Origin of the sequence: Flavobacterium restrictum (assembly GCF_007097245.1) — a bacterium.
GTDB lineage: Bacteria > Bacteroidota > Bacteroidia > Flavobacteriales > Flavobacteriaceae > Flavobacterium > Flavobacterium restrictum.
The window spans coordinates 1-57,671 of sequence record NZ_VJZT01000010.1 but is presented as its reverse complement, the minus strand read 5'-3'; the positions used below and the strand labels follow the sequence as shown (position 1 = coordinate 57,671).

Below are 57,671 nucleotides of genomic sequence, written 5' to 3'. Positions count from 1 at the left end.
ATATTCAAATCAAAAATAATATCTTGGGGAGCAAAATCTACTTTATTCACCAAAATATCATACGAACGCTGGCAAATTTCAACCCGCCTTTCGTAGTTATCCGCTTGCCCGACCTCATCAAAAGCCATTACAATAACGGCTGCACCGTATCGTTTAATAAGCTTGGCATATTTGATAAAATTCTCCTCTCCCTCTTTCAACGAAATCGAATTGACGACACTTTTTCCTTGCACCACCTTCAAACCCGCTTCGATAATATCCCATTTCGAACTATCAATCATAATAGGCACACGTGAAATATCTGGTTCGGCAGCGATTAAATTCAGGAATTTAGTCATCGCATACTCACCATCCAGCATTCCTTCATCCATATTAATATCGATGATTTGCGCGCCACCTTCCACCTGCTCTTTGGCAATGCTTAAGGCTTCTTCGTATTTTTCTTCCTTGATTAATCGAAGAAATTTTCTAGAACCGGTTACATTCGTTCGTTCCCCAATGTTTACAAATACGCTTTGAGGCGTAATAATTAAGGGTTCTAATCCCGATAATACTAGGTTTCTTCTTGCTTGTGCTACTGCCATTTTTTTATTTTTTAATCCTGCAAGATTTTAAAAATCTTAACAAGTTTAGCTTATTTGTTTTTATATTAAAAAACGTGAGACAGTGTCTCACATATTGAAATTATTCCAAAAGTTTTTTTGCACTTATGGAGCTGACTATTTTTTTGCCTGTTTTCTCTTCTATTTCTTTGCGTGTATTTCCTGCAATCGTACCGCCTTGTTTGGCAATAGTCTTGTTTTGCTGAAAGGTTACTGGCTTTTTCTCTTTGCTTATTTCTGTTGTTGTGGCTTCGGCTAGCATATTTAGAACCAATTCTAAATTAGTCATATTATCCCGAAGATTTTCCTTTTTCAAATCCTTTAAATTCTTGTATTCTTTAACCGAAAGTCCACTCCAAGCTTTTGTTATTTCATCCGTCAATATAGCAAACTCCTGCCCTTTTTTTACTCCTCTTATTTCCCATTCATCCGTAAGATCTCTACGAACTTCTATACTTTTCAGTCGCTGGTTAACCCATTCTTTAGAATATCCTTTCTTGAGATAGGTTTCCATCAATCGGTCGATTCCTAATTCGGGATCGGCTATTTCGTCTAATCTTTCGCTTCCTACTTTGGCTAACCAAAGCTTGAAAGGTTCTGCGTTTGGCGATGGTACGGATTGGATTAATCGCAACAAATGATTGACATTCAAACAATCCGTAGCATACTTTTTACCATCAGCAGCAACAAATTTCAGTTGTACGATATTCTCGTACAACTGACTTCCTTCCTTTGTTAATTTCTTTTTTAAATCTGTCCAATATCTTTTTGGCACAGAACTTTCTGTTAAAACAGCAATTACATCTACAATAGAAAAATACCATTGTTCTTCCTCCTCATTCCATACAGAACGAACTTGCTTCTGCTCGAATAATTTTACTGCGGTTTCTTTGGTCATTGTTGTTGCTTTATTTAAAACAGTAACTGTTTTAATTTTTTTATTCACTTTGTGGGCACGGATTGCAAATCCGCGCTATCGGGACTCTATGTTGTTATTGACTAACTTCTTTCAATGACTGAAGCAATTCTTTAATATTATTTCTCGCCGAAATTTCATTTGCCAATCGCAATCTTTTAGTTCCACTTAAAGCATCCGACATTGTAGCATTTCCTGATTGACTAATACTTTTACTAAAAACCAATCTATTTTTATTATACAACTTATATTCTATTTTTGTTTTAACAGTTAAATTAAATCCTATAGGCCTACTGACAGAAATTAAATTAACTTCAAGAACCCAATCACCGTCTGTAATAGCATCTATCTCTGAAAAAGCATTTGACTCAAGAATTGATTTTCTTAATGCTTCTTTAAAATTTTCATTTGAAATATTAGAAACCCATAATGGATTTGTCTTTTTTCCACCCATAACAGATTTTATAAAAATCTTATCTCCAATCTGTTTTTCGACTTTATAATCTTTAACAGTCATACCTTCAATAGACGCACTGGAAGCGCATCGACAAAAAAATACTGAAACGAAAACCAATAAAGCTAAATATTTTGATTTCATAATTTACAATTATTTAAAATCTACATCACCGCCACCGAAACCCTCGGCTTATACTCCTTCGCAATATCCGCAATCAATTTGATGTGTTGTGGCGTTGTGCCGCAACAACCGCCTATGATGTTGATTAAATTATCGTCGAGATATTCCTTGATGAAAACTTGCATTTGCTCTGGTGTTTCGTCGTATTCTCCAAATGCGTTGGGCAATCCTGCATTAGGATGCGCGGATACGTTGAATGACGTATTTTGTGCCAACGTTTGTAAATAGGGTTTTAATAAATCGGCACCAAGAGCACAATTAAATCCTACGCTCAACAACGGAATATGCGATACGGAAACCAAGAAAGCTTCGACCGTTTGTCCGGAAAGTGTTCTTCCAGAAGCATCGGTAATGGTTCCTGAAACCATAATGGGAATATCAATATTACGCTCGTCTTTGACTTGTTCGATGGCAAAAAGTGCTGCTTTGGCATTCAAGGTATCAAAAATGGTTTCTACCAAAAGCAAATCGCAACCGCCGTCCATAAGGGCTTCGACTTGTTGTTTGTAGGCAATACGCAAATCGTCAAACGTTACGGCTCGGTAACCGGGATCGTTCACATCTGGCGACATACTGGCGGTTCGGTTTGTTGGGCCAATGGAACCGGCTACAAAACGGGGTTGATTTGGATTTTTGGCGGTGAATTCATCAGCTACTTCACGGGCAATTTTGGCGGATTGGTAGTTGAGTTCGTACACGTATTCTTCGAGATGGTAATCGGCCATTCCGATGGTGGTGCCCGAGAAAGTGTTGGTTTCTACAATATCGGCTCCAGCTTCAAAATACAAGGCGTGCACTTCTTTGATCGCTTTGGGTTGGGTCAAGGACAATAAATCGTTGTTTCCTTTGAGCGAATGCGGAAAGTCTTTGAATTGTTCTCCTCGAAAATCTTCTTCGGAGAAATTATAGCGTTGCAACATAGTTCCCATGGCTCCATCGAGTACGAGGATTCGTTTTTTGATAGCCCCCCAAACCCCCGAAGGGGGAGTTTCTAATGATTCATTGAATTTATTTGGCATAACTTATTTTGTTTTTTTACCGCTAAAGCGCAAAGGTTTTATTTGTTTTCCTGCAAGGTCTTTTTTGACCTTGTAGGTATAATTTTAATGACACACCTACAAGGTCAAAAAAGACCTTGCAGGAGGAATTGGCTCCTACTATTATTTCCAAAAAAATCACAATCTTGGCCATTTAGCCCAGATGGGAGGGAAAATCCTTTTTTGAGCCGATTTTTCTTCGGCTCAAAAAAGATTGGAAGGACAGCTGGAACCCATATCTCCTGAAAATACCCGATTTTTCGCTCCTCTTTATTTTACTTTTTAAGAACTGCAAAGAAACAAAATAGCCTTACCACTTGCAAGGGATAAGGCTATTGATTTTTGCCGAAAGTCTTAAAATTGAAAGTCTTAAAGTTTAAAATTAAAAGGGCTTTATTATGGCTTTAGACTTTAAGACCTTTGACTTTATGACGCTAATTTATAGCTTTTACGACTGCTTTTGGGGCTTCTTTACGCGTACCATCAAATCCGTCTACGCCTGAAACGGTGGTGTATTTCATCACGTATTTCTTGCCTGGATTGATGATTTGGTAGGCAGCTTGACACATTAATGTGGCTTCGTGGAATCCGCAAAGAATCAATTTTAGTTTTCCTGGATAGGTATTTACGTCGCCAATGGCAAAAATCCCTGGAATATTGGTTTGATAATCCAAAGCGTTGTTGACTTTGATGGCATTTTTTTCGATTTCTAATCCCCAGTCGGCAATTGGTCCTAATTTTGGTGTTAGACCAAAAAGTGGAATAAAATAGTCGGTAGCGATGGTTCTTTTTGCGCCATTTTCTTCAACAATTACCGATTCTAAATGTTCGGCACCGTTCAATCCAACCACTTCTCCGGGAGTTATCATTTTGATTTTTCCTGCGTTTTTGAGTTCTTGTACTTTTTCGACAGAATCCAATGCGCCACGGAATTCATTTCGGCGGTGAATTAAGGTTACTTCGGAAGCGACATTTGCCAAGAAAATACTCCAATCCAAAGCAGAATCGCCTCCTCCAGAAATTACCACACGCTTGTCACGGAATTTCTCTGGGTTTTTGATAAAGTACTTGATTCCTTTATCTTCGTAGAATTCGATGTCTTCGATAAGTGGTTTTCTTGGTTCAAAACTTCCTAATCCGCCCGCAATGGCCACTACGGCAGCGTGAAATTTTTTGCCTTTATTTGACGTTACAATAAAGCTACCGTCTTCTTGTTTTGCAATGGTTTCGGCACGTTCTCCCAATGTAAAACCAGGTTCGAATTGCTTGATTTGTTCCATTAAATTATCTACTAAATCTCCTGCTAATACTTCGGGAAATCCCGGAATATCATAGATTGGTTTTTTGGGATACAACTCCGATAATTGCCCGCCTGGTTGTGGCAAAGCATCCAAAATATGGCATTTTAGTTTTAATAATCCTGCTTCAAAAACGGTAAATAAACCAGTTGGTCCTGCGCCAATTATAAGTATGTCTGTTTTAATCATTTTTTATGGGCTTTGGGCTATCAGCTCATGGCTTTTAGCAAATTATATAATTTATTTATTTTTAAGTGCTTCGGTGATTTCGTTCATCTTTTGGACTTTTTCTTCGAAATTTCCTTTGAGCGTTTTGCGGTATTCGTTGAGATTTTCGACCATTTTATTGACGTCCTCGGGAATAACTTCTTCGAAAAATTCTCGCAATCGTTTGGCAGTTGTTGGCGATTTTCCGTTGGTGGAAATGGCAATTTTTACGTTGCCTTTGGTTACAATACCACCTAAATAATAATCGCACAAGGGCGGTGTATCGGCAATGTTGCAAATGAGATACCGCTTTCTGGACAAATCGTACACTCGCTTGTTTACCTTTAAATCATCGGTGCAAGCGATAACCATATTGCGTTTGCGAAGCATCCAGCGATTGAATTTTTTGTAAGTCAATTTTACCGAGGAATGTTTTTCGGCTAATGCTTCCAACTCGGGCAAAAACTGGGGTGCAACGACCTCCACATTGGCATTCGGGCTGGATTTGAGCATAAACGACAATTTTTCTAATCCTACATTTCCTCCGCCTACAATGAGAACATTGAGGTTGTGGAGTTTTAAAAAAATGGGGTAGAGTTCATTCCTTTCTTCGCTCTTGGCTCTTGGCTCTTGGCTCTTGGCCCTGTTTGTATTATCCATTTTTTTACGCTTTCGCTAAATCTTGGGCTCTGTAATTTTCTAATGAATCAAAAAACGAAATGGCTTCTTGAATGTATTTTTTGGCAAAGGCTTCAGACGGTTCGTTTTTGTTGATTTGGTACACCAATTCGGAAAAAGTTGCGTCCAATTGAATTTTGTTTGTTGCTGTAAAAACGGTATCAAACAAATCGATAATTCCAGAATGGGTGTTTGTTTTTTGGTTTTCTGCCAATAAAATAGCTTTGGCTCCATTTACAAATCCGGCGTAGGCTTGGTATATAGAATCCGACCATTTTCCGTCTGCGAAAGATTCTTGGGCTACGGTCAATTTGTCTTTGGCTTCTAATAATAATGTCGCCACTAAATCAATTACAACACCGGCACATTCTCCAACTCCAACTGCTTTTACGTAGTTATCGGCATTACCCCAATCGATAAAATCGGCGTCTACCAAATTCGTTACATCGGCTAATGGTTTCAAAAATTCGTAGAAATATTTCTCGCCTTTAGCATCGTAATAATTCAAGAATGACAGTCCATTTGCATTGGCTTCAAAATCGTTCAAAATATAACGCAAGGCTTCTGGGCCACGACGGCTTGGAATTTTGATTACTTTGTCAGAAAAACGTCCGTTTCCATTTCCTAATTTCCCACCTCCTAACAAAACTTGCAACGCAGGCGCTACTAATTTTCCGGAGTTGATGGACATTCCTTGGAAACCAATGGCAGACATATTATGTTGTCCACAAGCATTCATACAACCACTAATTTTGATTTCAATTTCTGTGTTGTTGCTGTATTGTGGAAATTCGGTTTTAATTACTCGTTCTAATTCATCAGCAATCCCTGTACTGCTGGCAATTCCAAGATTACAAGTATCTGTTCCTGGACAAGCTGTGATATCTCCAATAGTATCGTATCCAAGAGTAACCATTTCTAATTTGGCTAATTCTTGGTAAAAGAAAGGTAAATTTTCTTCTTTGATATTACGGATAACGATGTTTTGTCTTAATGAAAAACGCAATTCGTTTGCACCATAATTTTTAATCAAATCGGCTAACAATCTTGCTTTGTCCGTGTAGAAATCTCCTAAAAGGACTTTAACGCCAATCGCAACATATCCTGCTTGTTTTTGTTGAATCACATTCGATTTTTTCCAAGCTTCAAAAGCTTCAACATCGTCAATGGTTACGGATGGTACGGCCAATAAAGGTTCTGTTATTGGCCCTTCAAATGCAGTGGTATCTATTTCGTAAGAGTGAAAAGGCAATGCTTTTTTCTCTTCTTCAACCAAACGTAAAAATTCGTCACGACCCAAGTCTTTGATTAAGAATTTCATACGTGCTTTCAAACGTTTGGCTCTTTCGCCATAACGGTCAAAAACTCGGATGATTCCTTCCGCAGTTGGGATAATTTGGTTTACGGGTACAAATTCCGAAAGCAATTCGGCGTGACTTGGCTGTGAACCCAAACCACCTGCAAACATAATTTTGAATCCTTTTTCGCCATTTACAATTTTTGGAATAAATCCTAAATCGTGCAAATAACTCAAAGCCGTATCTTTATCTGATGATGAGAATGAAATTTTGAATTTACGCCCCATTTCTTGACAAATTGGGTTACGCAATAAATATTGGAACAATCCGTGTGCGTAAGGCGTTACATCAAAAGGTTCGTCCACATCTACACCTGCCAATTCGCTTCCTGTGATATTACGCACGGTGTTTCCACAAGCTTCCCGCAAGGTAATATCGTCTTTGGCCAATTCCGACCAAAGTTCGGGCGTTCTGTCTAAACTTACATAGTGAATTTGAATATCCTGACGGGTGGTAATGTGCAAACGCCCCGTAGAATATTTATCCGATACTTCGGTAATTCTACGCAATTGCTCGCTGGTTACTTTACCGTAAGGCAATTTGATACGAATCATTTGCACGCCTTCCTGACGTTGCCCGTAAATTCCACGTGCCAATCGAAGACTACGAAAACGCTCGTCGTCAATTTCTCCGTTGCGAAAAGAGAAGATTTTTTTCTCTAAATCGATGATCTCTTTTTGTACAATCGGATTTTCTATTTCTGTTTGAAAACTTTCCATATTTTTTTGGCTTTTGGCTTTTAGCTTTTTATTATCGTACTTTTTAGCTTATTTGAATTCTACTTTTTTGCTAATGGCCAAAAGCCAAAAGCTAATAGCTACTTAATAAACCCTACTCCTGCTGTTGTATTCGTTGTAGCATCTATCAAAATAAATGCTCCGTTTGATTTGTTGTCATTATAAGCATCAAAATAAATGGCTTTGCTCAATTTGATGGTTACTTCACCAATTTCGTTGATAGAAAGTTGCGAAGCTTCTTTTGAACCTGTATAATCGGTAGCGATTACGTTGTGTACAGCATCAATTTTTGCCAAAACTCTGTTGGAATTGTGTTGTACAAAATATTTTGCACCCGCTACTAATTTTTTGCTATCCATCCAACAAACGGTTGTGGTGATGTCTTTTTCAATTTTTGGCAATTCGTTCGATTTTACAATCATATCGCCACGAGTTACATTGATGTCATTTTCTAATTCTAATGTAATAGAAGAACCAACACTGGCCTCCTCAAATTGCTCGTCGAAAAAGTGAATCTTCGTTACCACAGATTCTGTCAAAGACGGCAAAACCGTTACGGCATCGCCAACTTTAATATTGTTTCCGTATAATTTTCCGGCATAGCCACGGAAATCGTGGTATTCTTCGGTTTTTGGTCTAATAACCGTTTGAACTGGAAAACGTGCTTTCCCATTATCATACACATCTTTTGGTTCTAAATCCTCCAAATGTTGTAGAATTGTTTTTCCAGAATACCAAGGCATTTTTCCTAATGTTTCTACCACATTATCTCCTGTCAAAGCACTCAACGGAATGTAACTTACGTTTTGTTCTTTGTAGGCACTTTTTTCGTTTAATGCTTGAAAATCGGCTTTGATTTTGTTGTAAACTTCTTCCGAATAATCAACCAAATCCATTTTGTTTACTGCAACAATCACATCTTTTACTCGCAATAAATTATTGATAAAAAAGTGACGGTACGTTTGCTCAATTACCCCTTTACGGGCATCAATCAAAATGATTGAAACTTGTGAAGTCGAAGCTCCAGTAACCATGTTTCTTGTATATTCCACGTGACCCGGAGTATCGGCAATGATGTAACTTTTCTTGGCAGTCGAAAAATAAATATGTGCTACGTCAATCGTGATTCCTTGTTCTCTCTCGGCAACCAAACCATCGGTAGCCAACGAAAAATCAAGGTAATCGTATCCTTTTTGCTTACTGCTTTTTTCTATTGCTTCTAATTTATCCGTAGTCAAGGATTGTGTATCATACAATAATCGTCCGATTAATGTGCTTTTTCCGTCATCTACACTTCCTGCTGTTGCTATTTTTAAAACTTCCATTTTTATATTTTTGTTTAAAGTTTAAAAGTTTCCAGTTTTCCCAAACCCTCTTTACAAACTTCTAAATTTGATTTTTTATATTAAATGTTGAATTTTAAATTTTAAATGTTTCGAAACAATTCATAATTTATAATTCATAATTTATAATTGTTTTCTAAAAATACCCTTGTTGTTTTCTTTTTTCCATTGCAGCTTCCGAACGTTTGTCATCAATTCTGGCGCCTCTTTCGGAAATAGTCGAAGATCTGATTTCGCCAACTACTTCGGCGATTGTTGCCGCATACGAATCAACTGCAGCTGTGCAACTCATATCACCAACGGTACGGAAACGAACAATACGTTCTTCTATTTCTTCGTCTTGTTCTTGGTAAACGAATGGCGAATGCGACCAAATCATCCCGTCACGCAAGAAAACTTTACGTTTGTGTGAGAAATAAATGGATGGAATTTCGATTTGCTCTTGTTCGATATAACTCCAAACGTCTAATTCTGTCCAGTTTGATATTGGAAAAACACGCACGTTTTGACCATTTTCAATTTTTCCGTTCAATAAATCGAATAATTCTGGACGTTGGTTTTTTTCGTCCCATTGACCAAAATCGTCTCGAACCGAGAAAATACGTTCTTTGGCTCTTGCTTTTTCTTCATCACGACGCGCTCCTCCAATACAAGCATCAAATTTGAATTCGTCGATAGCATCTAATAAAGTAGTGGTTTGTAAACTATTTCTACTAGAATATTTCCCTGATTCTTCCACCACTTTTCCAGAATCGATAGCGTCTTGAACATTACGAACGATTAATTCCAATCCTAATTCAGCAACCAATTTGTCTCTAAATTCGATTGTTTCCGGGAAATTGTGTCCCGTATCTACATGTAATAATGGAAAAGGAATTTTTGCCGGAAAAAATGCTTTTTGCGCCAAACGCACCAAAGTTATAGAATCTTTTCCACCAGAGAAAAGCAACACAGGCTTGTCAAATTGAGAAATTACTTCTCTGAATATGTAAATTGCTTCGCTTTCGAGAGCGTTTGTTTTTAATATGGAACTCATTTTATTTATTTAAAGATTAAATGATTGAAAAATTTAAAGATTCCAACAATCATTTATAATTTATAATTCATAATTATTTTTGGTGCAAGCCACATTCTTTATGACTGGATTCCCACGACCATCTTCCGGCTCTAATGTCTTCGCCTTCGGCAATGGCTCTCGTACATGGCGCACAACCAATGCTTACAAACCCTTTTTTGTGCAAGGCGTTTTGGGGTACATTATTGTCGTCAATATATTGTTGAACTTCGGGCAATGTCCATTTTAACAATGGATTGAATTTTATTAAATCGAAATTGGCATCGTATTCAAACAGAGCCATATCGTTTCGGTTTTCGGATTGTTCGGCTCGCAAGCCCGTAATCCAGATTTGATTTCCTTTTAATGCTTTGCGCAAAGGTACTACTTTGCGAATAAAACAACACTCTTTTCTGTTCTCAACCGATTCGTAAAAGCTGTTTGGGCCTTTGGTGTTCAATAAATTTTCTACGGCACTGGTTTCTGGAAAATAAGTTTGAATGGCTACTTTGTATTTTTTTATTGTTCTATGAAAAACATCGTAGGTTTCTTGAAACAATCTGCCTGTATCCAATGTAAAAATGGTAATTGGCAAATCGTTTTTGGCGATAAAAGCCGTAATTACTTGGTCTTCTTGCCCGAAAGAAGTGGAGAAAACCACTTTTTCGGGATATTCAGTAGCCAAAAATGCCAAGATTTCCTCGATGGAGAAATCTTTGGTTTTTTCTGCTAATGCGTTTGCTATTGTTGCGCTCATTTTGTTGTTGTTTTCCTTACCCCAACACTCTCCGAAGAAAGGATGAAAATTGGATTTGTTTTTTGCTTAAATCTATTACCCTATCGGTTTTGTAGATTACTCTACAAAAGTACTACTTATTTTTAGATTACAAAAAAATATTTGAAATTTTTCAGGACGGGATAATTTGAGACTGTTTGTTTGCTCGTTAACCCCTGTCATGGTTTTGAACCCTTACCGGGAATAGTTGGCTTGTCGAGAAATAATCCAAAAATATACCCAGTTCTAGCTCATTAGCCCTGACAGGAGGGAAAATCCTTTTTTACTAAAAACACACCCTGACAAGGTGTGTTTTTAGTAAAAAAGATTGGAAGGATGGCAGGAATGCTATTTCCTAAAAAAGCCAACTGTTTCGCTCCCGATTTAATTTATTGAATAAACTCTACTTTGTCTATAGGATTATAGAAAAATAGTGTTATTTTTGCCAAAAATTAAAATAATGGATTTTCAAATAGGATTGGTTGTTGCCGGCGTAGTTGTTGGTTTTATTGTTGGATTGACTGGTGTTGGCGGTGGGTCGTTGATGACGCCAATTTTGTTGTACTTTGGGATTCCGCCGACAAAGGCTGTGGGAACGGATTTGCTGTATGCGGCGTTTACAAAAATGGGCGGCGTGTATGTTCATAATAAAAAGAAAAACATCAATTGGACGATTACGGGTTGGCTTTCGTTGGGAAGTATTCCTGCGGCTTTGTTGACTTTATGGGTTTTAGATCGATTTAAAACGGATGTCACGGCGATTAATGCGGTGATCAAATACAGTTTGGGTTGGGCGTTATTGTTTACCTCGGTGGCAATATTATTTAAGACAAAACTGTTGGTTTTTTCGCAAAAGCACGCTGGCGACAAGTTTCATACTGAAAGTAAAACTCAAAATGTATTGACGGTGGCTATTGGTGTAATGCTGGGAGCTACGGTTACGCTGACTTCGATTGGGGCGGGTGCTTTGGGGACGGTTACGTTGTTTTTCTTGTACCCACTTTTGGCAACGCCACGATTGGTAGGAACCGAGATTGCGCACGCTGTACCACTGACGCTGGTGGCAGGTATTGGTCACGCTTCGATGGGGAATTTGGATTTAATGTTGCTCGGACAATTATTGATGGGGTCACTTCCGGGGATTTATGTGGGGAGTATGTTGAGTGGCAAAGTGCCTGATTTATTACTCCGAAATGCGATTGCGATAATGTTGTTTTTTGTGGGGTATAAATTGGTTTTTTAAACCTCATTCCAGTCCTTTCGCTGTGGCGAAGAGGGAGCCGAAACTGGGGTATGTATAGAACACAGAAAAAACCCAAATTCGTCAATTTCAATACAATTTGAAATTGGCGAATTTGCGGTTTTTTAAAAAGCAATGTCTGCCAAAGAATTATTTTCTAATATCATCAGCGTGTTATCTCGCACTTCCATCATTAGTTTGCGGACGGCACAAGTGGCTTCATCCGTGCAATCCGTGCATTTTTCGTAAAAATTATGGCTGGCACAGGGCAACAAAGCGATTGGTCCTTCGAGAATGCGATAGACTTTGGCCATATTGATGTCCTTGGGTTCTTTGATTAAATAATAACCGCCTCCTTTTCCTTTTTTGGCGCCCAGAAATCCTGAATTTTTGAGGAGTAACAGGATACTTTCTAGAAATTTCAAAGAAATGTTTTCTGCTTTTGCAATATCGGAAATGGCAATAGGCGTCTGGTCTTCTTGGCGTGCCAAGAAAGTGAGTGCTTTGATACCGTATTTTGTTTTTTTGGAGAGCATGTAGATTTTTGATTGAAGATTAACGATTGCTGAATTTTTGATTTATGAATTCGTTTCAAAATCTTTTAATGTCGTACCATTTTTAAGTTTCCATTCCTTCTGACCATTAGCATTTCTGCCCATTACAATTGCAGCAGCAGTTGAAGGACTGCTAAAAATATAATCTTCTAAAAATTCAAAGTATTCTTTTTTATCTTCAAGAACTCCTGTGTCAATAAGTTTTTGCCTTATTTTTAAAAGACTTGGACTAAATGAATTTGTTGCTTCAAAAGCAGCTTTTGAGCCTCTAAATACAACAAACCCATCGGATGTAGGCTGACCTTGACTTTCTGCACCCCTTGTAGCTTTTAGAGAAAAAAAATCTTGTTTTTCCTTTGCTTTATGCTCTCTTTTTTCATCAAAAACTTTATGCCCTAATGTATTTACAAGCATTTTTACATATTCAATAAACTCTTCCATTTCTGCTCTATCCGATTCTGAAATTGAAGATTGTGTTGGAATCATTGAATTTTCAATTTTATAACGCCTTGCTGATATGGCAATATCATGAAGTCTGTTTTCTAAATATTTAACATGTGCTTTATTCAAATTGTCATCTTTAGAAATAAAAACAATAGCTTCATTCCAAAATTCTTTTCCGCTTAAGTGTTGTTTTAACCTACTCAAAACTGATTCTGCTTCTCCAATATAAACTAATTCAGTACCTTCTTCATCTCTTCCAAAAAGCAAATAAATTCCAGTATTAATCAAATCGTCTCTGTCAGAACATTCCTTGATTTTTATTCTAGGAATTTTATACGCTTTACCCGTCCAATTCGATAGTTCGCAACTCATGCGTCCATTTGAATCCCCATCAATCAAAAATATTTTTATCGTTTTTCCGTGAGCCATTTGGTTAATTTAAAAATTTAAATCTGCAATCTAAAATCTTTAATCATCAATCTAAAATCTTAATCCAATGCCTGTTTCAAATCAGCGATAACATCCTTAACTGTTTCTAAACCTACTGAAACTCGTACCAAACCTTCGGTAATTCCTACTGCTAATTTTTCTTCGACAGACAATTTGCTGTGCGTGGTGGAGGCAGGATGCGTTACAATGCTTCGAGTGTCGCCAATATTTGCGGATAGCGAACAGAGTTGTATTTTATCCAAGAAAGCCCTACCGGCTTCGATACCGCCTTTGATTTCGAAAGCGATAATATTGCCGCCCAAAAGCATTTGTTTTTTGGCAACTTCGTATTTTGGATGCGATTTCAAGAACGGATATTTTACGCTGTTTACGTTGGGATGCGCTTCTAAAAACTCGGCAACTTTCAAGGCATTTTCGCAATGTTTTTCGACACGAACCGCCAAAGTTTCCAAACTTTTAGACAATACCCAAGCATTAAATGGCGATAAAGCAGGCCCTGTATTTCGCGAAAACAAATAAATTTGACGAATCAAATCTTCACTTCCTACCGTAACTCCACCTAAAACGCGTCCTTGTCCGTCAATTAATTTAGTAGCCGAATGAATCACCAAATGTGCACCCCATTTTATAGGTTGCTGAATGTAGGGTGTAGCAAAGCAGTTGTCGATAATCAAAATCAGGTTGTGTTTTTTGGCAATCTCGCCTAACAATTCCAAATCAATGACATCAACACCCGGATTTGTAGGCGACTCGGCATACAATATTTTGGTGTTTGGTTTTATAAAACTCTCGATGGTTTCGGGTTGGTTTATGTCAAAATACGACGTTTCTATATTCCATTTTGGAAAATACGTCATAAACAAGGCGTGCGTCGAACCAAAAACGCTTCCTGCCGATACAATATGATCGCCTGAACGCAACAAAGCAGCAAAGGTAGAATAGACCGCAGCCATTCCTGTTGCAAAAGCATAACCTGCTTCGGCACCTTCCATTTTGCAAATTTTATCTACAAACTCTGTCGTGTTCGGGTTACTAAAACGGCTGTAAATATTGCGCTCCTTTTCTTCGGTAAAAGAGGCACGCATGTCTTCGGCGTCTTCAAATACAAAACTCGACGATAGATACAAAGGCACGGAATGCTCTTGGTATTGTGATCTTTCTAATTGGGTACGTATGGCTTGTGTTTCAAAACCGTATTCTGAATTGTTCATTTTTTTTAAGCTTTTAGCTATTGGCTTTTAGCTCCTAGCTAATACCCGATGGCTTGTTATTATTCTTTGACTCTTTTGCTAAAAGCTAATAGCTACTTGCTAATAGCTACTCCGTTCAAAACTACTTTATAATGTATGGTTGCTGTTGGTTCTAACGTTTTTGAAACCGAACAATATTTTTCAAATGATAATTGAGCGGCTTTTGCGGCCTTGTCTTCTTTGACGTTTCCTTCCAGATAAAAAACTACGTAAATATCTTTGAATGGTTTGGCTTCGCCCACTTGTACCCGCTCGCCTTCGACTTCGGCTTTGAAGGATGTGATTTCTTGTCGCTGTTTTTTCAAAATCGAAATCATATCAATGCCGCTGCAACCTGCCACACCCATCAAGATCAATTCCATTGGACTTGGTCCCATATCATTTCCTCCAAAATCGGGTCTTGCATCTACATTTACTATGTGTCCCCGTTCGTTTTTCAGTTCGAAATGGAAATTTTCGTTTACTCTATTTAATGTTATTTTCATTGTTTTTATTTTTTTGGGACGCAGATGAAACGGATTTTCAAACGCGGATTTTTATTTTTTTACTGAACACAAATTACGATATCTGTCGGAACTGAACACTGAATACTTCTTGTTTTTTAATTTATATTCAAAAAAAAGATTACTAAATCTGACTAATAATTATTCAATACAAATGCAATTATTAGATAAACAATTATAGTTATTATTGAATACCACAAAAAATTCAATTTTATAAAGCAATTTTTATAGACGAAATACATTAATGAAAAATGTAAAATTACAGTAATACTATATAAAACCCATATGTCAAGGTTATGATTTGCATTACTTGATAAATACCCCGACAAGAAACATAATAAGAACCAAATAATTACAAATACAATAAGTGCAATTACATCTAAAACTATAAATATTATGTTTTTTTTCATTTAATTGTTAATTATTTATGGCTCAAAAATCTGAAATCAAAAATCGTTACTCTACAATCTGAAATCTTTATCCTTTCTCCGATAATCGCAAAACATCTCCAAAAACACCTCTCGCAGTTACTGCGGATCCTGCGCCTGCTCCTTGAATTACGATGGGTCTATCTCCATACGATTCGGTATAAATTTCGAAGAAGGAATCCGAGCCTTTCAAGCCACCCAAAGCGGTATCCGAAGGTACGGAAACTAATTTTACTTCCAAGTTTCCTTTGTCGTTTTGTAAATCGCCCGACAATTCCCCGATGTATCGCAAGACGTGATTGGGTTTTTGGTTGGCTTTTATTTGGTTGTAAATAGGATCAAATTCCGTTAATTTATTCAAGAAATCCGAAACATCACCTTTGCGCAACTGTTCTGGAATCAGGTTTTGAATGTTGATTTCTTCAAATTCGTTTTGCAAGTCCAATTCTCTAGCCAAAATCAGCAATTTTCTGCCCACATCGTTCCCGCATAAATCCTCTCTTGGGTCAGGTTCGGTGTAGCCGTTATCGATGGCTTCTTTCAAAATTTCGCTAAACGGTACGTCTTTGGCAGAGAAATTATTAAACAAATAACTCAATGTTCCCGAGAAAACACCTTTTATTTTGGTGATGTTTTCGCCCGAAAGATGCAATAGTTTTATCGTATCAATAAGTGGCAATCCTGCACCAACATTGGTTTCATACAAATAATTCTTTTGATTATCTGTTAATACTTTTCGCAAATCTTTGTAGAATTTATAACTCAACGTATTCGCCACTTTATTTGATGAAATCAAATCGAAACTGCTTTCGGCTAGCGGAATATAATTTTCTACAAATGCCGCACTTGCTGTGTTGTCAATGGCTATTAAATTCTCTAGATGGTGCTCATTGGCATACGCAATAACATCCTGAATCGTGTATGAAAAACCATTGGTTTGAATTTCGCTTTTCCAATTGGGGGAAACGCCCTCTTTGTTCAACAAGGCACTTTTGGAATTCGCAATCGCAAACACATTCAACTTAATTCCTTTTCGTTTTTCGATGGCTGCTGCCGATTCTAGAATCTGATTGATCAACGTTCCTCCCACCAATCCGTGACCGAAAATGGCAATATTTATTTTTTTAGAAACACCAAAAATCTCTCCGTGAATCACATTCAAAGCCTTATTCAACTCGGATTTTCGCACCACCAAACTCACATTTTTGCCTGTAACCGTATTATTGAACAAAATCGGAACAATTTTATTCTTAATAAGTGCCGTGTAAGGCTTGTGAAACGTGCTCAAATCCTGACCAATTATCGAAATAACCGATACATTATCCGTAACCGTAATTTTGTTGACATCCTTGGAATAGAAATCATTTTCGAATTCTTTTTCCAGTTCAATCATTGCCGTTGTGGCTTTATCTGCCGCTACAACTAGCCCAATACCGCGTTCTGATGATCCTTGCGAAATAATGCTTACGCTAATATCGTGGTCGCCCATTACTTTAAAAATACGAGCATCAACCCCTGTTTTTCCTAACAATCCTCGTCCCTCAAGATTAACTAACGACACGTTTTCAAGCACCGAAAGGGTCTTAATTCCTTCTTTACTCGAATTCGAAGTAATCAGCGTTCCTTTGTTTTCGTGATTAAACGTGTTTAAAATTCGGAGTGGAATATTTTTTTCTAATAACGGAATAATCGTTTTGGCGTGCAAAATAGTCGCACCAAAATTTGCCAACTCATTCGCTTCGTTAAACGACAAATGGTCTATTTTTTTGGCATCCAAAACCAAGTCGGGATTTGCCGTATAAATGCCGTCAACGTGGGTGTAATTTTGTAATTCTTCGGCATTGAGGTAATTTGCAATTAACGAAGCGGTATAATTGCTCCCATTTCGTCCCAAAGTTGTCGCTTCGTTTTTGCTATTGGAACCTATAAAACCTGTAATGATATTTACTGTTTTATTATTTTCTTTAAAAAACTGAATCACATTCTTTTTAGACACTTGTTCCAAAGGTTGGGCATCTCCAAATTTCGAATCGGTTTTTATCAATTCTCTCGCATCCGTAAAGCGGGCATTGATTCCTTTCTCGTTCAAAACAGCCGCAATTAATTTGGCCGAAAGCAATTCGCCTTGAGCCAAAACTTGGTCTTTAATCTTGTCGCTATAATCGCCAATCAAACTTACCCCTTCCAAAAGCTTGTCTAATACAGCAAACTCTTCGGATAAATTCACATTCACATAACCATCCTGCTGATAGCTTTTAAAGCTTTCCAGCAAAGGTTTGTAATTGCCATTTTTGCCCGCAATGGTCAAAATATCATCCAACTCATCGGTGGCATTTCCTCTTGCCGAAACCACAACCGCAATGCATTCTCCTTGGCTAGTTTTGTCACTAATAATATCTAAAACTTTGTTTATGCCTTCGCCGTTGGATAATGATTTTCCTCCGAATTTTAATATTTTCATCTGTTTTTTATTTTTAAAAACAACTTCTAACAAATTGTCTAATTGTTCGTATTCCATCAAAAAAGCGTCATGTCCGTGTTGCGAATCAATCTCGCTGTAAAACACATTATTTTTGAATTTTTTTATTTCGTAATAGGTTTCTCGGTTTTCATTGGCCGTAAAAAACAAATCGGAATTGATTCCAATAATATAAATATCGGCATCAATTTGGGCAATTATCGACTCAAATGACGTTCTATTCCGAGTAACATCAATCGTTTTGAGCAACTGATTCATCATTTTGTAGGCGGAGAGTTGGAATCTTTTTTGGAGTTTTTCGCCATGATGATTCAACCAACTTTCGACTTTAAAGGATTCGAGTTGGTCATTGGTATTGCGTTGAAATTTTTCTTTGAAAGATTCTGGCGTTCGGTAACACAACATGGCGTGAATGCGAGCATCCTCAATAGGTTTGCGGGAATTCGTCAGGATTTGTTCTTGCAAATAACAATTGGCAATAAGCCAATCCGTAGATTTCCAGTCGGTAGCAATTGGGATAAAATTTTGAGTGATTTTAGGTGCCAAAGCGACCATTTCCCAAGCAATTCCGCCACCAACGGAACCGCCAATGAGAGCAAAAACTCGTTCAATATTCAAAAACCGAATCCCCTCCAAGAAAATCCGAGCAATATCTCGAGCATTAAAATCTAGATACTTCTCCATCGTATGGACGTCAAACCCATTGCCGGGAACGTTGAACGAAAGAATCGTATATTTACGAATATCAATTGTTTTATCAACCCCAATCAAGTCGTTCCACCACCCGTTTTCGCCAATAACTTGGGAGTTTCCCGTCAAGGCATGATTGATTAAAATAATGGGAGCCGTATGTAGTTCCTGACCAAAAACTTGAAAACTTAAGTTAATGATAGGATAAAAAGCACCACTTTCGGTAGTGAAATCTTGAATTATAATAGGTGTTGGTTTATTTTCCAATGGTCAAATCTTTTTTATTTTGATTTGTATTTGGAAATAGTATAAAGAAAAATTAGAGAAGAATTAGGTATTCTTGGCGTTATCTTCTCCGTTGTGGCGGATAGAATGTAGCACCTTCTTCGGGTTGGCGAAGGGTTGCTAAGCTTTCAATGGGTCTATTCCCTCGAGCTTTCTTTATAACATTTCAATACGTGTGTGAACTTAAAGATGCAAATTAACTACTATTTTTTTTAAGAACCAAATTTTTCAAGTCTTGATTCCTATTTTTAAAATCAACTCTAAAAAAGCAACCGAAGCAATCCTTTTTTAGAGCTGATCTTGAAACAGAAACATTTTTTTTTAAATAAAAAGTGCTTCATTTTCATCGGAATACATTTGCGTCAACAAGGAATCGGTTGCTTTATTTGGCGTAGTCACCGCTTTCAAATTGAACCCAAACTTGGTGTAGGTCAATTCATAATTATTGATACTGATTGCTTTTGAATTGGTTCTCCACCTTTCCAATCGTGCTGTTGCTTTTGATAATACTCTTATTGCTTTCATGATTTCTGGAATTTATTGGGATTGCTATTTTATTTTTTATTTTTCTTCTTGTAAACAAAAAACCCTTTTAGACACGAATCCAAAAGGGTTTTAAGTTGTAGTGAACTTATACTTTATTTTGGATTCAACAGACGGGAATACACATCACGACACTAGCACAAATCATCGATTTGACAGTAGTGGCATTCATTAATTGCTGGTTTAAATTGTTCATTTTATTATTGTATTTAGAAATTTATTCAAAAAAAAAAGCTTCCCGTTATCTGGGAAGCTTTTACTATATATTTTAAAGTTTAAAATTAAGCAATAGGCGTCCCACAGGATTTTTCCTGAATGGCTTTTGACATATTACACACATTTAAATTCATCTTTGCTTCTTTGATGTAACAAATGTGCAAACTATAATTTAGATATCCAAATAAATTTCAATAAATTAATAGTCCAATAACAATTTGGTAAAGCGGTCATTTCTTGGAGGATTCAAAACGACATTCTTTTGACCTCAAAAAAAAAGTTAAGTTTAATTTGCAATTCAAAATCGTTTCATACATTTGCACCCGAATACAAGAGGAAAAATTTGAACTGATTGCAACCTCTTCATAATGAAACGAATTCATTATGGATGCTGAAAAATTTTCAGTAGAAAAAATGCTAAAGCAGGAACACTACTTTAGTCTTTTCTAGCAATTATTTTTTCCTCACTTAATTTTTAAAACTATAATTATTATGGCTTATTTATTTACGTCAGAATCTGTAAGTGAAGGACATCCTGACAAGATTGCAGATCAAATTTCGGATGCATTGATTGATAATTTTTTGGCGTTTGATGCTGATTCGAAAGTAGCTTGCGAAACGCTAGTAACAACTGGTCAAGTAATTTTGGCTGGCGAAGTAAAATCCAATACCTACCTTGACGTACAACAAATTGCTCGTGATGTGATTCGTAAAATTGGGTATACCAAAAGCGAATACATGTTTGAAGCCAATTCTTGTGGCATCCTTTCGGCAATTCATGAACAATCTGCTGATATTAACCAAGGTGTAGATAGAAAAAACCCCGAAGAACAAGGTGCTGGTGACCAAGGAATGATGTTTGGTTACGCTACCAATGAAACCGAAAATTACATGCCATTGGCACTTGATTTGTCGCATAAATTATTGCAAGAATTAGCCGTTTTGAGACGTGAAAATAACGAAATCACGTATTTGCGTCCTGATGCAAAATCGCAAGTAACGCTAGAATACAGCGATGACAACAAACCAACGCGTATTGATGCCATTGTAATCTCGACACAACATGATGATTTTGACGAAGAAGCAACGATGCTTGCCAAAATCAAAAACGATATTGTTACCATTTTGATTCCTAGAATCATTGCCAAAAACCCAACGCACGCTCATTTATTTAATGATGCTATTCAATACCACATTAACCCAACAGGGAAATTTGTAATTGGCGGGCCTCACGGAGATACAGGCTTGACAGGACGAAAAATCATTGTTGATACTTACGGTGGAAAAGGAGCTCACGGTGGTGGCGCATTCTCTGGAAAAGATCCAAGTAAAGTAGACAGAAGTGCTGCGTATGCTACACGTCATATTGCCAAAAACTTGGTTGCTGCAGGTGTTGCCGATGAGATTTTAGTACAAGTATCGTACGCCATTGGAGTTGCAAAACCTATGGGGATTTTTATTGACACGTACGGAACTTCAAAAGTGAATTTAACTAATGGTGAAATTGCCAAAAAAGTAGAAGCCATTTTTGATATGCGTCCGTATTTTATCGAGCAACGTTTGAAATTAAGAAACCCAATTTACAGTGAAACTGCGGCTTACGGTCACATGGGACGCACACCAGAAACGGTTACCAAAACATTCTCTGCTCCAGGTGGAAACGAAAAAACAGTTACTGTTGAATTGTTTACTTGGGAAAAATTAGATTTTGTAGACGAGGTGAAAACTGCTTTTGGATTGTAATTCTTTCAAAAAAATACATTTCTCAAAAACCATTCGGCTAGTTCGAATGGTTTTTTTTTACTTTAAATTTAAAAGCACTAAAAATCAAAGTGCTTTTTTTGTAATTTGGTACACTTATGAAAAAACTGCTTTTCCTGCTATTCATGTTCTCTTTTTCTTTGGTTTTGGGACAAATTCCAAAAATTGAAGCCGTCAAAATAAACACCTTTGCCGTTACAGCCGATACGTTTTTGGGCTTTGACTCCTTTGGTTTTTATTATTGGATAAAAAACAATGTGCTCATTAAAACCAATTCGGATGCAACATTTGAATATAAAAATGTCTCACTAGGAAAAATAACTGCCGTTGATTTACAAAACCCTTTGAAAGTGGTTGTTTTTTACGAAAATTTCAATACAATTGTGATTATTGACAATCAATTTAATGAGAGCCAGAAAATAAATTTTTCGGAAAATAGTGTTCCAATTGTGGTATCAGCAATGGGAATTGCCGCCCAAAACCAGTTTTGGATTTACAATAGTTTGAACCAACAAATAGGGTTATTTGATTATTTAAAAAAAGACTACAAGACCATTTCGACTTCATTTCCAGAAAGCATAAAGTTATACCAATCGGATTTTAATACTTTTTATTGGATAGACAAAAACAACAATTGGTATGCCTGTGATCTATTTGGCACCATTACTTTTAAACAAAAAATATCGAATTTTGATAGCATTCAGTTTCTAAATCAAACACAACTGATATATACCAAAGAGGGGCATTTGTATTTTGAAGACATTCAAAAAAAGCAAAAAACCACCATTGAAATACCAGAAAAATCATTTAAAAAATGCTATTACAAAGACCAAATTTTAGCTATTTTTACATCCGAAGGAATTACCAATTATAAAATCATACTACCGTAATGCACATAGCAATAGCAGGAAACATAGGCTCTGGAAAAACAACATTAACCCGTTTATTAGCGAAACATTTCAAGTGGGAACCACATTTTGAAGACGTAGTTGACAACCCGTATTTGGATGATTTTTACCATCAAATGGAACGTTGGTCCTTTAATTTGCAAATATATTTCTTAAATAGTCGCTTTCGTCAAGTGATGCAAATTCGAGAAAGTGGCAAAAAAATTATCCAAGACCGAACCATTTATGAAGATGCGCATATTTTTGCACCCAATTTATATGCTATGGGTTTGATGACCAATCGTGATTTTCAAAATTATTCTTCCCTTTTTGAATTGATGGAATCGCTGGTCAAACCGCCTGATTTATTAATTTATTTAAGAAGTTCCATTCCTAATTTAGTTGGGCAAATTCACAAACGAGGTCGTGAATATGAAAATTCCATCTCCATAGATTACTTGAGTCGCTTGAACGAAAGGTACGAAGCTTGGGTTCATTCCTATACCAAAGGAAAATTATTGATTATAGATGTGGACAACATTAATTTTGTGGACAATCCAGAAGATTTAGGGAATATCATCAATAGAATCGATGCTGAATTGAATGGTTTATTTTAATATCGAACAATTTTTATCATAAAAAAAGCATATTGAAAAGGATTTCAATATGCTGTTTTTATGCTGTTTTATACACAAATTAGAAACCCAAAAAGAATCTAAATTTGTTCTTGAACGAGTCCTATAATGGTGTTGGCATCGAGTTCCCCAGATTGTCGCCAGATCATAAGCCCTTCCTTATAAATCATTAAAGTGGGCAATCCTTTAATCCGCAGGGCTTCGGCTAATTCTTGATTTTTATCAACATCAATCCGAATCACTTTGGCTTTATCGCCAAGTGCTGCCGCTACATCTTTTATTACTGGATGCATTGCTACCGATGATTCATTCCAATCCGTGTAAAAGTCTATTAACACAGGGATTCTAGCATTTATAAGTTCTCCAAATTTTGACATAAACCAAAAATGTTTAATTTTTTTATACTTTCGTAGCCATATTACAATTACAAATATAGCGTTTTTAAGTAATTATGCTGTTTTTTCACCTTTTTTTAGCTGAATAACAGTTATTTCGGGCATGATACCCACTCGACCGGGATAGGCATGAAACCCAAACCCACGGTTTACATACACATAACGCCCCAAATTGGAATACAATCCAGCCCACTGTTTGTAGACATATTGTGCCAAACTCCACTTGAAATACCCAGGAATTTCTATCCCAAACTGCATGCCGTGTGTGTGTCCCGAAAGCGTTAATTGAAAATGTTTCTGGTCGTGTTGCACCACATGATCCCAGTGACTTGGGTCGTGACTCATAAGGATTTTGAAATCTTCTTTGACCAAACCCTTCGAAGCTTTATCAAGATCACCCGCTTGCTTGAAATTATGTCCCCAATTTTCGACTCCAACCAATGCTATTTTGGCTGCTCCTTTTTGGATAAAAGTATGCTCATTTAACAGCAATTTAAAACCTATTTGACCGTATAAATTTTTTATAGCATCAAAATTTTCGTCTTTATCAATTTGAGTAGACCACGTTACATATTCGCCATAATCGTGATTCCCCAAAACGGAATATTTGCCAAATTCATGCGGTTTGATTCTATTAAACGTTGCCAACCAAGGATGCATTTCTTTGGCATGTGTATTGACAATATCGCCGGTAAACAATATTAAATCTGAATTTTGTTCGTTGACTAAATCAATTGCATAATTTATTTTTTCGGGATTATCAAAGCTTCCGCTATGTACATCCGAGATTTGTGTAATCGTAAAACCATCAAATTCATCAGGCAAATCCGGAAAGTAAATAGCTTGTTTAATCACTTTATAATTGTACCGCCCAACGGTTATGCCATAAATTAGAGACAAAAAAGGAATGGCCGCCAATCCTAATCCTATTTGGCTAACAAATTTTCGACGGGAAGGAATTATCCCCGAATCCGAATTATTATCAATAAAATAATTAACTGCTCCCGCCCCAACCCGAAAAATATCTTCTCCCAGAAGCACTATGGTAAGCACAATTTTGGGCACATAAACTAATAACAACAAGCCCATTGTAATCATGGTCTGTTTGGTTTGACCTACAGAACGATCAAATTGGGTAAAAGAATAGAGGATAAATACAAAGAGCAAAAGGCTAATTATTTGATACGAAGTCAAAAGCCATCGCAACTTGATTACCGTTCTAATTGCCTGAAAAGCATAAAGTTCTATTACAAAAAAAACAATTCCTACAAGAAGTAAACGTAAAATCATTATTTTAAAAAATTTTACACAAAGTAACAACTTATGTATTCGTTTGGGATTTACATTATCAAAAATTTAACGCAAAAAAAGGGAGTAAATTTCTTCATCTCTCATTTATTAACGCTTAAAACTAACCTTTGAATAAAGAGGGACAACTCCCAAAAGTTTAACTTCGTCTTAACCCAATCCTTTTTAAACTATAAAAAAGGAACTACGCATTACTTTGCTATTTGCAATTATAAATTGCAACAACAAATTCATTTTTAAAACGTAATTGTCTATTTTTACAGACTAAATTTTTTTTATGTCTGCTCAAAAACGCCTTTACCTACTCGATGCTTACGCTTTAATATTTCGTGGTTATTTTGCCTTTATAAAAAACCCAAGAATCAACTCCAAAGGAATGGATACCTCCGCTATTATGGGGTTTATGAATGCCTTGATGGATGTTATAAAACGGGACAAACCCGATCATTTGGCCGTAGCTTTTGACAAAGGCGGAAGCACCTATCGCTACGAAATGTACCAAGAATACAAAGCCCATCGTGACGAAACGCCCGAAGCCATCAAAATTGCCGTTCCTTATATTCAGGAATTATTAAAGGCAATGCACATTCCCATTATTGAAGTCCCCGGTTTTGAAGCCGATGATTTAATAGGAACTATTGCCAAACAAGCCGAAAAACAAAACTACCAAGTTTTTATGGTAACGCCCGATAAGGATTTTGCCCAATTGGTATCGGAAAATATTTTTATGTACAAACCCGCTCGAATGGGCAACGGCATCGAAATTTGGGGTGTTCCAGAGGTTTTAGCACGATTTGAAATTACCCATCCTTTACAAGTGATTGATTATTTAGGGATGATGGGCGATGCGGCCGATAACATTCCAGGATTGCCTGGCGTTGGCGAAAAAACAGCCAAGAAATTCCTAGCAGAATATGGATCGATGGAAAACCTTTTGGCCAACACCCACCAGCTAAAAGGGGCTATAAAAGATAAAATTGAAGCCAATGCCGAATTGGGGATTTTATCCAAAAAACTAGCCACTATCCTACTCGATTGTCCTGTAACGTTCAACGATAGCGACTACGAACTATCCAAACCCGATGTCGAAAAAACCGATGCGTTGTTTCAGGAATTAGAATTCCGTCAAATGAAAGCGCAGTTTGATAAATTATACAACCCTACGGCAATTGACAATAGCAATGACAATTTCAATAGCAATGAGGAAATAGCAACTAAAAAGACTCCTGCAAAAAAATCGAATGAAGATCAATTTGACTTATTTGGTTTTTCGGATGAAGATAGTGGTGAAGTACAATCGAGTTCACATTATGCCACTTTAGAAAATACCGAACATTTTTACCAAAGCATTCAAGGCGATTTTGCAGTGAAATTATTGTTGCAAAACTTAATGAACCAAACCTCTATTTGTTTTGACACCGAAACTACTGGAATCGATGCCTTAAATGCAGAATTGGTTGGAATGTCATTTTCTTTCGAAAAAGGAAAAGCGTTTTACGTTCCGTTTCCCGAAAATCAAGAAGAAGCACAAGTTTTGGTAGATAAATTCAAACCTTTCTTTGAAAATGAAAGTATCGAAAAAATTGGTCAAAACATCAAATACGATTTAAAAATCCTGTCGCATTACGGCGTTCAAATCAAAGGAAAATTATTCGACACAATGATTGCGCATTATTTGATTAATCCTGATATGCGCCACAATATGGATGTTTTGTCGGAAACCTATTTAAAATATTCCCCAAAACCGATTGAAGATTTGATTGGCAAAAAAGGCAAGAATCAAAAATCGATGCGAGACGTAGCTTTGGAAGAAATCAAAGAATACGCTGCTGAAGATGCCGATATTACCTATCAATTGAAACAAAATTTCAGCCCAATTCTTGACAAAGCCGAAACCAAAAAACTGTTTGACGAAATCGAAATTCCGTTGATTCCTGTTTTGGCAGCAATGGAATTGGAAGGAATCAATTTGGATGTTCCATTCTTAAAATCGATGTCGGTTGAAATGGCTGTCGAAAGCAATGCCTTGGAACAAAAAATATATGAAACCGCAGGCGAAAAATTCAATTTGGCTTCGCCCAAACAATTAGGCGACATTTTATTTGATAAATTAAAAATTGGCGGTGCCAAACAAAAGAAAACCAAAACTGGTCAATATGCCACTGGCGAAGAAGTTTTATCTTATTTAGCCAACGATAACGAAATTGTTCGTGACATATTAGAATGGCGTCAAATGGTAAAATTACAAAGTACTTATATTGATGCGTTACCCAATCAAGTTGATGCAAAAACAGGCAGAGTTCACACCGATTATATGCAAACGGTTGCTGCAACAGGTCGTTTGAGTTCGAATAATCCAAACTTGCAAAACATTCCTGTTCGAACTGAAAGAGGACGCTTGATTCGTAAAGCTTTTATTCCTCGTGATGAAAATTACACTTTAGTTTCTGCGGATTATTCGCAAATAGAATTACGAATTATCGCTGCTTTATCTGGCGAAGAGAATATGATTGCCGCCTTCCAGAACAACGAAGACATTCACAGAAGTACGGCAGCCAAAGTATTCAACGTCCCTTTAGAAGAAGTGACCAAAGAGCAACGTAGCAATGCCAAAACCGTGAATTTCGGAATTATCTATGGTGTTTCGGCTTTTGGATTAAGCAATCAGACTTCGCTTTCCAGAAAAGAAGCTGCCGAGTTGATTGATGCGTATTATGCAACGTATCCTAAACTAAAAGCCTATATGGCGAACCAAGTGGATTTTGCCAGAGAAAATGGCTATGTACAAACCGTTTTGGGAAGAAGACGGTATTTGAAAGATATTAATTCGGCCAATATGATGGTCAAAAGTGGTGCGGAACGCAATGCAGTAAATGCGCCAATTCAGGGTTCTGCCGCCGATATTATCAAAATTGCGATGATAAATATTCATAAAAAATTAGTTGCCGAAAACTGGAAATCGAAGATGTTATTGCAAGTACACGATGAGCTTGTATTTGACGTTCACAACTCCGAATTAGAAAAAATTCAACCGATGATTAAGCACGAAATGGAAAATGCTTTTATAATGAATGTTCCACTGGATGTTGAAATTGGTTTGGGCAAAAATTGGTTAGAAGCACACTAGAATTAGTTTTTAGTTTTTAGTTTTTAGTGATCAGTCGGTGTTTACAATGATTTATATTATGCAGATTTGACAACTTTCAAAAAGTTGTCAAATCTAAAATATTAAAAGTTTAAAATTTTGCAACTTGGGTAAAATACAGACAGAAATTTTTTGCCCCTAAACTATTTTCCATCATAAATAGTGAGCAACATTTTGTAAAACCAAAAGAGACTGATGAAGAACCTTGCGATATGACAAATTTGGACAGATGGTGGGGTGATGAAACTTGGGTTTACACCGAAAAAGGCATCGAATTTACTCCCTCCTTTCCTCATGCAATGAAAGCTTGTGAGGAAACTATTTAGTTCCTTTCGAAAAATTAAAAAAGTATAAAAATCCTAAATTCACTTGTCAATTTTAACGAACAAAAAAACACTACACCTTCCTAGTCGAATCTCTCTCTTTGAGCTTGGTTTTGATTACTTTAGTTTCATAAGGAAGTTCTTCTTCGCCTTTGTACTCTAGGCGTTTTATTAACAATTGTGCAGCAACTTCGCCTATTTCTATTCCGTGTTGACTCACAGTTGTTAAGCTTGGTGACAATCGTCTGGAAGCTAAAATCCCATCTGCAAAGCCTATAATCGATAGATTTTCTGGAATAGAATAGCCTTTTTTTAGTCCAAAACGTAAGGCAGCAACCGAGTCATCTTCGTCTAGTGCAAAAATACCATCAATAGTGTTGGCATCAAAAATGGCTTCTATTTTTTCGTTCAAACCATCTTCGGAATCGGTTCGCAAAATAATACTGTCATTTACGGGGATATTATTGTTTTTTAAGGCTTGCAAATAACCATCAGCTCTTAATTTCCCTACGCTTAAGTTGTCAACCGAAGAAAACAACGCTATTTTTCTACAACCTAAATCAATTAAATGTTGGGTAGAATTCAAAGCCGAATCAAAATCATCAACAATAACCTTATCACATTCGATTTCATCGGTGGTACGATCGAACAAAACAATAGGAGTTCCATCGTTGATAATATCCTTGAAATGGGTGTATTCGTGTGCTTTTTGAGCTTCTTCAGAAATAGATAAAATAAAACCATCAATTGTACCATTGCTCAACATTTCGAGAGTATGCGCCTCTTTGTCCAGAGATTCATTAGAAATGCACATAATAACATTATATCCGTTCTCATCGGCCACTTTCTCGATACCACTAAATACTTTGGCAAAAAAAGAATTCAAAATATTAGGAATAATAACCCCAATAGTTTTTGTCTTTCTATTCTTAAGATTCAACCCAATAACATTGGGCTTGTAGTTTTTAAGTTTGGCGTATTCTTTGATACGTACTTTGGTTTGTTCACTAATTTCGGGACTATCATTAAGTGCTTTTGAAACAGTTGAAACAGAAACATTAAGTTCTTTTGCAATTTGTTTTAATGTTGCTTTAGCTTTCATAAGTGAAGAAGTATTTGTTTTTTTATTAAAAATTATTCTAAAAGTAATAAATAGTATGGTAAACTCGAATAAAATTTAAGCGAAGATATGTAAATCTCTTATTTGTAAAAATGAAAATTACATTTTTTTTACAAAAACAAACCGTTAGAAATGTTTAAAGCATAATTAACAAGGACTATTCAAAGAAAGACGTTGACACCTATTATTAAATATTCATTTGATAATCAGAGTAGAAACAAGAAAAAAATAATCAATTAAGGTATTTGTATTTAAAATAAATAATTGTACTTTTGCAACCCCTTTATTGGGGATGGAATGTTTAATTAAAATATATTATTGTGAACGCATTAAGCTACAAGACAATTTCAACAACAAAAGCCAATTCTACAAAAGAATGGATTGTTGTAGATGCTGACGGTCATAACTTAGGTCGTCTTGCTTCAAAAGTCGCTATGATTTTGAGAGGTAAGTACAAGCCAAGTTATACGCCACACGTGGACTGTGGAGATAACGTAATTGTTATCAACTCAGAAAAAATCAACCTTACAGGTAACAAAATGGACGAGAAGACTTACGTTCGTCACACTGGCTACCCTGGAGGACAAAGAACTTTAACTGCTAAAGTATTGCAATCAAAAAACCCTGCATTATTAGTAGAAAAAGCGGTAAAAGGGATGTTACCTAAAAACAAATTAGGAGCAGAACTTTTCAGAAATTTAAATGTTGTTGTAGGACCAGAGCACAAACAAGGCGCTCAAAAACCTAGAACAGTTAACCTTAACGATCTTAAGTAATGGGAGTTATTCACAAAATCGGTAGAAGAAAAACCGCTGTTGCACGTGTTTATGTTCAAGAAGGAACAGGAGTTATCGTTGTAAACAAAAAACCATTCGCAACCTATTTTCCAACAGCTACTTTACAGTACAAAGTTTTGCAACCTATGTCTATGACAGAGAACGCTACCAACTTTGACGTAAAAGTAAATGTGTATGGAGGTGGTTCAACTGGTCAAGCAGAAGCTGTAAGAATGGCATTGGCACGCGTAATGTGTGAAGTAAATGCTGAAAACAGAGCTATCTTGAAACCAGAAGGTTTATTAACAAGAGATCCAAGAATGGTTGAACGTAAAAAATTCGGTCAGAAGAAAGCTCGTAAGAGATTCCAATTCTCTAAACGTTAATAATACCATCTTGTTCTTATCGAACAAGATTATGTTTATTATTGAATTTAAAAACAATGTTGTTGTTGCTCGTTGAGGCGAGAATTAGTTTAGCATCTAAATGAAGCCAATAGCCAATAGCCACAAGCTAAAAGCGAAAGGAACATTGCTAATCAACAGAACGTAAACTAAACAAAAAATGTCAAACAAAGTAGAAGTAAAAGAATTACTAGAAGCAGGTGTTCATTTTGGACACATGACTAGAAAATGGGATCCAAACATGGCTCCTTACATTTATATGGAGCGTAATGGTATTCACATTATCAATCTATATAAAACTGCAGCAAAAATTGAAGAAGCAAATGACGCTTTGAAAAAAATCGCTGCATCAGGTAGAAAAATATTATTTGTTGCTACCAAAAAACAAGCAAAAGACATCGTTGCTGAAAAAGCAAAAGCTGCAAACATGCCTTACATCACTGAAAGATGGCCTGGTGGAATGCTAACTAACTTCGTAACTATCCGTAAAGCTGTTAAAAAAATGGCTACTATCGATAAAATGAAGAAAGATGGTACTTTCATGACACTTTCTAAAAAAGAGCGTTTGCAAGTAGATCGTCTTCGTGCTAAATTAGAGAAAAACCTAGGTTCAATTGCAGACATGTCTAGACTTCCTGCAGCATTGTTCGTAGTTGATATCAAAGCAGAACACATCGCAATAAAAGAAGCTCAAAAATTAAACATTCCAGTTTTCGCAATGGTTGATACCAATTCTGATCCTCGTGAAGTAGAATATGTTATCCCTGCAAATGATGATGCTTCTAAATCAATCGATAAAATTTTAACTTTGGTTACTGCTGCAATCGTTGAAGGACTTTCTGATAGAGGTTCTGATAAAGAAGGTGACGTAGCTGTCGAAACTCCTGTTGCTGAAGTAGCCGTTGAAGCAGCTCCAGCTGTTGAAGTTGAAGCTCCTGTTGCCCCTGCGACTGAAGAATAAATCAAATATTAAAATTCCAAATTTTAAATTCCAAATTCCACAAAAAATTAATAACGTTAGGTTAGTAATTTAATAAAATTGGAATTCAGAATTTGAAAATTGGAATTTTACTTTTATAACACATAAACACATTATATTATGGCAACAATTACTGCTGCAGACGTAAATAAATTAAGACAAACTACAGGTGCCGGAATGATGGACTGTAAAAAAGCTTTAGTTGAAGCGGAAGGAGATTTCGATAAAGCGATACAAAACCTTAGAGAAAAAGGACAAAAAGTGGCTGACAACCGTTCGGATCGTGAGTCATCTGAAGGAGCTGCTGTTGCTTTTATTAATACCGACAAAACTAGAGGAGCTATTATCACTTTGAACTGCGAAACAGATTTCGTAGGTAAAAATGAAACTTTCGTAGCTTTGGCTAAAGAATTAGTTGAAAAAGCAATTAACTATTCTTCTAAAGAAGCGTTTTTAGCGTCAGATTTCAACGGAATTACTGTTGCTGAAAAATTAATTGAACAAACTGGTGTTATTGGTGAAAAAATAGAAATCGGTGGTTTTGAAATCGTAGAAGGCGTTTTCGTGGGATCTTATGTTCACGTCAACAAAATTGCTGCATTAACAGCTGTTTCTGCATCAGTTCCTAATGCGGATGTATTAACTAAAGACGTCTCTATGCAAGTTGCTTCTATGGGAGCTGATACATTATCTTATAAAGATTTCGATCCCGCTTTCGTTGCATCAGAACTTGCTGCTCGTATTGCTATCATCGAAAAAGAAAATGAAGAAGCAAAACGTTTAGGAAAAACATTGAAAAATGTTCCTAAATACATTTCTTTCTCTCAATTGACTGAAGAGGTTTTAAAACAAGCAGAAGAAGATGCAAAAGCTGAATTAAAAGCAGAAGGCAAACCAGAACAAATTTGGGACAAAATTCTTCCAGGAAAAATTCTACGTTTCATTTCTGACAACACAACTTTGGATCAAGAGAAAGCTTTATTAGATCAAAACTTCATCAAAGATGATAATAAAAAAGTTGGTGATTATGTTAAAGGTTTCAATGTTGAAATTACAAATTTCAAAAGAGTTGCTTTAGGGTAGTCCAATTTTAGATTTCTTATTTTAAAATTCAGATTTAACTTTTTATAAAAATCCATCTTGTTCTAAAAACGAGATGGATTTTTTTTTAATTCAACACACATTTTCAAAAATAAAAATAAAATACTAAATTTGGAAAACCAAATTTTTATGTTTAAAACCAAAAAAGAAATCGTATTTGTAATCCTAGCAGGCATTTTTATAACTAATGCAGTCGTAGCCGAATTAATTGGGGGGAAACTCATCCAAATAGGCCCATTTGTCATGAGTATTGGTATTTTGCCTTGGCCAATCGTTTTTTTAACAACTGATTTAATCAATGAATATTTTGGCGAAAAAGGAGTCCGAAAACTCTCTTTTATCACCGCTTGCTTGATTGCGTATGCCTTTATCATTTTGTTACTAGCCATAGGAATTCCCGCTGCCAAAGGGATTAGTCCCGTAAACGACACACAATTTCAAGCCGTTTTTGGGCAAAGTATGTGGATAATTGTGGGGAGTATTATTGCCTTTATGGTTTCGCAATTGATTGATGTTACGGTTTTTTGGTATTTCAAGAACAAAACTGGTGAGCGTAAAATATGGTTGCGTACCACGGGATCTACTGTAGTTTCACAATTATTTGATAGTTTTATCGTACTTGGAATTGCTTTTTGGTTACCCGGAAAAATAACGTTCGACACTTTTATAACCTCGGCAATTACGGGTTATGTTTTTAAATTGGGAGTTGCCGTTTTACTAACACCCATCATATACTTGGCGCATCATTGGATAAAAAAATACATTTCGGAAACGGAACACTAAATATGGACGATAAAAAAAGATGCAACTGGTGCAATTCCAGCCAACTGTATCAAAAATACCACGACGAAGAATGGGGCGTTCCCGTATATGACGATGCTACCTTATTCGAATTTTTGCTGCTAGAAACCTTTCAAGCCGGTTTGAGTTGGATTACTATTCTCAACAAAAGAGAAAATTTCCGCAAGGCTTTTGATAATTTCGACTATCAAAAAATAGCCCTTTATACTGATGATAAAATTCAGGAATTGCTTTTGGACGCAGGTATCATTCGCAACAAACTCAAAGTCTATTCAGCGGTGACTAACGCTCAAAACTATATAAAAATCCAAGAAGAATTTGGCAGTTTTTCTACCTACATTTGGGATTTTGTAAATGGAAAACCAATCGATAACAATCGAAAATCTTTAAAAGAAGTCACTGCCACCACGCCACTATCGGACAAAATTAGCAAAGATTTAAAAAAACGAGGCTTCAAATTTGTAGGTTCCACGGTAGTTTATGCACACATGCAAGCTACAGGAATGGTTAACGATCATGTGGCCGATTGCTGGAAAAGAAATGAATAACAATTATTTTGATTTCAAAATTGCAACAAAATCAACTCTATCAATTTTGCGGCAGCCCAAACTTTCGAGATGTTCATTATACACTTGGCAATCCAATAGGCGATAATTATCATTTTTAAGTTGCTTTGTCAGGGCTATAAATCCTACTTTGGAAGCATTAGAAACCTTGGAAAACATACTTTCGCCACAAAAAACGTGACCCAAATCGATACCGTACAAACCACCAACTAATTCATTGTTTTGCCAAACTTCGACAGATTTGGCAATTCCCAACTCATTCAATTTGCAATAGGCTTCGATCATTTCGTTGGATATCCATGTTCCCGTTTGTCCATCCCGTTTTGCTTGTTGGCAGTTGGAAATAACGTCCCTAAAATTCTGGTTGAAAGTAACGCTAAAAATATTTCGGTTTAGGATGTTTCGCATACTTTTGGAAACCACCAATTCGTCCAAAAACAAGACCATTCTAGGATTAGGTGACCACCAAATTATGGGTTCACCAGCATTAAACCAAGGAAAAATACCGCTTTTATAAGCAAGCAACAAACGCTCGGGTGACAAATCGCCTCCGATGGCCAAAATCCCATCCAAATTAGCTTGCGAAACGGGAGGAAAAAATAATTCTTGGGTTAGATAATACATTTTATTTCAAAATTCAAGTGCAATTTCAATAACAAAAATAGGTGCAATAAAAAAAGTTAGAAGTTCAAGTACGCCTCAAACTTCTAACTTCTTCATTGCAAATTCTTTCTCTAAAACTAGAAAGGTAAATCGTCTGCTTCTTCTTCGTTTATGTTTGTTGCTGGTGCAAAAGCAGCTGCGGCAGGCATTGGCGGAGCTTGCGCTGGAGCACTTGCACTTTCAGCTTGCACTTTTCCTATTCTCCATCCTACTATACTGTTAAAATAAACAAGTTCGCCTTGGTTATTTGTCCATTCTCTACCTCTTAAATTGATATCAATTTTTACATTATCACCAACTTGATAATTGTTCAACAATTCGCATTTGTCTTGAACAAACTGCACCGAAATATGTTGTGGATATTGCTCATCAGTAGTCACAACTACGTCTCTTTTTTTGAATCCTGCTGAACCAACTTCTTTAGTTTGATCAATCATTTTAATTTTTCCTGTAACTTCCATCTTCGCTAGTATTTATTGTTGTTTAAATTAATTTCCATTGGTAGCCAACCCTTTCAAAGCCCAAAAAAAGGATTAAAACCCCTTATTTATTGACTTTTACTTGCCTTTTGAATACAATTGCAACATAAAATTACTATTGCAATACCATTTTGTTTTACAAATATACTAACTTCTTGAATAGTAGACAAGGTTTCTAGAAGAGCTATTATTCAAAATTATTTGGATTTAAAACAGAGACTTTATTTAGAATAAAAAACTAAAAAAACTAAAAATCATCCTGCTGTAATTCAATCCTGAAAAAAAATCTTTATTTCAAACTAAAATACCAATGCTTTTATTTCGTTATATTTATATTCAAAAAACAATTTATGCTTTTTTCCGAAAGAAGAAATACAACTCGCTGGATTCTTATTGCGATTTCCTTTTTAATCATTTCCTTAATCCTTTGGAACACCTATACTTTTTTTCAAATTTTTAAAAATGAAGAACGTTTAAAAATGAATCTTTGGGCAAATGCTCAAAAAACCCTCGAAAATGCTGGCGAAAACACCGATGTAGAATTGCCATTACAAATAATTAGCAACAACACCTCGATTCCTATATTAATGACCGAGAATGACAACATTATAAACAATGTAAATATCGAGGAGGCGATTATCAAAAATAAAACTCTTTCTAGAGATTTTTTGAACAGGCTAAAAAACGAAAATGATCCCATTTTAATAGAATATGGCCCCGGGAAATTTCAAAAATTGTATTATGGAAATTCTTCGTTATTGAATAAATTAAAATATTATCCCATTGCCTTATTGTTGATTATAGTTTTGTTTGGCGCTTTGGTCTATAACTTTTATAAAAGCACCAAAATAGCGACACAAAACAAGCTTTGGGCTGGAATGGCAAAGGAAACAGCGCATCAAATTGGTACTCCGCTATCGTCGTTAATAGGTTGGGTCGAATTATTAAAAATTGACAATGTAGCCGAAAGTACGACGCTAGAAATAGAAAAAGACATTGACCGATTACAAACCATAACGGATCGCTTTTCGAAAATTGGCTCGGAACCCAAATTAGAAAACAAGGATATTATTGCCGAAACGTTACAATCCTATGATTATTTACAATCTCGTTTTTCGAAACAAATCGAATTTTCATCCAAAAGTCCAAATCAACCCGTAATGTTATTCCTCAACCCGACATTGCACAGTTGGACTATCGAAAATTTAGTCAAAAACGCTATCGATGCCATGAAAGGCAAGGGAAAACTTGGTTTGACTATTGAGCTTGAAGGCGATTTTCTAAAAATAAACGTTACGGATACAGGAAGCGGAATTCAAAAAAAACAATTCAAAACCATTTTTGAACCTGGCTTTACAACCAAAAAAAGAGGCTGGGGATTGGGGCTTTCGTTAACCAAAAGAATCGTAGAGGAATACCACAAAGGCACCATAAAAGTACTGCAATCCGAAATTGGAAAAGGAACTACCATACAAATTGGCTATCGCATTCCTAAAAAAGGAACGACACCAAGTTAAGTTAATTCAAAGGAATTCCAAACCATTTCATTTTGGTAAACATCGCTTTTCTAGCGCCTTTTCCTTTGCTTAAATAGTCTAAAACAAACTTTTCTTGATCTTTGACTTGTTCTAAAACACTTGCTACATTTTGCCGCACAGCGGTCACATTTGTTCTATTTTCCTCATTTACTGGCTCTAAATAATCCAACTGATTTTGACATTTCAAAAGCTGTTCTTTGGGTTCTTGAATCATCTTTAGAAGGACATCATCTGGCAAGGTGGGTTTAAATTGCTTGTTGCGATACCCAATAAAATCATTATATAGCAAAATAGCTTGATTACTCTCGGTGACAAGAATCGAAAACTTAGCATTAGTTTCATTTTGCCTTATGTTTTCTAATTCTTTCTTTTTATAGATCCAATAGTCTTGAATCAAATTGTTTTTAATACCATTTTTTTCAATTCGAACGGTGGCATCAAAAATTTTATCCGCAGCTAATGCGTTTTCTTGTTTTAGTATTTCGGACTCAAAATCAAACTTCTTTTTGGTTGTATTTGCTTCTAATTTACCAGAAATAAATTCTTGATTTGAAATAGGAAAACTTAAAAATTGCCACAAATAATCAAAAGGCATGTGAGTAGCAATAGCCGCCGAAGGTGTCATTTTGAAATAAATAGCATTCAATTTTCGAAAATATTTTTGTTTATCTACATATCCAGCACCCCAAGTAGGATCCATCAACCACCATTTCGAATCAATCTTGACGGAGCACCAAGCATGCGCTACTGTGGCTATGGCACCAAACTGTTTCGTATAGCCATGAACGACGTAGGATTTTACTCCAACTTGATTCGCAATCGAGTTGAACACTTCGGCATAATGGATACAAACTCCTTTATGACTGCTCAAAGTGGCATTAATTTTTTGCTCGGAAGTGGTGTTGTAATCAATGGTGTTTATGTTCGCAATGTCGTAACTTATAGTGGTTGCTGTCCAGAAAAATGCGGCTCTAACTTTATCGGATTCGGTATTGAAATTTGCGTTTATGTAGCTTGCAATTCCAGTGGTAGTTGTTGCATAACTCTTTGGCATAACTGCCATCTTGGAATCAATTTTCGAGTAAATAGATTGCGTTTGCCCATTCCCCAATAGAGAGCATAAAAAACTCAAAAAGAACACTATTTTTTTCATTCTAAAAATATTTAAGACACTAAAAAACACGAAAATCACATCTTAAAAAAGTGCTTCAATTCGTGTTTGTTTATATTAAGTAGGCTTTTTATAGATTGTTCTGAATTTGGATTGCTAATTTTTCGAACTCCTCTTTGGTCATTTGGACTTTATTTTGAAAACGCATTTCATCCATTTCATTCAAAGGAATTAGGTGTACATGCGCATGTGGGACTTCAAGCCCAATAACGGCCATACCAATTCGTTTGCAAGGAATCGTTTTTTCGAGAGCGATGGCAATTTTTTTAGAAAACTGCATCAATCCAAGGTACAAATCGTCCGGGATATCGAAGATTTTATTAATTTCTTGTTTGGGGATACAAAGAGTGTGCCCTTTGGCATTTGGATTCACATCCAAAAAAGCCAAAAAATCATCGGTTTCGGCAATTTTATAACACGGAATTTCACCGTTTATAATCTTCATGAATATACTCATCGCAATTATTATTTTTGGTTACAATTTGTTGCTTTTTTTTAACAAGTAAGAAGTCAAAAAAAATACAATTAATCGCGAGAGATTTCTAAAATTTCGAATTTCAAAACACCATTTGGAACTGTAATTTCAGCCACTTCGCCTATTTTTTTGCCTAATAATCCTTTTCCAATTGGGGAAGTTACGGATATTTTTCCCGTTTTCAAATCGGCTTCACTTTCGGCTACCAAGGTGTATTTCATTTCCATTCCATTGGATTGATTCTTGATTTTCACATTCGATAGAACCAATACTTTTGAAACATCAAGATTCGTTTCGTCAATTAATCGTGCGTTAGAATGCACCGCTTCGAGTTTGGCAATACGCATTTCTAGCATTCCTTGTGCTTCTTTGGCGGCATCGTATTCGGCATTTTCGGACAAATCGCCTTTATCTCGCGCCTCGGCTATATCTTGGGATGCTTTTGGACGCATCACGCTTTTTAAATAATCTAATTCTTCTCTTAATTTTTTTAATCCTTCTGGGGTATAATAAGATATTGCGCTCATAATTTGGTGATTTATATAAATAGAAAAAATCCCATCAGGACGGGATTTCTTTCCACAAAGATACTATAATTTTGTTTAGACTATAATTATTTGTTAATGATATCTATTTCAAAGTTAAATAAATTAAATTTGTTTCGCTAATTCTTTTACTTTATTTTAAAATGATCAAAAAAATGCTATCCTTGCTCTGTTTGACACTGCTTCTTGGTTGCAGTCCTAACAGCCTTAATAATAAAAATCCGTACCTCCCTAATTATACTTTTACGGTTGACCTCAACATGAGTTTGCCCACGTACTCTAACCTAAAATACCCGAGTAATGCTATTTATTATGGCGGAGCTGGAGTGAGTGGCATCATTGTTTTTAACACCGGTAGTGGTTATAATGCCTTTGATGCGGCTTGCCCAAATCAAGCGGTTTCGTCCTGTTCGACAATGACAATAAATGGAATTAATGCTATTTGTGGGTGTGATAAAACCACATATAGCTTATTCACAGGGCTTGGCGGACTTCAATACCCGTTAAAACAATATCGAGTTGAAGTTAATGGTACTGTTCTTCGAGTGTACAATTAATACTTTTTACTATAGACTTTTCGAAAAAAAATTGACAAAAAAAATCCTGACAGCGTTTAGACCATCAGGATTTTTTTTTGGGGTTTAAAATCTAAAACTTTAAAGTCATCCCTGCTAGAAAATTGATTCCTGCTTGTGGATAATAATACGGATAAACATCCCACATGTAACCATTTGAAACGTATTTTTTATCTAAAAAATTATTTATCAAACCATGAAATACAATTGAATTAAAAATCGATTTAGGTTTTATTTCATAGGAAACATTAAAATCATTGACAAAATAATCAGCTAATTTTGCGGCTGAAAGTTCGATATTGTTCATGTATTGTTCGCCCACAAATTTTTGCAAAAGCGAAAAGTGCCAATTCTCAAAAGGCGAATACACCACAATATTCCCCATGATTACTGATGGCGAATACGCAATAGTTGTAGTTCCATAATTTTCGCCAGCCACGGCCAAAGCTTGATTTTTATTGCTACTCAACGTAAAATTAGGACGAAGTACCAACTGCTCCGAAAGCGCAATAGTGGCATCAACCTCCAGTCCTAAACGATAGCTTTTTTCGCTATTGGAACGAATTGGACTGCCTACATCGTCTAGTTTTCCTGTCAAAATAAGTTGGTCTTTGTACGCCATATAATACACATTGGTATTGAACTGTACTTTATTTCCAGTAAATCGCCATCCTAACTCAAAGTCATTTAGCTTTTCGGGCTTGGCATTTCCTCCCTCATAATCAGTTCTATTGGGTTCTCTATTGGCTCTTGCGTAGGACACATACACCTTGTTTTTGCTGTTAATGTCAAAATTCAAACCTGTTTTGGGATTAAAAAAACGGAACGAGTCATTGACCAAACCTGTTTCCCAACTATTGGCTTTGTAATGTACATTTCGATATTGCAAATCGCCAAACAAACTCATTTTGGCACTTACTTGAAAGTTTGCTTTCGCAAAAAGAGTACCATCAGTTTTAGTCGCAAAATCATCATAATAATGATCTCCCAATTCGCTTTGCGAAGCATAACGAGCCCAAATCACTTTGCCATAATGATCGCCTTCGTATTTATTATACCCGCCTCCAAGAATCACATTCCATTTTGCCTCTTTGTAAGTAGCCGAAAATGTAGTGCCATAAAAATCATTGTCTAACCATTTCTGGCGCACTACATCCGTTGTGGTCAAATTGCCAACTGGTACTAAATTATAATCCTCAAAGGACGCATCCTCCTTATAGTTTTCATAGTAGCCCTTCCCTTTTGTGTAATGAAAAGCGAGATTGGTGTTCCATTTTTTGGATATTTTTTCACTCCAATGCAACTGAAAATGATCTTGTTGGTAATTATCGGTCTCGTTGTCATAAAAACGTGTTTTACCAAACTCATCCGTAAAAATACCAGCCGAATTAAATGTTCGATTGCTATTCATAGTTTCCGCATCGGTTCCGTTCCAGGATTGGTATGTTTTTTCTTTTCCGCCAAAAGCCAATGCTTTAATCAAAGTCGTTTTGCCCACATACGTACCTTGTAAAAAATACGATTTCAAGTCAGAAGCGGCTCTATCAATAAATCCATCTGATTTTAAAGCAGACAAACGACCCGCAATTTCAAAATGATCATTCATCAATCCCGTACTGAATTTCACGGTATTTTTGTAGGTATTAAAACTTCCAAAAGAGCTAGCAATCTCGCCAGTCGCTTTTTTTGCATACGAATCGGTGAGCATGTTTAAGCTTGCGCCAAAAGCTCCTGCCCCATTGGTAGACGTTCCCACGCCACGTTGCAACTGCAAACTCTCTACCGAAGAAGCAAAATCAGGCATGTTGACCCAATAGGTGCCATGACTTTCGGAGTCGTTATATGGAATTCCGTTAATGGTCACGTTTACACGAGTTGCATCGCTGCCCCGCACCCGAATTCCAGTATATCCCACACCATTTCCGGCATCAGAAGTGGTCACTACAGAGGGCAAATAATTCATTAAAATAGGAATATCTTGTCCTAAATTTCGAGTTTTAATTTCGGTTTTAGTCAAATTGCTGAACGAAACGGGTGTTTTTGAAGTTACACGAACTGCAGCAACCAAAACTTCGTCTAGTTGATTCACCCTAGTGGTGTCTTTTGCTTTTTCTTGTGAGAAAGAAAAGAGAAAAAAGAGAGAAAAGAGAATAGAAAATAGACATTTAGCATTAAATCGTTCTGTCTTTGTGTCTTTGTGACAAGTAAAAATAGTATTCATCCGTAAGAAGTTTACGAATAAAAGGGGGAATTATTCTTTTGTTAAATTAAAAAATGATTGTTTCCTATGACAAAACAGTAGTGTGCACGCTATATTTTGTCATTATTTCCCTTGGCAGCATTACCCGCCCAGGTTCTTTGGGTATAATCTCAGCTCGTTATTTAGAGCACCCCTTTGAGACAGTGCAAAATTAATTATAAATTATGAATTATGAATTATGAATTCGTATAAATTTAAAAATCTGGTTTTCTGCGTGATTGTTTAATTTCCGAAATATTCTTTTTGTCCTTAATTCTTTTTCGAATTACTCCTTTTGGAATTTTGGTCGCTTTGCGTATTTTAGGGACTAAAAGCGCATTTTTAACTATTTCCAGAAACCGTTTGGTAACAATAGCTTTGTTTTTGAGTTGACTTCGGTCTTCATCACAGTTCAAAATCAATATGTTTTCTAGCGTTAATCTGGATGCTAATTTTAGTTTTATCCGCTCTTTTTGTTCGGGTGATAAGGCATTGGAAGCGTCCAAATCAAAACTCAAGACTACTTTTGAAGAGACTTTATTTACATTTTGACCGCCCGCACCACTGCTTCTAACGGCTTTGTATTGTAGTTCCGAAATTATTTTTTGGATTTCCATTGCTATTAAGTTGTCGCAGTAAATTAATGCGATTGATGGGCTGGTTTCAATAAATCATTTACGGTTTTAACAGGATTAAAAGTAAGCAAAGGCAACTCGACAAAAACGGTTAACCATTTTGCCATTGCACCATTCCACAATCCGGGTAATTCATAAGATTTTACTACTTTATCAGAAATTTTTCGCTCTACAATAAAACCGCTATGGGAATCTACAAAACGGGAGAGATCAAAGCCTTCGTTTTTATAATTTTTAAGCCCACACACTATATCTACAGGATTAAAATGAGTTGATTGGGAAAGAATTGTTCGTTGGTTTTCAAAAGACAAATCAACTTGCGCTGTTTCTACAATTTGCAAGGACGACCTGCCTTTATCACCACGAACCCAGAAGGGGCCACCACCAGGTTCTCCCTCATTTTTAACCATACCGCAAACTCTAATAGGCCTGTCTAGTTTGGATTTTATTTTGATGATTTTATTTTCTAAAGTAAATTTATAGAACCCTTTAGGCATTTCTACATGCGCTTTATCTTTCAAAAAAGACAACATTTCTTGAATATCTGTCTCGGTAATTTCCTTTTTATCAATAGCTTGCAAATACTTAAAAACTTGTTGTTGCAGTTCGAGTAAAACTCCAGCTAATGCTTTTTTATACAGCGTAGTTTTGTCAATATTATTTTGGATAACATTGTCAATATTTTTTATAAAAACCACATCCGAATCTAATTTATTCAAATTCTCAATCAAAGCACCATGACCACCTGGACGAAAAACCAATTGCTTTTTATCGTTTCTAAACGGATAGTTATTGTCATCTACTGTAATGGTATCAGTAGATTTATTTTGAAACGAATAACTCACATTAATTTGTGAACTAGAATCGATTTCGAAATTATTTTTTGAATCTGCGACTATAGTTTCAAACTGACTTAAATGCGCTTCTGAAACTGTAAAATGCAAATTAGAATTCCCATTTACTGTTGCGTAATAGGTACATTCCTTGATATGTTCCTCGATTGGCGTAGCAATATGACACGGATACGTATGAAAAGGGATTACTCCTTTTGGCTTATTGGCAAAATCAAAATATTCCGATTGCAACAGTAGCTTAATAAAAGCATGATTTTTATAATCTTTATCTAAAAAATCAAAACCTTCAACGTCTGACAGTAATTTTTGATGCATTGCTTTAAAAAACGGAAACTTATCCATTCCCAAAATAAAAAAAGAAAGTTCGATATTCTTTTTTCTATTGACATACGCATTAATACTTTCGTTTTCAGCATCATAGTCAGCCAAAAATTCATTCAAAAACTTAAACATTCGCGTCGCCGCTCCTGATGCTGGAACAAATTTTTCTAACGTTAGGTTGGTTTTATTGGCGTCAAAAAAAGCAGCTTTTTTGGCAAAATCACTTTCTGATAATTTCAAAATCCCATCGCCTATTTTGGCTGGACGGTCTAAAATGGTTTTGGAAATCCCATTTTTAAAAATATTCAATTGACTTTTGATGTTTTGCAACGGAATGCTATGCGCATAAATTTGCAAAAAGTCATGTGAAGCAATACCTATCTCTTTGGCAATTGCCAACTCATCTAATATAGAAACCGCTTTTTTTAACCTCGTTTCCTTATCGCCTGAAAGGGTAATAAATGGCTTTTTGTTTTGGATTAATGATTCTTTAAAAACGGTAAAAATAGCTTCTCTTCCATCTGGACTGTCCCGAATATCGTCCTTTTCCCAAGGAACATCAATATCGGTAAGGAAGTAAAAATCGTATTGGTGCGTGCGTGCCGCTTTATCCAATAAAGAATCACAAAAATTATAATACATCTCCGAGAACACCTTGGTAACCAAAAGATTTGTATCGCAAAACAAAAATTTATTTGCTTTTAAGGCACTATCATTTTCTAATTTGGTTTGACCATAAGCAATAGGAAGCATGTCATCAATATCACAAACACCTTGGTATTTATCCCATTTTTTTTGCAAATATTCTCTTGCATATTCAGGAACACAAACTGTTTTATAATAGTCTGCAAGTTGCGTAGCCAATGTTGTTTTCCCAGTGCTTTCCGGCCCGAAAATAACAATTCTTATAATTTTTTCAGCTCCTGATTTGGAGTATTGTTGCAAATTTTCTTCCATTCTAAATAACCATAAATGGCAATAATTGTGAATACTATGTATTGAAAACTAGTAAAAGTAAATCCTTTTATAAAATACAATGGAATGGAAATAATATCCCCAATAATCCAAAATATCCAGTTTTCGACTTTTCGTTTGGCCATTAGCCACATTCCCACAAAGAAGATTCCCGTTAAAAGAGTATCAATATAGGAAAACCAGTTTGTAAATTTATCGAAAAAATGGTACACTTCAACGACAAAAACAATTGTTAAAATAAAAATAACAAGTGCTTGTATTTTTTCCTTTTGGGTTGTCATTTCAATAGGAAATTCAGCTACTTCACCGTTTTTTCTTGTCCAGTGGTACCAGCCATAAATACTCATTACAAAATAGTATCCATTAATCATCATATCGCCTAATAGTGACCATTTCCAGAGTAAATACACATAAATTAGTGTGCTTACAATACCAGTAGGAAAAACCAAAATATTGTCTTTCTTGGCGTACCAAACACTAAATAACCCAAAAACTACAGCTGTAATTTCGAGAAAAATATCAAAAGTGGAATACAAAGCATATTGCGAAAAAAAATAGTCTATCATTTTATTTTTGGGTTCAGCAACCAAATTTAGTTGCCATGTGGTTATGTATTTTGATTAAAAAAGTCACTATTATTCTCGAATGCAGTTCCTATTACGACCAAATCGGCACCCGCTTGGTAGGCGTTTTGAATGCCTTGCAAATCTGTAATCCCACCACCCACGAGCAGCGGAATTTTGATATTTTGCGCAACCAATTGAATCATTTCTAGCGGAACGGCCTGTTTAGCACCACTTCCCGCTTCAAGGTATATGAGTTTATTACCTAACATTTCGCCCGCTTGTGCCGTTTGCAAAACATAATTACTATTATCTCTGTCCAATGGTTTAGTGTTACTCACTCGCTCTACGGCAGTTTTGGTACCACTTTCGATCAAGAGGTATCCAGTTGAAATGATTTCGAGATTGGTTTGTTTCAAAATGGGAACGGCATTGACTTGATGTTCGATTAAATAATCAGGATTTCTTCCTGAAAGCAAGGAAAGAAACAAAATCCCATCAGCTTCACTTGAAATTTGCGAAGGATTACCAGGGAATAAAAGAATGGGAAGTACAGAGTTTTCTTTTATTTTTAAAATCAACTCGGTTATACAATTATTTTCAACTTGGCTTCCGCCAATAAAAATATGAGTAGCAGGAGATTCCTTTATTTTATCAATCAAAGTTACAATTGTATTCCAATCGATTTTGTCTGGGTCTAAAAGAATGGCGAGTAGCTTTTTGTTTGCTATTCTAGAATTTAAAAAATTTTGATAAATAGTTGTCATTTTAAATTTTATTTGACGTTATTTATCTTCATTACTTTCTAATGCAATTTTTCTAAAACCATCTATAATTTGAATAAAATAAGGATTCTTCATTTGGATAATCAACGAAATGGGATACGAATTTCCTTTAGAATCTCTAATGTGTTCATCAAATTTCATTAAACCATATCGGGTTTCGCTATAAAACCAATCGTCAAATTTTCGGCGTCTCAATTCCTGTCTCCCATCCGATGAATCGCAAATATAAATACAGACTGAACCGTTTTTTTTATAATAAAAATCTTTAATGATCTCGGAGACAGTTTTTGAAATTAGCTTATCTAATGGTGGATTTTTGCCCAATGGGTTATATACAACTTCAATTATGAATTCATAGATATGGCTAGCATAATCAGTCGTTTCATCACCTAACAAATAACTTGACGGACGAAACTTAACTTCGTAAGAAATTTTTAAATCGGTTTCAAAAGCGTAAACATTATTTTTTCCACCGTCAAAATAAAAAGAATATCTCATTGCTATTCAACTTTTTTCATTTCACGTAGTTTTTTTAGAATTTCTTGAAATTCTGGCGTATTGTATCGTGCCTGACTTTCTATTTTCGATTGTTTTTTGCTTTCCAACATTAATCGGATTATTTCGTCGGCAGATTTAAAAACGGTTTTTTTATTTAAAGTTTCCATGGCAATAGTTTTTACAAATATAATCATTTTTCAAAAGCATAAACCAATGTAAAATCATCAATCGGTTCAAAAAAGATAGCGAATTGCTGTTTGAAATTTGCTGTAGTCAAAGTTGCCAGTGCCGTTTTAGTTTCTAGTTCAAAGGGATGGACTTGAATATGATTTTTAAAACTGATTCCTTTTTGGTTTTTGATTTTAAAAACAGCCTCTTTCACCCCCCAAATAACGGTTAATTTTTGAATGTATTCGCCTTTATTTTGGGGCGTTAGATACTCCCATTCGGTGTTGCAGAATTTATTGGCAATGCGACTAATTTTTTCACGCTGGAGTTCCATGTCGATTCCTGCGCTTTGGTCACTTATAATTACAGCCGAAAATTCATGTGAATGGGTAATCGAAATGTACTTGCCGTCCTGCAAATGCGGTTTCCCAAATGCGTCATAATACAAATCAAAATCTTTGTAACCCGCCTGTTGTAATACTTTTCGAACACTCAAAAAAGCGCGTTGTTGCATTTGGGATTTCATACTTTGGAGTCTAGCGCGACTATTTTCATTCAAAATAACGTCTTGTACTAAATCCGAAAAAGATTCGGTGATGTGCCAAACCAAGATTTGGGTGCTGGAATTAGGGTGGATGGTTTTGTAAAGTGGCATAGTAACAACGTGATTTTTAGCCCTGATGTCCAATTGCTTTCGCAATTATCTTTTATGACGGGGTTCGCCATAAAAGATGAAGTGTACAACAGGATTAGCTTCTGACTCCAATTATTTATCTAAAGTTCAAAAGATTAAGCAATTAAACATTTCACAAATGTTAAATAAATTTAGTTTAAATCTAAACTTATTACGTAAATTTGCAAAAAATTTAGAACTACAAATATACTATAAATGAGTACTACAACTATGCCTTATGTGGCTTTCAAAGTAAAAGACATTTCTCTAGCGGCTTGGGGAAGAAAAGAAATTGAATTAGCAGAAGCCGAAATGCCAGGTTTAATGGCGCTTCGTGCGGAATACAAAGACGAACAACCCCTTGCTGGTGCTCGTATTGCAGGCTGTTTGCACATGACGATTCAAACTGCTGTTTTGATCGAAACTTTAATCGCGCTTGGTGCCGAAGTGACTTGGTCTTCTTGCAACATTTTCTCTACACAAGATCAAGCTGCTGCTGCGATTGCTGCTGCTGGAATTCAGGTTTATGCTTGGAAAGGTCTTGATGAAGCCTCTTTTGACTGGTGTATTGAGCAAACTCTTTTCTTTGGCGAAGACCGTAAACCATTGAATATGATTCTTGATGATGGTGGTGATTTGACCAATATGGTAATTGACCGTTTCCCAGAGTTGGTTGCTGGAATCAAAGGATTATCCGAAGAAACTACAACTGGAGTTCACAGGTTATACGAAAGAGTGAAAGCAGGAACATTGCCAATGCCGGCAATCAATGTTAATGACTCGGTTACTAAATCGAAATTTGACAATAAATACGGTTGTAAAGAAAGTGCAGTGGATGCCGTTCGTCGTGCAACTGATGTGATGTTGGCTGCCAAAAGAGTAATCGTATGCGGATATGGTGATGTAGGAAAAGGAACTGCGGCTTCGTTTAGAGGTGCTGGATCTATTGTTACTGTTACCGAAATTGATCCAATTTGTGCGCTTCAAGCGGCAATGGACGGTTTTGAAGTAAAAAAATTAGATACTGTTATTGCAACTGCTGATATTATTATTACCACTACTGGAAACAAGGATATTGTTTTGGGTTCTCATTTCGAAAAAATGAAAGACAAAACGATCGTTTGTAACATTGGGCATTTTGATAACGAAATTGATATGGCTTGGTTGAATACCAATCACGGTGCATCAAAAGTAGAAATAAAACCACAAGTTGATAAATATACTATTGCTGGAAACGATATTCTTATCCTTGCCGAAGGACGTTTGGTAAACCTAGGTTGTGCTACAGGTCACCCAAGTTTTGTAATGAGTAACTCCTTTACCAACCAAACTCTTGCTCAAATCGAATTGTGGAAAAACAGTGCTGCTTACAACAATGAAGTGTATATGTTACCTAAACATTTGGACGAAAAAGTAGCAATGTTGCACTTGGCAAAACTAGGTGTTGAACTAGAAACTTTACGTGTAGATCAAGCGGATTATATTGGAGTTCCTGTTGAAGGCCCATTCAAACCAGAGTATTACAGATATTAAATCGATTTCAGATTTCTGAATTTAGATTTTAGATTATTGAGAACCCTTGCAGGAAACTGAACTAAATTCAGTTTGAATGTGAGGGTTTTTTGATTCCAAAATATTATTTTCCTTATATTTGTAACACCTTATAAAATAGTATTATGCAAATTTTAGTAGAAATTCCCGATAGTAAAGCAGCCTTTGGACTCGAAGTGTTGCGTAACCTTGCTTTTGTTAAAAAAGCGAATCCTATTTCTGGAGAAAAAATTAGCCTTTTTGAGGATTTGAAAGAAGCTGCTAACGAAGTTAAATTGCACAAAGAAGGAAAAATTAAGTTGAAAACAGCTCGGGAGTTGCTTGATGAGTTATAGTATTTTACCCACCCATCGGTTTGAAAAAGAGCTAAAACGATTGGTTAAAAAATTCCCATCGCTAAAAATTGAGTTTAAAGAACTCATCGAAGAAATAACCAAAAATCCACAAGCAGGAACTTTTATTGGCAACAATTGTTATAAAATTCGAGTAGCCATTGAAAGCAAAGGAAAAGGCAAAAGTGGTGGTGCAAGAGCTATAACCTACGTATATATTGAAAGTGAAACGGTTTATTTACTTACGATTTATGACAAAAGTGAAAAAGAAAACTTAAAACCCAATGAACTCAAAATGATGATTGAGAATTTGGAATTAGAATAGAACCCTTGCAGGAAACTGAACTAAATTCAGTTTGAATGTGAGGGTTTGTTTATTTTTGGACGTGACCCTCTGTAAAAACTACGGGTCAGGCTATTCGTTTCAATCTTTACTCCACTCCGTTTTGCAAAGGATTGCCACTGCTATCCCTCACGCAAGAGCAATCAATAACCATAAAATCAATCCTTTACAAACTGGTTGATAAACCTCCATTATTCTTGGCTTCAATCCATTTTGACATGTATTTTGTACTGTTCAAGGTATGGTGCCGGAGTACGCTTCCTAAAAAATTAGCCGAGCGATGTTGGGCTAAATTAACGATCAAAAACCTTATTTTGGCATCAAAATCTGCTTCAAAAAAGCGTTTTAAATACCGCTTATTATTGATTTCAAATCCGTTTTGCTGTGCTTGCTGCCACAAGAATTTATCTTCGTACAAACGGATGGCTTGGGTTACAAAAAGGTCAGGATCATCCGTAACAAAACCGTTCCACGGCAAATAACCACACATGGATTCTGCACCAATAGTAGTTGTAACACTAGGCGTTCCGCATTGCATGGCTTCTAGCAATTTCCCTTTTTGGCCTGCGCCAAAACGCAAAGGAGCCAAAACTACCCTCGCCGCTTGAACCACTTCTTGGGCATTTGGGGCACGACCCAAAACATAAAAACCAGACGTTGGTTGATGCAATTGCAACACTTTTTGCGAGGGATACGCTCCGTATACCTGCAAAACAGCCTGGGAAAATTGCTTTTTCAACAATGGCCAAATGGTTTCTTTCAAATACTGAACCGCATTCCAATTGGGTTCATGAAGAAAATTACCTATAAAAATAAAACCAGTTCTTTGCTCAAAGGAAGGTGTTTTTTGAATTGCAGCAGCGTCTATTGGCGGAACCAAAAAAGGCAAATAATACAACAACGAAGCATCAATTTTGAATACCGTTTGCAAAATTTCCATTTCATATTCGGCAATAATCAAGGCCAAATCACAACGCAAAATACTCGCAATCTCCCGTTTGGCAACATCCTCAAGAAACAAATCCGTCAACACAAAAAGGCGTTTTTCCTTGCAGGCATTTTGACGGGCTTTTCGCAAACAATGCAAATCTTCGGTGTCAATAATTCGCAAAGCGGCAGGACAATGCTCGGCAACACGCCAGCCAAACTGCTCTTCCATCATAAAACGATCAAATAAAATAACGCTGGGCTGCAACTCTTTTATATAAACATCAAAGCTAGAACAGTTCAGCGCAATGGTTTTTTTGGCGATAGCCAAGGCTTCAAAATCGATGCTAAAATCGCTATCCATTGCAGGACTCGAAAACGTAACCGCATAGCCTTGCGCCTGAAAAAGGGATATTAGTTGCAACATCCTGCCTCCCGCCGCAGAGGAATTAGGCTCGGGCCAAACAAATCCTATGACTAAAAGCGTTTTATTCATATTGGTATATTTTCGTTTGCAAAATAATACTATTTTGATGGCAATTTGCGCTTTGGAACCAAAAATCGAGTAGAAAACACTAATTTTGTACCTCAAAAATTCCAAAACCATGTTAGGATTACAATTAGCAACCGACCCAAGATGGGTAAATATAGTCGAATCGAACATCGAGGAAATACTCACCGATCACGCTTGGTGCGAACAAAAAGCAGCCTCAAACGCCATTAGTTTAGTCGCCTATAACTCCGAGTATGAGGAATTAGTGACCGAAATGTTAATTATTGCCAAAGAAGAACTCGACCATTTACAACTAGTTCACAACCTCATCAAAAAGAAAGGTCTTACCCTTGGTCGAGAGCGCAAGGATCATTACGTCAACGAACTTTTTAAATTCATGAAAAAAGATGGAAGCCGCAAAGACGCACTTTGTGACCGATTACTGTTTTCTGCAATGATTGAAGCCCGTAGCTGCGAGCGTTTCAAGGTGCTTTCGGAAAATATTCAAGATCCAGAACTGGCTAAATTTTACCGCGATCTCATGATTTCCGAAGCCGGTCATTACACCACTTTTTTAGGATTTGCACGAAAATACCAAGACAACATTGACATTGACAAACGCTGGCAGGAATGGATCGCATTTGAAACCTCCATCATCGTCAACTACGGAAAAAACGAAACCGTTCACGGATAATTCCATTTCATACTAAACAGTTGGGCATGACCCTCCTGAAAAAAGTCGGGTCGGGCTGTACACTCTATCTTTGTTTTCTTAAAGAAAGAAAACAAAGGATGCCGTTTCCATCCCTCATGCAAAAAAACCAGAATTGACCAAAAATTTTCGTTATTTAAAACAAAAAAAAGGATGCCTTTCGAGCATCCCTTTCTAGTTTAATTTCCTTTATTTTTTAATAATCATAAACTCGGAACGTCTATTTAGAGCATGTTCCTTTTCGGTGCATTTCTCGCAATTTACTTTCGGTTCTGATTCACCAAAACCTTGTCCCGTAATTCGGCTTGCGTCAATGCCTTTTGAAATCACATACTGCACTGTAGCTTGTGCTCTGCGATCCGATAATTTCATATTGTACGCATCGTTGCCTCTAAAATCGGTATGCGATTTAGCAAAAATTACTATTTTGTCATTTTGCGACATCACATAAACTAGCTTGTCGAGTTCAGTAGCACCTTGTTTGGTAATATTACTTTTATCGTACTCGAAATAAATAGGATTCAAGATAATTTCGGTTTCGGTAATAATAACTTCTATTGGATCAATATTGGCTTCCAATACTTTTTTACCGCCATCTAAATTGGCTACTGGGAAATTTTTCGTGACAAAACCATCTTTATAAACGGCTATTGTATACGGTTTGCATTCGGTATCATACAGCACTTCGGCATTGTCATTGGTGAATTTGGTACCCAGAACATTGCCCGCTTCGTCCATAATAACCACTTTGGCATTAGGAAGTAAAGCTCCTGTTTTGGCATTTTTTACAATCGTTTCGATTTGTCCTTTACAAACTGGAATAGCACTATAAATATGATCGACTCCAAAACGATTACTCGATACATACCCCCTATTTTGGGCCGTATTGAAGGTAAATGCAAAATCATCTTTCTCGGTATTAACGGGTTTCCCTAGGTTAACAGCCGCCGCATTTGTTTTTAAATCTATCGAAAAAACATCCAATCCGCCAAATCCTGTAAGTCCATTGGAAGCAAAATACAACACCGAATCATCTGTAATAAACGGAAAACTTTCGTCGCCTGCGGTATTGATTTTGTCACCCATATTCTCTGGTGTTCCAAAGGTACCATCCGCATTTACAGCTACTTTCCAAATATCGATACCACCCTTGGAACCCGGCATATTCGACGAAAAATACAAAGTCGTTCCTTTTACATCTATTGATGGATTGCTAGTAGAATAGCTTTTACTATTGAACGGCAAGGGTTTGATGACTGTCCATTTGCCATTCTCTTTCTTGGCGGTGTAGAGATTCACTTGTCCGTATTTTAATTTCTTGGTTTTGTCTTTTTCAAATAAGTTCTCATTAAAACTTTCGCTTGAATAATAAATGGTATTCCCGTCTTGCGTCATCGTGAGTGGGCCTTCGTGAAACCGGGTATTGAGCTCGGTTATGGCGGTAGGTTCAGTATACTTTTTTTGTGCACTATCGTAGGTAGATTGGTATAAGTCTAGAAATGGCTCGTCATTCCAGCCGTATTTTTTTAGGGTCTCGTTCCGTGCGCTCGAAAAGTACAATTGATTGCCATAGAGTACGCCTCCAAAATCAGATCGCTCGGAGTTGATGCTTATTTTTTCTACATCAAAAAGCTTTTCGGTATCGATTAATTTGGGTAAATAATCGGGGTTTTCATTGAATATTTTGGCTCTTGAATCGGTAGGAAGCATGGCTGCGAAAGTTTTCATTTGAGCATTCGAGGCTTCGTATTTGCCATCACTTTTGAGCATTTGCGCATAGCGGTAATAGGTTTCGGGATCTTGTTTGCCACTTGATATGGCTTGTTGGTACCACTTTATTGCTTCGGTAGGATTGTAGATATTGTAGTAGCAATCGCCCAGTTGTTTTTGGACATAACTATCGGATTTTCCGTTATCTACTAATTTCAAATATTCTTGAACAGCTTGTACATACTCGAGGCGTTCCACTAGCTTATCGGCTGGTTTGGTTTGGGTGTTTTGTGCTGTTAGTAGCGTACTAACAAGTATCAAAATCAAAGTTATAGTACTGGTTTTCATTTACGTTTTGTTTTGATATTAGAAAAATCTTGGGGAACGAGATACTTTTTTTGGCACAAAAATATCATACAACAAGAGGAACTCGTGCGAAGATGGTGCGGTAACTTTCAAGTTAGAAATCACGTGATCATACGCATATCCTATGCGCAACTCGGGGGTTATGGCAAAATTTACCATGGCACCAAAACTATCTTCTAAACGGTAGGTAGCTCCTATTTCAAACTTTTCTTTGTACAAAAAATTAGCGGATAGGTCTAATGACGGCGATACATTAAACGATGATTTTAGCATAAAGGAGGGTTTGAATTTTAGTTCGTAATTCACATCAAAAACATATCCTGCTGTCAAAAAGTAATGGGATACATCCGACCCGTATTGTCTTCCGTCATAATCTAAATGTGCTGCGTTGAGCATATTGGGAACCGATAGCGAGACGTAATACTTGTCTGTATAATAAAAAATCCCTGTTCCTATATTCAATGCTGCGTTATTAATGTCTTTTCCAAAGATACCTTCGGAAGGATCGGGCAAACTTGATTGAATATCCCGAAGACCTACTTTATGAAAAGACACTCCCCCTTTTAATCCAAATGCCAAGCGTTGTACATCGCCTAATTTTAAGGTATACGAAAAATCACCATATACATTTTGTTCGCTAACTGGTCCTATTTGATCCGAAATAAAGGACAATCCCATACCTACATTTTTTCCGGTGGGACTATGGATAGAAAAGGTAGAGGTCGTTGGTGCGTCATCTATATTTACCCATTGACGGCGGTGGAGTAATCCTATGGAGATGTTCTCTTTGGAGCCTGCATAAGCTGGATTCATGACATTCATATTATACATGTACTGGGTATAATGTGGTGCTTGTTGCCCTTGTACATTTACAAAGGCGATAAGCACTAAAAGAGACGTTAGAAATATTTTGTTCATAGCTTTTTATTTTATTTTAAAGAACTTTTTTGTAGTTCTACGACAATACATTACTCTATTATTTTTCTCTAATGAGATAAATCCAACCTGTTTTGGTTTCACCCGAATTAAACTCAATGGCATAATAATAGGTGGCACTTGGTAGTTCATCGCCTTTGGTGCTTTGTCCTACCCATTGGTCGGTATAATTATCTTGACTATAGACTTGAATACCGTATCTATTGAATATCTCAATTTTTTTAACATCCATTAATCGCAAATCAAAAAAGTCATTAGAGCCATTGCCATCGGGAGAAATTCCTTTTTGAATGTCGCAATAAATACTCTGGATAGTCGCACTGGCGGTTGTTTTACATCCTGTAGTTGCTGCTGTAATGGTTAGCGTATAAGTCAACGGAAACTGCTCTTTATCTGGTGTTGCAGCTACTGTTTCGGTGACATTCAAAACATTCGTTGTAGCTCCTGCTATTACTGCGCCTTGCTTGTCCTTCCATTCATAAGTAACCGTATTAGAATCATAACTTCCTGATAACGGACTCGCTGTTAAAGTATAGATTTTATTATCGCAATCGCCAACTGTTTCAAATGCAATATCGGGAGGAATTGAACTTATCTTTTGGGTAGATCCGGTAGATATACATTCGGGACTTGTTACAAAACGAACGCTTACAGGATACTTTCCAGGCGCTAAATTAGAAAACACGTTACTGTCCTGAAAACCAGTTCCAATACTATATTGAACTCCTGTTTGTGCTTCCAATTCGATAGTTCCTGTCGGAATATCACATCTTGGTTGAATCACAGCACTTACTGATGGTGCACTTGGTAAAGGAGGAAGTGGATTAATGATACTAGTTGCAGCACTTTGCATTACGCAAGTAGCATCTTTTATATTTCTAACGTACAAGACATACCCTTTTGGGGCAAGACCTTCAAAAACAGGATTCAACTGATAATCAGTTCCATTCAAACTATATTCCACTCCAGCCTGAACAGCTACTGTTATTATCCCTGAAGAAACGACACAAGTAGGTTGTACAATACTAGCTGCAATTGGTTCTTGTGGCGCAGTTGGAATTGCATTAATAACAACTCCCACTAATGACGTCGAAACACAAGTAACATCAGTACTGTTTCGGGCATATAATGTATAGCTATTAGGTGCCAATCCGCTGAATATAGTACTTGATTGATAAGTTAAACCATCTAAACTATATTCAATACCTGCTTGACTCGAAATGGTAATAGTTCCAGATTGAATTGCACAAGTAGGCTGTACAACACTTGTTGCTGTAGGAACAAGCACTACTGATGGAGAATCAATTATCACTGGCAAAGCTGATGAAGTTACGCAAGTTGCATCGGCAAGATTGCGAACGTACAAGGTGTAACTATTTGGAGTTAATCCAATGAATACGTTATCCAAAACATAAGTAACACCATCCAAACTGTATTCTACGCCTGATTGTGTTTCGATTATTATAGTTCCTGATGGCAAACCACATGTGGGCTGCACAATTGTTGCTGCAACTGGAGCGGTTGGAGGTAACGGAATCGCGTCAATCATGACTGGTAAAGTAGATGAAGTTACACAAGTTGCATCGGCTAGATTGCGAACATACAACGTGTAATTGTTAGGTGCTAATCCAAGGAATGTGTTGCCTAAAACATAAGTAGTTCCGTTTAAACTGTATTCTACGCCTGATTGAGCGGCAATGGTTATGCTTCCAGATGGCAAGCCACATGTGGGTTGCACAATTGTTGCTGCAACTGGAGCCGTTGGAGGTAATGGAATCGCGTCAATCATGACTGGCAAAGTAGATGAAGTCACACAAGTAGCATCGGCTAGATTGCGAACGTACAAGGTGTAACTATTTGGAGCTATTCCTATAAAAGTATTATCTGAAACATAAGCAACCCCATCCAAACTGTATTCTACGCCTGATTGAGCCGCAATGGTTATGCTTCCTGACGGTAAACCACATATGGGTTGAACAACTGTAGAAGTTACTGGTGCCGTTGGAGGTAACGGAATCGCGTCAATCACAACTGGTAAAGTAGATGAAGTTACACAAGTAATATCGGCAAGATTGCGAACGTACAAGGTGTAACTATTTGGAGCTATTCCTATAAAAGTATTATCTGAAACATAAGTAACACCATCCAAACTGTATTCCACGCCTGATTGTGTTTCGATTATTATAGTTCCTGATGGCAAACCACATGTGGGCTGCACAATTGTTGCTGCAACTGGAGCGGTTGGAGGTAACGGAATCGCGTCAATCATGACTGGTAAAGTAGATGAAGTTACGCAAGTTGCATCGGCTATATTGCGAACGTACAAGGTGTAACTATTTGGAGCTAATCCAAGGAATGTATTATCTGAAACATAAGCAACCCCATCCAAACTGTATTCTACGCCTGATTGAACTGTAATTGTTATACTTCCTGATGGCAAACCACATGTCGGCTGCACTACTGTTGCAGCAACTGGTGCCGTTGGAGGTAACGGAATCGCATCAATTACCACTGGTAAAGTAGATGAAGTTACACAAGTAGCATCGGTAAGATTGCGAACGTACAAGGTGTAACTATTTGGAGTTAATCCAATGAATGTATTATCTGAAACATAAGTAACACCATCCAAACTGTATTCCACGCCTGATTGAGCCGCAATGGTTATGCTTCCTGATGGCAAACCACATGTGGGTTGCATAATTGTTGCTGCAACTGGAGCCGTTGGCGCATTAGGAACTGCATTGATTTTTACTGCTAAAGCCGATTGAGTCACACAAGTTGCATCGGCAATATTGCGAACGTACAACGTGTAATTGTTAGGTGCTAATCCAAGGAATGTATTATCTGAAACATAAGCAACCCCATCCAAACTGTATTCTACGCCTGATTGAGCAGCAATTGTAATAGTTCCTGATGGCAAGCCACATGTCGGCTGCACTACTGTTGCAGCAACTGGTGCCGTTGGCGCATTAGGAACTGCATTGATTTTTACTGCTAAAGCCGATTGAGTTACACAAGTAGCATCGGTAAGATTGCGAACATACAACGTGTAACTATTTGGAGTTAATCCAAGGAATGTGTTGCCTGAAACATAAGTAACACCGTCCAAACTGTATTCTACTCCTGATTGAGCCGCAATGGCTATGCTTCCTGATGGCAAACCACATGTCGGCTGCACTACTGTTGCAGCAACTGGTGCCGTTGGCGCATTAGGAACTG

At 36.6% G+C, this 57,671-nt stretch carries 53 protein-coding genes and 1 riboswitch (1 of these 54 running past the window's edge); of the genes, 17 read left to right on the top strand and 36 right to left on the bottom strand.

Going from position 1 to position 57,671, the window contains the following annotated elements:
- The 10 genes from metH to FNW21_RS10420 all read right to left on the bottom strand — a co-directional run.
- Positions 1–584 carry the start of a methionine synthase gene (metH, locus tag FNW21_RS10465; RefSeq protein ID WP_144256692.1) on the bottom strand. The gene continues 2,098 nt to the left of window position 1, outside the view, so only the first 584 of its 2,682 coding nucleotides appear in the window; it begins with the start codon at positions 582–584; its stop codon lies beyond the left edge, outside the window.
- 100 nt (positions 585–684) lie between these two features.
- Positions 685–1,548: a BRO family protein gene (locus FNW21_RS10460; RefSeq protein WP_317129298.1), complete on the bottom strand. Its 864-nt coding sequence runs from the start codon at positions 1,546–1,548 to the stop codon at positions 685–687.
- Positions 1,549–1,594: 46 nt separating this feature from the next.
- Positions 1,595–2,116: a hypothetical protein gene (locus tag FNW21_RS10455; protein WP_144256691.1), complete on the bottom strand. Its 522-nt coding sequence runs from the start codon at positions 2,114–2,116 to the stop codon at positions 1,595–1,597.
- 20 nt (positions 2,117–2,136) lie between these two features.
- Positions 2,137–3,174, bottom strand: coding sequence for a homocysteine S-methyltransferase family protein (locus FNW21_RS10450; protein ID WP_144256690.1), 1,038 nt, complete (start codon positions 3,172–3,174; stop codon positions 2,137–2,139).
- 452 nt (positions 3,175–3,626) lie between these two features.
- Positions 3,627–4,679: an NAD(P)/FAD-dependent oxidoreductase gene (locus FNW21_RS10445; protein WP_144256689.1), complete on the bottom strand. Its 1,053-nt coding sequence runs from the start codon at positions 4,677–4,679 to the stop codon at positions 3,627–3,629.
- Between the two features lie 51 nt (positions 4,680–4,730).
- Positions 4,731–5,357 (bottom strand): precorrin-2 dehydrogenase/sirohydrochlorin ferrochelatase family protein, encoded by a 627-nt coding sequence (locus FNW21_RS10440; RefSeq protein WP_144256688.1) that lies wholly within the window; start codon positions 5,355–5,357, stop codon positions 4,731–4,733.
- Positions 5,358–5,361: 4 nt separating this feature from the next.
- Entirely contained in the window at positions 5,362–7,452 is a 2,091-nt protein-coding gene (locus FNW21_RS10435) for a HEPN domain-containing protein (RefSeq protein ID WP_144256687.1), read from the bottom strand.
- Positions 7,453–7,550: 98 nt separating this feature from the next.
- Complete coding sequence (locus FNW21_RS10430) at positions 7,551–8,795, bottom strand: sulfate adenylyltransferase subunit 1 (RefSeq protein WP_144256686.1); 1,245 nt, start codon at positions 8,793–8,795, stop codon at positions 7,551–7,553.
- A 154-nt stretch (positions 8,796–8,949) separates the two neighbouring features.
- The gene (cysD, locus tag FNW21_RS10425) at positions 8,950–9,849 is read right to left on the bottom strand and encodes a sulfate adenylyltransferase subunit CysD (protein ID WP_144256685.1); all 900 of its coding nucleotides are present in this window, start codon (positions 9,847–9,849) and stop codon (positions 8,950–8,952) included.
- A 73-nt stretch (positions 9,850–9,922) separates the two neighbouring features.
- On the bottom strand, positions 9,923–10,624 hold the full coding sequence (locus tag FNW21_RS10420) for a phosphoadenylyl-sulfate reductase (protein WP_144256684.1): 702 nt from the start codon (positions 10,622–10,624) through the stop codon (positions 9,923–9,925).
- A 478-nt stretch (positions 10,625–11,102) separates the two neighbouring features.
- Here FNW21_RS10420 and FNW21_RS10415 point away from each other — a divergent pair, with 478 nt between their 5' ends.
- Positions 11,103–11,885, top strand: a complete 783-nt coding sequence (locus tag FNW21_RS10415) for a sulfite exporter TauE/SafE family protein (protein ID WP_144256683.1) — start codon at positions 11,103–11,105, stop codon at positions 11,883–11,885.
- A 122-nt stretch (positions 11,886–12,007) separates the two neighbouring features.
- Here FNW21_RS10415 and FNW21_RS10410 read toward each other — a convergent pair whose 3' ends face one another.
- The 6 genes from FNW21_RS10410 to FNW21_RS10385 form a co-directional block, all read right to left on the bottom strand.
- Positions 12,008–12,418 carry an RrF2 family transcriptional regulator gene (locus tag FNW21_RS10410; protein WP_144256682.1) on the bottom strand — a complete coding sequence of 137 codons (411 nt, stop codon included), beginning with the start codon at positions 12,416–12,418 and terminating at the stop codon, positions 12,008–12,010.
- 42 nt (positions 12,419–12,460) lie between these two features.
- On the bottom strand, positions 12,461–13,309 hold the full coding sequence (locus FNW21_RS10405) for a GIY-YIG nuclease family protein (RefSeq protein WP_144256681.1): 849 nt from the start codon (positions 13,307–13,309) through the stop codon (positions 12,461–12,463).
- A gap of 59 nt (positions 13,310–13,368) precedes the next feature.
- Complete coding sequence (locus FNW21_RS10400) at positions 13,369–14,541, bottom strand: trans-sulfuration enzyme family protein (RefSeq protein WP_144256680.1); 1,173 nt, start codon at positions 14,539–14,541, stop codon at positions 13,369–13,371.
- Positions 14,542–14,633: 92 nt separating this feature from the next.
- Positions 14,634–15,065, bottom strand: coding sequence for an OsmC family protein (locus FNW21_RS10395; RefSeq protein ID WP_144256679.1), 432 nt, complete (start codon positions 15,063–15,065; stop codon positions 14,634–14,636).
- A gap of 495 nt (positions 15,066–15,560) precedes the next feature.
- Entirely contained in the window at positions 15,561–18,947 is a 3,387-nt protein-coding gene (gene thrA / locus FNW21_RS10390) for a bifunctional aspartate kinase/homoserine dehydrogenase I (protein ID WP_144256678.1), read from the bottom strand.
- A gap of 76 nt (positions 18,948–19,023) precedes the next feature.
- Positions 19,024–19,130, bottom strand: a riboswitch (SAM riboswitch).
- A gap of 156 nt (positions 19,131–19,286) precedes the next feature.
- The gene (locus FNW21_RS10385; RefSeq protein WP_144256677.1) at positions 19,287–19,490 is read right to left on the bottom strand and encodes a hypothetical protein; all 204 of its coding nucleotides are present in this window, start codon (positions 19,488–19,490) and stop codon (positions 19,287–19,289) included.
- Positions 19,491–20,216: 726 nt separating this feature from the next.
- On the opposite strand from FNW21_RS10385, the gene metK reads away from it, so the two are divergent.
- The 3 genes from metK (at position 20,217) to FNW21_RS10370 (ending at position 22,989) form a co-directional block, all read left to right on the top strand.
- Entirely contained in the window at positions 20,217–21,467 is a 1,251-nt protein-coding gene (gene metK / locus FNW21_RS10380; protein WP_144256676.1) for a methionine adenosyltransferase, read from the top strand.
- A gap of 116 nt (positions 21,468–21,583) precedes the next feature.
- Positions 21,584–22,375, top strand: a complete 792-nt coding sequence (locus FNW21_RS10375; protein ID WP_144256675.1) for a hypothetical protein — start codon at positions 21,584–21,586, stop codon at positions 22,373–22,375.
- Entirely contained in the window at positions 22,375–22,989 is a 615-nt protein-coding gene (locus FNW21_RS10370) for a deoxynucleoside kinase (protein ID WP_144256674.1), read from the top strand. Before FNW21_RS10375 ends, FNW21_RS10370 begins: the two co-directional genes overlap by 1 nt.
- 98 nt (positions 22,990–23,087) lie before the next feature.
- Here FNW21_RS10370 and FNW21_RS10365 read toward each other — a convergent pair whose 3' ends face one another.
- Both FNW21_RS10365 and FNW21_RS10360 read right to left on the bottom strand, forming a co-directional pair.
- Positions 23,088–23,384, bottom strand: a complete 297-nt coding sequence (locus FNW21_RS10365; protein WP_144256673.1) for a thioredoxin family protein — start codon at positions 23,382–23,384, stop codon at positions 23,088–23,090.
- A 72-nt stretch (positions 23,385–23,456) separates the two neighbouring features.
- Positions 23,457–24,692, bottom strand: coding sequence for a metallophosphoesterase (locus FNW21_RS10360; protein WP_144256672.1), 1,236 nt, complete (start codon positions 24,690–24,692; stop codon positions 23,457–23,459).
- 295 nt (positions 24,693–24,987) lie between these two features.
- On the opposite strand from FNW21_RS10360, the gene polA reads away from it, so the two are divergent.
- Positions 24,988–27,837 carry a DNA polymerase I gene (gene polA, locus FNW21_RS10355; protein WP_144256671.1) on the top strand — a complete coding sequence of 950 codons (2,850 nt, stop codon included), beginning with the start codon at positions 24,988–24,990 and terminating at the stop codon, positions 27,835–27,837.
- A 414-nt stretch (positions 27,838–28,251) separates the two neighbouring features.
- Here the strand turns inward: polA and FNW21_RS10350 are convergent, their stop codons facing one another.
- Complete coding sequence (locus tag FNW21_RS10350; RefSeq protein WP_144256670.1) at positions 28,252–29,280, bottom strand: LacI family DNA-binding transcriptional regulator; 1,029 nt, start codon at positions 29,278–29,280, stop codon at positions 28,252–28,254.
- A 338-nt stretch (positions 29,281–29,618) separates the two neighbouring features.
- On the opposite strand from FNW21_RS10350, the gene rplM reads away from it, so the two are divergent.
- The 6 genes from rplM to FNW21_RS10320 all read left to right on the top strand — a co-directional run bounded on the left by rplM (position 29,619) and on the right by FNW21_RS10320 (position 33,907).
- Entirely contained in the window at positions 29,619–30,074 is a 456-nt protein-coding gene (gene rplM, locus FNW21_RS10345) for a 50S ribosomal protein L13 (RefSeq protein ID WP_144256669.1), read from the top strand.
- Positions 30,074–30,460: a 30S ribosomal protein S9 gene (gene rpsI / locus FNW21_RS10340; protein ID WP_144256668.1), complete on the top strand. Its 387-nt coding sequence runs from the start codon at positions 30,074–30,076 to the stop codon at positions 30,458–30,460. Before rplM ends, rpsI begins: the two co-directional genes overlap by 1 nt.
- Before the next feature lie 178 nt (positions 30,461–30,638).
- On the top strand, positions 30,639–31,439 hold the full coding sequence (gene rpsB, locus FNW21_RS10335) for a 30S ribosomal protein S2 (protein WP_144256667.1): 801 nt from the start codon (positions 30,639–30,641) through the stop codon (positions 31,437–31,439).
- Positions 31,440–31,577: 138 nt separating this feature from the next.
- Entirely contained in the window at positions 31,578–32,540 is a 963-nt protein-coding gene (tsf, locus tag FNW21_RS10330; protein WP_144256666.1) for a translation elongation factor Ts, read from the top strand.
- A 147-nt stretch (positions 32,541–32,687) separates the two neighbouring features.
- Entirely contained in the window at positions 32,688–33,341 is a 654-nt protein-coding gene (locus FNW21_RS10325) for a queuosine precursor transporter (RefSeq protein ID WP_144256665.1), read from the top strand.
- Positions 33,342–33,343: 2 nt separating this feature from the next.
- Positions 33,344–33,907 (top strand): DNA-3-methyladenine glycosylase I, encoded by a 564-nt coding sequence (locus FNW21_RS10320; protein WP_144256664.1) that lies wholly within the window; start codon positions 33,344–33,346, stop codon positions 33,905–33,907.
- Between the two features lie 3 nt (positions 33,908–33,910).
- Here FNW21_RS10320 and aat read toward each other — a convergent pair whose 3' ends face one another.
- Together aat and FNW21_RS10310 are read right to left on the bottom strand one after the other, a co-directional pair.
- Positions 33,911–34,549: a leucyl/phenylalanyl-tRNA--protein transferase gene (gene aat, locus FNW21_RS10315; RefSeq protein WP_144256663.1), complete on the bottom strand. Its 639-nt coding sequence runs from the start codon at positions 34,547–34,549 to the stop codon at positions 33,911–33,913.
- A gap of 116 nt (positions 34,550–34,665) precedes the next feature.
- Positions 34,666–35,049, bottom strand: a complete 384-nt coding sequence (locus FNW21_RS10310; protein ID WP_144256662.1) for a DUF3127 domain-containing protein — start codon at positions 35,047–35,049, stop codon at positions 34,666–34,668.
- Between the two features lie 368 nt (positions 35,050–35,417).
- Between FNW21_RS10310 and FNW21_RS10305 the strand changes: the two genes are divergently transcribed.
- On the top strand, positions 35,418–36,584 hold the full coding sequence (locus FNW21_RS10305; protein ID WP_144256661.1) for a sensor histidine kinase: 1,167 nt from the start codon (positions 35,418–35,420) through the stop codon (positions 36,582–36,584).
- Between the two features lies 1 nt (position 36,585).
- Here the strand turns inward: FNW21_RS10305 and FNW21_RS10300 are convergent, their stop codons facing one another.
- From FNW21_RS10300 to greA, 3 genes are all read right to left on the bottom strand, one after another.
- A complete protein-coding gene (locus FNW21_RS10300; RefSeq protein ID WP_144256660.1) occupies positions 36,586–37,758 on the bottom strand; it encodes a transglutaminase domain-containing protein in 1,173 nt (390 codons plus the stop codon).
- An 88-nt stretch (positions 37,759–37,846) separates the two neighbouring features.
- Positions 37,847–38,233, bottom strand: coding sequence for an HIT family protein (locus FNW21_RS10295; protein ID WP_144256659.1), 387 nt, complete (start codon positions 38,231–38,233; stop codon positions 37,847–37,849).
- 68 nt (positions 38,234–38,301) lie between these two features.
- A complete protein-coding gene (greA, locus tag FNW21_RS10290; RefSeq protein ID WP_144256658.1) occupies positions 38,302–38,778 on the bottom strand; it encodes a transcription elongation factor GreA in 477 nt (158 codons plus the stop codon).
- A 161-nt stretch (positions 38,779–38,939) separates the two neighbouring features.
- On the opposite strand from greA, the gene FNW21_RS10285 reads away from it, so the two are divergent.
- On the top strand, positions 38,940–39,353 hold the full coding sequence (locus tag FNW21_RS10285) for a Rieske (2Fe-2S) protein (RefSeq protein WP_144256657.1): 414 nt from the start codon (positions 38,940–38,942) through the stop codon (positions 39,351–39,353).
- A 91-nt stretch (positions 39,354–39,444) separates the two neighbouring features.
- Here the strand turns inward: FNW21_RS10285 and FNW21_RS10280 are convergent, their stop codons facing one another.
- The 8 genes from FNW21_RS10280 to FNW21_RS10250 form a co-directional block, all read right to left on the bottom strand.
- Positions 39,445–41,592 carry a TonB-dependent receptor gene (locus tag FNW21_RS10280; protein WP_144256656.1) on the bottom strand — a complete coding sequence of 716 codons (2,148 nt, stop codon included), beginning with the start codon at positions 41,590–41,592 and terminating at the stop codon, positions 39,445–39,447.
- 233 nt (positions 41,593–41,825) lie between these two features.
- Positions 41,826–42,227 carry an alternative ribosome rescue aminoacyl-tRNA hydrolase ArfB gene (arfB, locus tag FNW21_RS10275; RefSeq protein WP_144256655.1) on the bottom strand — a complete coding sequence of 134 codons (402 nt, stop codon included), beginning with the start codon at positions 42,225–42,227 and terminating at the stop codon, positions 41,826–41,828.
- A gap of 23 nt (positions 42,228–42,250) precedes the next feature.
- Positions 42,251–44,377, bottom strand: coding sequence for a DUF4301 family protein (locus FNW21_RS10270; protein WP_144256654.1), 2,127 nt, complete (start codon positions 44,375–44,377; stop codon positions 42,251–42,253).
- Positions 44,326–44,961, bottom strand: coding sequence for a nicotinamide riboside transporter PnuC (gene pnuC, locus FNW21_RS10265; protein WP_144256653.1), 636 nt, complete (start codon positions 44,959–44,961; stop codon positions 44,326–44,328). The genes FNW21_RS10270 and pnuC overlap by 52 nt, the downstream gene beginning before the upstream one ends.
- Before the next feature lie 41 nt (positions 44,962–45,002).
- The gene (locus tag FNW21_RS10260; RefSeq protein WP_144256652.1) at positions 45,003–45,725 is read right to left on the bottom strand and encodes a geranylgeranylglyceryl/heptaprenylglyceryl phosphate synthase; all 723 of its coding nucleotides are present in this window, start codon (positions 45,723–45,725) and stop codon (positions 45,003–45,005) included.
- Positions 45,726–45,743: 18 nt separating this feature from the next.
- Entirely contained in the window at positions 45,744–46,241 is a 498-nt protein-coding gene (locus FNW21_RS10255; protein ID WP_144256651.1) for a DUF6169 family protein, read from the bottom strand.
- Between the two features lie 2 nt (positions 46,242–46,243).
- The gene (locus FNW21_RS16350; protein ID WP_185963920.1) at positions 46,244–46,408 is read right to left on the bottom strand and encodes a hypothetical protein; all 165 of its coding nucleotides are present in this window, start codon (positions 46,406–46,408) and stop codon (positions 46,244–46,246) included.
- A gap of 23 nt (positions 46,409–46,431) precedes the next feature.
- A complete protein-coding gene (locus FNW21_RS10250; protein ID WP_144256650.1) occupies positions 46,432–47,064 on the bottom strand; it encodes a 4'-phosphopantetheinyl transferase family protein in 633 nt (210 codons plus the stop codon).
- A 234-nt stretch (positions 47,065–47,298) separates the two neighbouring features.
- On the opposite strand from FNW21_RS10250, the gene ahcY reads away from it, so the two are divergent.
- The 3 genes from ahcY to FNW21_RS10235 all read left to right on the top strand — a co-directional run bounded on the left by ahcY (position 47,299) and on the right by FNW21_RS10235 (position 49,290).
- The gene (ahcY, locus tag FNW21_RS10245) at positions 47,299–48,615 is read left to right on the top strand and encodes an adenosylhomocysteinase (RefSeq protein ID WP_144256649.1); all 1,317 of its coding nucleotides are present in this window, start codon (positions 47,299–47,301) and stop codon (positions 48,613–48,615) included.
- 143 nt (positions 48,616–48,758) lie between these two features.
- Positions 48,759–48,968, top strand: coding sequence for a hypothetical protein (locus FNW21_RS10240; protein WP_144256648.1), 210 nt, complete (start codon positions 48,759–48,761; stop codon positions 48,966–48,968).
- A gap of 40 nt (positions 48,969–49,008) precedes the next feature.
- Positions 49,009–49,290: a type II toxin-antitoxin system RelE/ParE family toxin gene (locus tag FNW21_RS10235; protein ID WP_235889622.1), complete on the top strand. Its 282-nt coding sequence runs from the start codon at positions 49,009–49,011 to the stop codon at positions 49,288–49,290.
- A gap of 184 nt (positions 49,291–49,474) precedes the next feature.
- Here the strand turns inward: FNW21_RS10235 and FNW21_RS10230 are convergent, their stop codons facing one another.
- Positions 49,475–50,731: a glycosyltransferase gene (locus FNW21_RS10230; RefSeq protein ID WP_144256763.1), complete on the bottom strand. Its 1,257-nt coding sequence runs from the start codon at positions 50,729–50,731 to the stop codon at positions 49,475–49,477.
- 109 nt (positions 50,732–50,840) lie between these two features.
- Here FNW21_RS10230 and miaE point away from each other — a divergent pair, with 109 nt between their 5' ends.
- A complete protein-coding gene (gene miaE, locus FNW21_RS10225; protein WP_144256646.1) occupies positions 50,841–51,422 on the top strand; it encodes a tRNA-(ms[2]io[6]A)-hydroxylase in 582 nt (193 codons plus the stop codon).
- A gap of 207 nt (positions 51,423–51,629) precedes the next feature.
- Here miaE and FNW21_RS10220 read toward each other — a convergent pair whose 3' ends face one another.
- The 3 genes from FNW21_RS10220 to FNW21_RS10210 form a co-directional block, all read right to left on the bottom strand.
- Positions 51,630–53,498, bottom strand: coding sequence for an OmpA family protein (locus FNW21_RS10220; protein WP_144256645.1), 1,869 nt, complete (start codon positions 53,496–53,498; stop codon positions 51,630–51,632).
- 18 nt (positions 53,499–53,516) lie between these two features.
- A complete protein-coding gene (locus tag FNW21_RS10215; RefSeq protein ID WP_144256644.1) occupies positions 53,517–54,434 on the bottom strand; it encodes a PorP/SprF family type IX secretion system membrane protein in 918 nt (305 codons plus the stop codon).
- Positions 54,435–54,492: 58 nt separating this feature from the next.
- Positions 54,493–57,671 (bottom strand): gliding motility-associated C-terminal domain-containing protein (locus tag FNW21_RS10210; RefSeq protein ID WP_144256643.1); only part of this gene is annotated, 3,179 nt, incomplete at its 5' end.

Bases quoted from the DNA above. Each gene is read 5' to 3' on its own strand.
- polA (WP_144256671.1), top strand. From the start codon at position 24,988: ATGTCTGCTCAAAAACGCCTTTACCTACTCGATGCTTACGCTTTAATA.
- FNW21_RS10260 (WP_144256652.1), bottom strand. From the start codon at position 45,725: ATGACAACTATTTATCAAAATTTTTTAAATTCTAGAATAGCAAACAAA.
- FNW21_RS10230 (WP_144256763.1), bottom strand. From the start codon at position 50,731: ATGAATAAAACGCTTTTAGTCATAGGATTTGTTTGGCCCGAGCCTAAT.
- FNW21_RS10320 (WP_144256664.1), top strand. From the start codon at position 33,344: ATGGACGATAAAAAAAGATGCAACTGGTGCAATTCCAGCCAACTGTAT.
- ahcY (WP_144256649.1), top strand. From the start codon at position 47,299: ATGAGTACTACAACTATGCCTTATGTGGCTTTCAAAGTAAAAGACATT.
- FNW21_RS10310 (WP_144256662.1), bottom strand. From the start codon at position 35,049: ATGGAAGTTACAGGAAAAATTAAAATGATTGATCAAACTAAAGAAGTT.
- FNW21_RS10350 (WP_144256670.1), bottom strand. From the start codon at position 29,280: ATGAAAGCTAAAGCAACATTAAAACAAATTGCAAAAGAACTTAATGTT.
- miaE (WP_144256646.1), top strand. From the start codon at position 50,841: ATGTTAGGATTACAATTAGCAACCGACCCAAGATGGGTAAATATAGTC.
- FNW21_RS10400 (WP_144256680.1), bottom strand. From the start codon at position 14,541: ATGAACAATTCAGAATACGGTTTTGAAACACAAGCCATACGTACCCAA.
- FNW21_RS10405 (WP_144256681.1), bottom strand. From the start codon at position 13,309: ATGGCTCACGGAAAAACGATAAAAATATTTTTGATTGATGGGGATTCA.
- FNW21_RS10305 (WP_144256661.1), top strand. From the start codon at position 35,418: ATGCTTTTTTCCGAAAGAAGAAATACAACTCGCTGGATTCTTATTGCG.
- aat (WP_144256663.1), bottom strand. From the start codon at position 34,549: ATGTATTATCTAACCCAAGAATTATTTTTTCCTCCCGTTTCGCAAGCT.
- FNW21_RS10325 (WP_144256665.1), top strand. From the start codon at position 32,688: ATGTTTAAAACCAAAAAAGAAATCGTATTTGTAATCCTAGCAGGCATT.
- rpsB (WP_144256667.1), top strand. From the start codon at position 30,639: ATGTCAAACAAAGTAGAAGTAAAAGAATTACTAGAAGCAGGTGTTCAT.
- FNW21_RS10395 (WP_144256679.1), bottom strand. From the start codon at position 15,065: ATGAAAATAACATTAAATAGAGTAAACGAAAATTTCCATTTCGAACTG.
- FNW21_RS10370 (WP_144256674.1), top strand. From the start codon at position 22,375: ATGCACATAGCAATAGCAGGAAACATAGGCTCTGGAAAAACAACATTA.
- FNW21_RS10255 (WP_144256651.1), bottom strand. From the start codon at position 46,241: ATGAGATATTCTTTTTATTTTGACGGTGGAAAAAATAATGTTTACGCT.
- FNW21_RS10435 (WP_144256687.1), bottom strand. From the start codon at position 7,452: ATGGAAAGTTTTCAAACAGAAATAGAAAATCCGATTGTACAAAAAGAG.
- pnuC (WP_144256653.1), bottom strand. From the start codon at position 44,961: ATGATAGACTATTTTTTTTCGCAATATGCTTTGTATTCCACTTTTGAT.
- FNW21_RS10295 (WP_144256659.1), bottom strand. From the start codon at position 38,233: ATGAGTATATTCATGAAGATTATAAACGGTGAAATTCCGTGTTATAAA.
- FNW21_RS10215 (WP_144256644.1), bottom strand. From the start codon at position 54,434: ATGAACAAAATATTTCTAACGTCTCTTTTAGTGCTTATCGCCTTTGTA.
- FNW21_RS10415 (WP_144256683.1), top strand. From the start codon at position 11,103: ATGGATTTTCAAATAGGATTGGTTGTTGCCGGCGTAGTTGTTGGTTTT.
- tsf (WP_144256666.1), top strand. From the start codon at position 31,578: ATGGCAACAATTACTGCTGCAGACGTAAATAAATTAAGACAAACTACA.
- FNW21_RS10445 (WP_144256689.1), bottom strand. From the start codon at position 4,679: ATGATTAAAACAGACATACTTATAATTGGCGCAGGACCAACTGGTTTA.
- FNW21_RS10270 (WP_144256654.1), bottom strand. From the start codon at position 44,377: ATGGAAGAAAATTTGCAACAATACTCCAAATCAGGAGCTGAAAAAATT.
- FNW21_RS10375 (WP_144256675.1), top strand. From the start codon at position 21,584: ATGAAAAAACTGCTTTTCCTGCTATTCATGTTCTCTTTTTCTTTGGTT.
- FNW21_RS10385 (WP_144256677.1), bottom strand. From the start codon at position 19,490: ATGAAAGCAATAAGAGTATTATCAAAAGCAACAGCACGATTGGAAAGG.
- FNW21_RS16350 (WP_185963920.1), bottom strand. From the start codon at position 46,408: ATGGAAACTTTAAATAAAAAAACCGTTTTTAAATCTGCCGACGAAATA.
- FNW21_RS10280 (WP_144256656.1), bottom strand. From the start codon at position 41,592: ATGAATACTATTTTTACTTGTCACAAAGACACAAAGACAGAACGATTT.
- FNW21_RS10450 (WP_144256690.1), bottom strand. From the start codon at position 3,174: ATGCCAAATAAATTCAATGAATCATTAGAAACTCCCCCTTCGGGGGTT.
- FNW21_RS10240 (WP_144256648.1), top strand. From the start codon at position 48,759: ATGCAAATTTTAGTAGAAATTCCCGATAGTAAAGCAGCCTTTGGACTC.
- FNW21_RS10250 (WP_144256650.1), bottom strand. From the start codon at position 47,064: ATGCCACTTTACAAAACCATCCACCCTAATTCCAGCACCCAAATCTTG.
- FNW21_RS10285 (WP_144256657.1), top strand. From the start codon at position 38,940: ATGATCAAAAAAATGCTATCCTTGCTCTGTTTGACACTGCTTCTTGGT.
- greA (WP_144256658.1), bottom strand. From the start codon at position 38,778: ATGAGCGCAATATCTTATTATACCCCAGAAGGATTAAAAAAATTAAGA.
- arfB (WP_144256655.1), bottom strand. From the start codon at position 42,227: ATGGAAATCCAAAAAATAATTTCGGAACTACAATACAAAGCCGTTAGA.
- FNW21_RS10365 (WP_144256673.1), bottom strand. From the start codon at position 23,384: ATGTCAAAATTTGGAGAACTTATAAATGCTAGAATCCCTGTGTTAATA.
- FNW21_RS10220 (WP_144256645.1), bottom strand. From the start codon at position 53,498: ATGAAAACCAGTACTATAACTTTGATTTTGATACTTGTTAGTACGCTA.
- FNW21_RS10440 (WP_144256688.1), bottom strand. From the start codon at position 5,357: ATGGATAATACAAACAGGGCCAAGAGCCAAGAGCCAAGAGCCAAGAGC.
- metK (WP_144256676.1), top strand. From the start codon at position 20,217: ATGGCTTATTTATTTACGTCAGAATCTGTAAGTGAAGGACATCCTGAC.
- FNW21_RS10455 (WP_144256691.1), bottom strand. From the start codon at position 2,116: ATGAAATCAAAATATTTAGCTTTATTGGTTTTCGTTTCAGTATTTTTT.
- rpsI (WP_144256668.1), top strand. From the start codon at position 30,074: ATGGGAGTTATTCACAAAATCGGTAGAAGAAAAACCGCTGTTGCACGT.
- FNW21_RS10430 (WP_144256686.1), bottom strand. From the start codon at position 8,795: ATGGAAGTTTTAAAAATAGCAACAGCAGGAAGTGTAGATGACGGAAAA.
- FNW21_RS10420 (WP_144256684.1), bottom strand. From the start codon at position 10,624: ATGAGCGCAACAATAGCAAACGCATTAGCAGAAAAAACCAAAGATTTC.
- cysD (WP_144256685.1), bottom strand. From the start codon at position 9,849: ATGAGTTCCATATTAAAAACAAACGCTCTCGAAAGCGAAGCAATTTAC.
- FNW21_RS10300 (WP_144256660.1), bottom strand. From the start codon at position 37,758: ATGAAAAAAATAGTGTTCTTTTTGAGTTTTTTATGCTCTCTATTGGGG.
- FNW21_RS10360 (WP_144256672.1), bottom strand. From the start codon at position 24,692: ATGATTTTACGTTTACTTCTTGTAGGAATTGTTTTTTTTGTAATAGAA.
- FNW21_RS10410 (WP_144256682.1), bottom strand. From the start codon at position 12,418: ATGCTCTCCAAAAAAACAAAATACGGTATCAAAGCACTCACTTTCTTG.